The 57,671-nt window shown below is 45.7% G+C and carries 50 protein-coding genes, 1 pseudogene and 2 other annotated features (1 of these 53 running past the window's edge); of the genes and pseudogenes, 35 read left to right on the top strand and 16 right to left on the bottom strand.

The window, feature by feature from the left end; all coding sequences use genetic code 11:
• Nucleotides 1–338, top strand: partial view of a MerR family transcriptional regulator gene (locus tag BQ9856_RS11465; protein WP_077611154.1) — the 3' end only. Its footprint begins 388 nt before the window's first position; 338 of the gene's 726 nt are visible here — the last part of the coding sequence; its start codon lies off the left edge, out of view; it ends in the stop codon at nt 336–338.
• Nucleotides 339–405: 67 nt separating this feature from the next.
• On the opposite strand, the gene uxaC is transcribed toward BQ9856_RS11465, so the two are convergent.
• Together uxaC and BQ9856_RS11455 are read right to left on the bottom strand one after the other, a co-directional pair.
• The gene (uxaC, locus tag BQ9856_RS11460) at nt 406–1,806 is read right to left on the bottom strand and encodes a glucuronate isomerase (RefSeq protein WP_077611153.1); all 1,401 of its coding nucleotides are present in this window, start codon (nt 1,804–1,806) and stop codon (nt 406–408) included.
• Between the two features lie 30 nt (nt 1,807–1,836).
• Nucleotides 1,837–2,844, bottom strand: a complete 1,008-nt coding sequence (locus tag BQ9856_RS11455; RefSeq protein ID WP_442855525.1) for a LacI family DNA-binding transcriptional regulator — start codon at nt 2,842–2,844, stop codon at nt 1,837–1,839.
• 210 nt (nt 2,845–3,054) lie between these two features.
• Here BQ9856_RS11455 and BQ9856_RS11450 point away from each other — a divergent pair, with 210 nt between their 5' ends.
• The 10 genes from BQ9856_RS11450 to BQ9856_RS11410 all read left to right on the top strand — a co-directional run bounded on the left by BQ9856_RS11450 (nt 3,055) and on the right by BQ9856_RS11410 (nt 13,537).
• Entirely contained in the window at nt 3,055–3,816 is a 762-nt protein-coding gene (locus BQ9856_RS11450) for an IclR family transcriptional regulator (RefSeq protein ID WP_077611151.1), read from the top strand.
• A 110-nt stretch (nt 3,817–3,926) separates the two neighbouring features.
• Nucleotides 3,927–4,577: a bifunctional 2-keto-4-hydroxyglutarate aldolase/2-keto-3-deoxy-6-phosphogluconate aldolase gene (locus tag BQ9856_RS11445; protein ID WP_077611150.1), complete on the top strand. Its 651-nt coding sequence runs from the start codon at nt 3,927–3,929 to the stop codon at nt 4,575–4,577.
• A gap of 37 nt (nt 4,578–4,614) precedes the next feature.
• Entirely contained in the window at nt 4,615–5,646 is a 1,032-nt protein-coding gene (locus tag BQ9856_RS11440) for a sugar kinase (protein WP_077611149.1), read from the top strand.
• Between the two features lie 121 nt (nt 5,647–5,767).
• Nucleotides 5,768–6,793 (top strand): sugar kinase, encoded by a 1,026-nt coding sequence (locus tag BQ9856_RS11435; RefSeq protein ID WP_077611148.1) that lies wholly within the window; start codon nt 5,768–5,770, stop codon nt 6,791–6,793.
• Nucleotides 6,794–6,796: 3 nt separating this feature from the next.
• Nucleotides 6,797–6,967 (top strand): hypothetical protein, encoded by a 171-nt coding sequence (locus BQ9856_RS24545; RefSeq protein WP_159441984.1) that lies wholly within the window; start codon nt 6,797–6,799, stop codon nt 6,965–6,967.
• 268 nt (nt 6,968–7,235) lie between these two features.
• On the top strand, nt 7,236–8,552 hold the full coding sequence (locus BQ9856_RS11430; protein WP_077611147.1) for an ABC transporter substrate-binding protein: 1,317 nt from the start codon (nt 7,236–7,238) through the stop codon (nt 8,550–8,552).
• Nucleotides 8,553–8,614: 62 nt separating this feature from the next.
• Nucleotides 8,615–9,538, top strand: a complete 924-nt coding sequence (locus BQ9856_RS11425) for a carbohydrate ABC transporter permease (protein WP_077611146.1) — start codon at nt 8,615–8,617, stop codon at nt 9,536–9,538.
• Nucleotides 9,539–9,550: 12 nt separating this feature from the next.
• Entirely contained in the window at nt 9,551–10,402 is an 852-nt protein-coding gene (locus BQ9856_RS11420; RefSeq protein WP_077611145.1) for a carbohydrate ABC transporter permease, read from the top strand.
• Between the two features lie 101 nt (nt 10,403–10,503).
• The gene (locus BQ9856_RS11415) at nt 10,504–11,535 is read left to right on the top strand and encodes a LacI family DNA-binding transcriptional regulator (protein WP_159441983.1); all 1,032 of its coding nucleotides are present in this window, start codon (nt 10,504–10,506) and stop codon (nt 11,533–11,535) included.
• Nucleotides 11,536–11,593: 58 nt separating this feature from the next.
• Nucleotides 11,594–13,537, top strand: coding sequence for a glycoside hydrolase family 127 protein (locus BQ9856_RS11410; RefSeq protein ID WP_077611143.1), 1,944 nt, complete (start codon nt 11,594–11,596; stop codon nt 13,535–13,537).
• Nucleotides 13,538–13,623: 86 nt separating this feature from the next.
• On the opposite strand, the gene BQ9856_RS11405 is transcribed toward BQ9856_RS11410, so the two are convergent.
• The 3 genes from BQ9856_RS11405 to BQ9856_RS11395 are packed head-to-tail and all read right to left on the bottom strand — an operon-like array spanning nt 13,624 to nt 16,393.
• Complete coding sequence (locus tag BQ9856_RS11405; protein ID WP_077611142.1) at nt 13,624–14,397, bottom strand: ABC transporter ATP-binding protein; 774 nt, start codon at nt 14,395–14,397, stop codon at nt 13,624–13,626.
• Nucleotides 14,390–15,274 carry an ABC transporter permease subunit gene (locus BQ9856_RS11400; protein ID WP_077611141.1) on the bottom strand — a complete coding sequence of 295 codons (885 nt, stop codon included), beginning with the start codon at nt 15,272–15,274 and terminating at the stop codon, nt 14,390–14,392. Before BQ9856_RS11400 ends, BQ9856_RS11405 begins: the two co-directional genes overlap by 8 nt.
• Before the next feature lie 36 nt (nt 15,275–15,310).
• Nucleotides 15,311–16,393, bottom strand: a complete 1,083-nt coding sequence (locus tag BQ9856_RS11395; protein WP_077611140.1) for an ABC transporter substrate-binding protein — start codon at nt 16,391–16,393, stop codon at nt 15,311–15,313.
• 93 nt (nt 16,394–16,486) lie between these two features.
• Nucleotides 16,487–16,731: a binding site (T-box leader), on the bottom strand.
• A gap of 168 nt (nt 16,732–16,899) precedes the next feature.
• Here BQ9856_RS11395 and BQ9856_RS11390 point away from each other — a divergent pair.
• Nucleotides 16,900–17,412, top strand: coding sequence for a cysteine hydrolase family protein (locus tag BQ9856_RS11390; RefSeq protein ID WP_077611139.1), 513 nt, complete (start codon nt 16,900–16,902; stop codon nt 17,410–17,412).
• A gap of 101 nt (nt 17,413–17,513) precedes the next feature.
• On the opposite strand, the gene aroA is transcribed toward BQ9856_RS11390, so the two are convergent.
• Genes aroA through aroF form a run of 3 tightly spaced genes read right to left on the bottom strand, consistent with a single transcriptional unit; the run spans nt 17,514 to nt 20,915 of the window.
• Nucleotides 17,514–18,791 (bottom strand): 3-phosphoshikimate 1-carboxyvinyltransferase, encoded by a 1,278-nt coding sequence (gene aroA / locus BQ9856_RS11385; protein WP_077611138.1) that lies wholly within the window; start codon nt 18,789–18,791, stop codon nt 17,514–17,516.
• A gap of 14 nt (nt 18,792–18,805) precedes the next feature.
• The gene (locus BQ9856_RS11380) at nt 18,806–19,903 is read right to left on the bottom strand and encodes a prephenate dehydrogenase (RefSeq protein WP_077611137.1); all 1,098 of its coding nucleotides are present in this window, start codon (nt 19,901–19,903) and stop codon (nt 18,806–18,808) included.
• Nucleotides 19,896–20,915 (bottom strand): 3-deoxy-7-phosphoheptulonate synthase, encoded by a 1,020-nt coding sequence (aroF, locus tag BQ9856_RS11375; RefSeq protein WP_077611136.1) that lies wholly within the window; start codon nt 20,913–20,915, stop codon nt 19,896–19,898. Before aroF ends, BQ9856_RS11380 begins: the two co-directional genes overlap by 8 nt.
• Before the next feature lie 432 nt (nt 20,916–21,347).
• On the opposite strand from aroF, the gene BQ9856_RS25740 reads away from it, so the two are divergent.
• From BQ9856_RS25740 to BQ9856_RS11345, 7 genes are all read left to right on the top strand, one after another.
• Nucleotides 21,348–21,746 (top strand): hypothetical protein, encoded by a 399-nt coding sequence (locus BQ9856_RS25740; protein WP_442855524.1) that lies wholly within the window; start codon nt 21,348–21,350, stop codon nt 21,744–21,746.
• Nucleotides 21,736–22,365, top strand: coding sequence for a reverse transcriptase family protein (locus BQ9856_RS25735; protein ID WP_442855523.1), 630 nt, complete (start codon nt 21,736–21,738; stop codon nt 22,363–22,365). The genes BQ9856_RS25740 and BQ9856_RS25735 overlap by 11 nt, the downstream gene beginning before the upstream one ends.
• Nucleotides 22,362–23,285 (top strand): N-acetylglucosamine kinase, encoded by a 924-nt coding sequence (locus tag BQ9856_RS11365; protein ID WP_077611135.1) that lies wholly within the window; start codon nt 22,362–22,364, stop codon nt 23,283–23,285. The genes BQ9856_RS25735 and BQ9856_RS11365 overlap by 4 nt, the downstream gene beginning before the upstream one ends.
• Nucleotides 23,286–23,530: 245 nt before the next feature.
• Nucleotides 23,531–25,633, top strand: coding sequence for an elongation factor G (locus BQ9856_RS11360; protein WP_077611134.1), 2,103 nt, complete (start codon nt 23,531–23,533; stop codon nt 25,631–25,633).
• Nucleotides 25,634–25,785: 152 nt separating this feature from the next.
• Entirely contained in the window at nt 25,786–26,700 is a 915-nt protein-coding gene (locus BQ9856_RS11355; protein ID WP_077611133.1) for a CPBP family intramembrane glutamic endopeptidase, read from the top strand.
• Nucleotides 26,701–26,746: 46 nt separating this feature from the next.
• Nucleotides 26,747–26,996: a binding site (T-box leader), on the top strand.
• Nucleotides 26,997–27,122: 126 nt separating this feature from the next.
• Nucleotides 27,123–29,537 carry a leucine--tRNA ligase gene (gene leuS / locus BQ9856_RS11350; RefSeq protein WP_077611132.1) on the top strand — a complete coding sequence of 805 codons (2,415 nt, stop codon included), beginning with the start codon at nt 27,123–27,125 and terminating at the stop codon, nt 29,535–29,537.
• Between the two features lie 232 nt (nt 29,538–29,769).
• Nucleotides 29,770–30,309, top strand: coding sequence for a flavin reductase family protein (locus BQ9856_RS11345; RefSeq protein ID WP_077611131.1), 540 nt, complete (start codon nt 29,770–29,772; stop codon nt 30,307–30,309).
• Between the two features lie 81 nt (nt 30,310–30,390).
• On the opposite strand, the gene BQ9856_RS11340 is transcribed toward BQ9856_RS11345, so the two are convergent.
• The gene (locus BQ9856_RS11340) at nt 30,391–30,678 is read right to left on the bottom strand and encodes a hypothetical protein (RefSeq protein WP_077611130.1); all 288 of its coding nucleotides are present in this window, start codon (nt 30,676–30,678) and stop codon (nt 30,391–30,393) included.
• A gap of 60 nt (nt 30,679–30,738) precedes the next feature.
• On the bottom strand, nt 30,739–31,290 hold the full coding sequence (locus BQ9856_RS11335) for a hypothetical protein (protein ID WP_077611129.1): 552 nt from the start codon (nt 31,288–31,290) through the stop codon (nt 30,739–30,741).
• Nucleotides 31,291–31,367: 77 nt separating this feature from the next.
• Between BQ9856_RS11335 and BQ9856_RS24840 the strand changes: the two genes are divergently transcribed.
• The 4 genes from BQ9856_RS24840 to BQ9856_RS11320 all read left to right on the top strand — a co-directional run bounded on the left by BQ9856_RS24840 (nt 31,368) and on the right by BQ9856_RS11320 (nt 34,304).
• The gene (locus tag BQ9856_RS24840) at nt 31,368–31,517 is read left to right on the top strand and encodes a hypothetical protein (RefSeq protein WP_200801291.1); all 150 of its coding nucleotides are present in this window, start codon (nt 31,368–31,370) and stop codon (nt 31,515–31,517) included.
• A 46-nt stretch (nt 31,518–31,563) separates the two neighbouring features.
• A complete protein-coding gene (locus BQ9856_RS25730; protein ID WP_159441982.1) occupies nt 31,564–31,827 on the top strand; it encodes a hypothetical protein in 264 nt (87 codons plus the stop codon).
• Between the two features lie 136 nt (nt 31,828–31,963).
• Nucleotides 31,964–33,142 carry an alanyl-tRNA editing protein gene (locus tag BQ9856_RS11325; RefSeq protein WP_077611127.1) on the top strand — a complete coding sequence of 393 codons (1,179 nt, stop codon included), beginning with the start codon at nt 31,964–31,966 and terminating at the stop codon, nt 33,140–33,142.
• Nucleotides 33,126–34,304 (top strand): AI-2E family transporter, encoded by a 1,179-nt coding sequence (locus BQ9856_RS11320; RefSeq protein WP_442855522.1) that lies wholly within the window; start codon nt 33,126–33,128, stop codon nt 34,302–34,304. Before BQ9856_RS11325 ends, BQ9856_RS11320 begins: the two co-directional genes overlap by 17 nt.
• Nucleotides 34,305–34,354: 50 nt before the next feature.
• Here BQ9856_RS11320 and BQ9856_RS11315 read toward each other — a convergent pair whose 3' ends face one another.
• Nucleotides 34,355–34,591 carry a polya polymerase gene (locus BQ9856_RS11315; RefSeq protein WP_077611125.1) on the bottom strand — a complete coding sequence of 79 codons (237 nt, stop codon included), beginning with the start codon at nt 34,589–34,591 and terminating at the stop codon, nt 34,355–34,357.
• Nucleotides 34,592–34,705: 114 nt separating this feature from the next.
• A complete protein-coding gene (locus tag BQ9856_RS11310; RefSeq protein WP_077611124.1) occupies nt 34,706–34,960 on the bottom strand; it encodes a hypothetical protein in 255 nt (84 codons plus the stop codon).
• A 229-nt stretch (nt 34,961–35,189) separates the two neighbouring features.
• On the opposite strand from BQ9856_RS11310, the gene hemB reads away from it, so the two are divergent.
• Complete coding sequence (gene hemB / locus BQ9856_RS11305; RefSeq protein WP_077611123.1) at nt 35,190–36,173, top strand: porphobilinogen synthase; 984 nt, start codon at nt 35,190–35,192, stop codon at nt 36,171–36,173.
• 26 nt (nt 36,174–36,199) lie between these two features.
• On the opposite strand, the gene BQ9856_RS11300 is transcribed toward hemB, so the two are convergent.
• Nucleotides 36,200–37,054, bottom strand: coding sequence for a PHP domain-containing protein (locus BQ9856_RS11300; protein ID WP_077611122.1), 855 nt, complete (start codon nt 37,052–37,054; stop codon nt 36,200–36,202).
• Nucleotides 37,055–37,236: 182 nt separating this feature from the next.
• On the opposite strand from BQ9856_RS11300, the gene BQ9856_RS11295 reads away from it, so the two are divergent.
• From BQ9856_RS11295 to BQ9856_RS11250, 9 genes are all read left to right on the top strand, one after another.
• Complete coding sequence (locus tag BQ9856_RS11295) at nt 37,237–38,958, top strand: VanW family protein (protein WP_077611121.1); 1,722 nt, start codon at nt 37,237–37,239, stop codon at nt 38,956–38,958.
• Nucleotides 38,959–39,190: 232 nt separating this feature from the next.
• Nucleotides 39,191–42,730: a pyruvate:ferredoxin (flavodoxin) oxidoreductase gene (gene nifJ, locus BQ9856_RS11290; RefSeq protein WP_077611120.1), complete on the top strand. Its 3,540-nt coding sequence runs from the start codon at nt 39,191–39,193 to the stop codon at nt 42,728–42,730.
• A gap of 431 nt (nt 42,731–43,161) precedes the next feature.
• Nucleotides 43,162–44,529: an MATE family efflux transporter gene (locus BQ9856_RS11280; RefSeq protein WP_077611118.1), complete on the top strand. Its 1,368-nt coding sequence runs from the start codon at nt 43,162–43,164 to the stop codon at nt 44,527–44,529.
• A 68-nt stretch (nt 44,530–44,597) separates the two neighbouring features.
• A complete protein-coding gene (locus BQ9856_RS11275) occupies nt 44,598–45,311 on the top strand; it encodes a DUF4397 domain-containing protein (protein WP_077611117.1) in 714 nt (237 codons plus the stop codon).
• 89 nt (nt 45,312–45,400) lie between these two features.
• Nucleotides 45,401–45,826: a GntR family transcriptional regulator gene (locus BQ9856_RS11270; protein WP_077611116.1), complete on the top strand. Its 426-nt coding sequence runs from the start codon at nt 45,401–45,403 to the stop codon at nt 45,824–45,826.
• On the top strand, nt 45,792–46,691 hold the full coding sequence (locus tag BQ9856_RS11265; protein WP_077611115.1) for an ABC transporter ATP-binding protein: 900 nt from the start codon (nt 45,792–45,794) through the stop codon (nt 46,689–46,691). Before BQ9856_RS11270 ends, BQ9856_RS11265 begins: the two co-directional genes overlap by 35 nt.
• Nucleotides 46,666–48,852 (top strand): DUF6449 domain-containing protein, encoded by a 2,187-nt coding sequence (locus tag BQ9856_RS11260; protein ID WP_077611114.1) that lies wholly within the window; start codon nt 46,666–46,668, stop codon nt 48,850–48,852. The genes BQ9856_RS11265 and BQ9856_RS11260 overlap by 26 nt, the downstream gene beginning before the upstream one ends.
• A 72-nt stretch (nt 48,853–48,924) precedes the next feature.
• Nucleotides 48,925–49,407: a zinc ribbon domain-containing protein gene (locus BQ9856_RS11255; protein WP_077611113.1), complete on the top strand. Its 483-nt coding sequence runs from the start codon at nt 48,925–48,927 to the stop codon at nt 49,405–49,407.
• A 149-nt stretch (nt 49,408–49,556) separates the two neighbouring features.
• Nucleotides 49,557–51,473, top strand: a complete 1,917-nt coding sequence (locus BQ9856_RS11250; protein ID WP_077611112.1) for an LTA synthase family protein — start codon at nt 49,557–49,559, stop codon at nt 51,471–51,473.
• A 130-nt stretch (nt 51,474–51,603) separates the two neighbouring features.
• Here BQ9856_RS11250 and BQ9856_RS11245 read toward each other — a convergent pair.
• Nucleotides 51,604–52,398: pseudogene (locus BQ9856_RS11245) on the bottom strand (DUF362 domain-containing protein); the annotation flags it as partial.
• On the opposite strand from BQ9856_RS11245, the gene BQ9856_RS11240 reads away from it, so the two are divergent.
• Nucleotides 52,280–53,986: an LTA synthase family protein gene (locus tag BQ9856_RS11240; RefSeq protein WP_235839194.1), complete on the top strand. Its 1,707-nt coding sequence runs from the start codon at nt 52,280–52,282 to the stop codon at nt 53,984–53,986. The pseudogene BQ9856_RS11245 and the gene BQ9856_RS11240 sit on opposite strands and share 119 nt — an antisense overlap.
• A gap of 130 nt (nt 53,987–54,116) precedes the next feature.
• On the opposite strand, the gene BQ9856_RS11235 is transcribed toward BQ9856_RS11240, so the two are convergent.
• Complete coding sequence (locus tag BQ9856_RS11235; RefSeq protein WP_077611111.1) at nt 54,117–55,226, bottom strand: DUF362 domain-containing protein; 1,110 nt, start codon at nt 55,224–55,226, stop codon at nt 54,117–54,119.
• 151 nt (nt 55,227–55,377) lie between these two features.
• Between BQ9856_RS11235 and cls the strand changes: the two genes are divergently transcribed.
• Nucleotides 55,378–56,928 carry a cardiolipin synthase gene (cls, locus tag BQ9856_RS11230; protein WP_077611110.1) on the top strand — a complete coding sequence of 517 codons (1,551 nt, stop codon included), beginning with the start codon at nt 55,378–55,380 and terminating at the stop codon, nt 56,926–56,928.
• Nucleotides 56,929–56,987: 59 nt separating this feature from the next.
• Here cls and BQ9856_RS25215 read toward each other — a convergent pair whose 3' ends face one another.
• A complete protein-coding gene (locus BQ9856_RS25215; protein WP_235839193.1) occupies nt 56,988–57,353 on the bottom strand; it encodes a hypothetical protein in 366 nt (121 codons plus the stop codon).
• Between the last annotated feature and the right edge of the window lie 318 nt (nt 57,354–57,671).

Raw genomic sequence — 57,671 nt, 5'->3', positions numbered from 1 at the left:
ATGGTAAGAAGAAACTTAAAAGAACTTATGTTACTATGTTTGTCTTTGGTCTTTTTATGACCGCCGCTCAAGTTGGAACGCTGGTTCTTTGGATCGCAAAAGGGATTTGGCAATCCTATGCAATCGTTATGCCGGCCGTTGTTCTGACAGGAATATTGCTGGTCAGGTTATACTACAAAAACACAGAGTATATCTGCGCGGAATGCGATACAAAGTTTAAACCAATGCCGGGAGAATTCTTTTTTTCCAGACATACGCCAAAAACGCGAAAATTAAAATGTCCCCAGTGCGGACATACTGGATATTGCATTGAGGTTGCTTCTGAAGAACAGAAATAAAAGCTGAAAAATATCCGGCTACATGAAAGGCAGGTCTTTTGGGACCTGCCTTTTGTATCGGTACGTATTATAAAAAGTCAAAGTATTTTACCGCATTATTATAGGAAATGCCTTCGATGATCTCCTTCAGCGCCTTCTGGTCATTTGGATATTCTCCGCTTTCCACCCATCCGCCGATCAGTTCGCAGAGGATTCTGCGGAAGTATTCGTGCCTGGTGTAGGATAAAAAGCTTCTGGAGTCGGTGAGCATTCCGATGAAGTTTCCAAGGCATCCTAAGTTTGCCAGGGAGGTCATCTGCTCGGTCATGCCGATTTTGTGATCGTTGAACCACCATGCGGAGCCCTGCTGGATCTTTCCGGGAAATCTGCTCTGGAAACAGCCAATGATGGTACCGATGGAGGCATTGTCATTTGGATTTAAGGAGTAGATGATGGTTTTCGGGATCTCATCGGTTGCGCTTAATGCGTTTAAGAAATCTGCCATCTGCGCGGATGGAGCGTAGTTATTGATGCAGTCATAACCGGTATCCGGTCCCAGGTTTGCATACATCAGGGCGTTGTTGTCGCGCTTACAGCCGTAATGCAGCTGCATCACCCAGCCCATGCGGTTGTATTCTTTTGCGACGAATAACATAAAAGCTGTCTTGTATTTTAACTCGTCCTCCCTGGAGACGGTTTTACCGGAAAGTCCGTTTGCAAAGATCACTTCAAGCTCTGCCTCGCCGGCCGGAGCGTACATGACATATTCAAGCGCATGATCGGATACGCAGCATCCCTGGCTCTTAAAGAATTCCATACGGTTCTTTAACGCAGCTTTTAAGGAAGCGAAATCCTTAATCTCTATGCCGCTTGCAGCAGATAATTTTGCCAGGTAGGCTGAAAAATCCGGTTTTTCGATGTTCATAGCCTTATCCGGTCTCCATGCGGGAAGCACTTTTACTTCGAAGGAGGAATCAGCTGCAATTTTCTGATGCCATTCCAGGGTATCGGCAGGGTCATCGGTGGTGCAGATTAACTTTACGTTGGACTGGCGGATAATGTTACGGACGCTCATGGAGTTTTCCCGGAGCTTTTTGTTGCATAAATTCCATACTTCTTCTGCGGTGTCACCGTTTAAATAGCCGGTATAGCCAAAATATCTCTGCAGCTCCAAGTGGCTCCAGTGATACAGGGGATTGCCGATTAACTTTGGCATGGTTTCCGCCCACTTCTGGAATTTCTCGCGGTCAGACGCATCGCCGGTAATGTATTTCTCATCCACGCCGTTGGAACGCATCTGGCGCCATTTGTAATGGTCGCCGCCTAACCAGACCTGAGTGATGGTATCGAACTTACGGTCTTCATAGATTTCCTGTGGATTGATGTGGCAGTGGTAGTCTACGATCGGCATTTCTTCGGCATAGGTGTGATAAAGGGTCTTTGCTGCGTCGGTAGACAGTAAAAAGTCTTTGTCCATAAACTGTTTCATGTGAGTGAGTCCTCCTTGAATATATAAAATTTAGAAATTAGTAGTACCACGCTTTATGAGCTCTGGCGTAATCATGGTTTTTGCCGGTACGTTTCCTCCGTCCAGCACCTTCATAAGGGTGTTTACGGTTGTGGTGCAGAGAGCTTCTACTTTATTGTCCACGGAAGTGATTTCAGGAGTCGTGCACCGCGACAGGATGGAGTTGTTGTATCCGATGACCGTTAAATCTTCCGGGATTTTAAGTCCGGCCTGGTCTGCATATTTTACCGCACCTACGGCTAAAATATCCTCTGCGGCCAGAACAGCATCGAAATGGATGCCGGAACGGGAGAGCAGCTTTAAGCGTTCCATGGACTCATCCAGATCCTTGCGGCACTGCATCATAAGTTCTTCCCGGAGCATAAAGCCGGCATCGCTAACAGCAGCGCGGTAACCGGAAAGCTTGCGTAAATTGCTGTAAGAGTTCCCGGAATAGAGATAGAGCACCGAAGAGCGGCCGGAGTGGAAGAGTTTTGAAGCAGCGTCATAGACTGCGGCATGATCATCGCAGACCGTACTGTAAATCTGTTCTCCTTCCAGGCAGCCATTGACCATCATGATGGGAATATCCCTGGCAGCCTCCAGAAGATAAGCATTATCCTTTGCTTTCGCTTCAATGTAATGGGAACCGGCCAGGATAATGGCATCCACCCGTTTGGAGCGCAGCAGTTCCAGATACTTCTTTTTGGTCTCGGGCAGATAACCGCTGCAGCAGAGGATCGAGTCGTAACCATTGCTCCTCAGTTCCTTTTCCAGGTAATAAATGGCTTCGGCCAGCCATGGGTCAGAAGAATCCGCACACATGATCCCGATGGTTTTCATCGTGTTCAATCCTAAGCTCCTGGCAAATACGTTGGGGGTATAGCCCAGCTCTTCCATGACAGCAAGAACCCGTTTCCTGGTCTTTTCACTGACATTTGGATTCCCGTTGATGACACGGGAAACGGTGGCGATCGATACATGAGCATGCTCGGAAACATCGTAGATATTCAAAAACATCACCTCCCGCAATTGTAAGTATTTACATACCTTGTTCATTATACATAATTATGATAAATATTACAATCCCTGATTTATCATTTTCCTTAAATATCCGGAGAAAAGGGTATCATTTTGTAAACACTTACAAATACTTCGTATATACGAAATTAATCTTGCTTTTTTTCGGCTTTGGGGAGTATACTAGGACCTAGGAATGGAGGCCATACCATGAAATTGAATAGAACGGCACAAAGAACTGTAGAGATTTTAAAATTGATTTCCAAAACACCGGAAGGGGCTACGTTAGATGATCTCTGTGAAAAGCTGAACCTCCCGAAGACCAGTGCCTACGACATTGTGACGACCCTTGCGGAGATGGGCATGGTGAATGTTACAAGGGGACAGAAGCAGAACTATACCATAGGCCTGATGGCATACCGCATCGGCGTTAATTACACCAATAACCTGGATTTTATCGGGATCATTGAGCCGGTGCTGAAGGCATTTTCAAAGGAAGTGGGAAAAACCGTCTTTTTTGGAGTTCCGTCCGATCATCATGTTGTATACATATGTAAGTTCGAACCGGAGAATCCTATTATTACAACAGCCACCGTTGGTTCCAAAAATCCCATGTACTGTACCTCACTGGGAAAAGTCATTCTTGCATACAGCGATGAAGAGACAAGAGAGCAGATGATCAACCGGATCCAGTTTACCCAATACACCGAGCAGACAATCAAAGACAGGGAACAGCTTTTAAAAGAATTGGACAAGGTGCGGGAAAGCGGTTATGCCTTTGATGCCAGGGAGATGGAGGAACATATGCAGTGCGTGGGAGCGCCTGTTTTCGACCGGGATGGCAATGTGCTCGGAGCCATAAGCATTTCCAGCCTTTATAAGCCTAAGGAAGATTATGAGGCCCTGGGAAAGCAGGTATCGGAAAAGGGAATGGAGGTTTCCCGGTTATTAGGATTTCTTGGAAAAATATAAGGAATACCTGTTGACAAAATGGTTAGAAACGATTAATATTTCAAGTATAAGAATCGTAAATATGAAGCTGTTTCGTATATACGAATTTAAAGAAGGAGAGAAGAACAATCATGAAAAAAGAACAGGTTTTAACAAAGATGAAAGAAGACTGTCTGGTTGCTGTTGTTCGTGCAAAAGACTTGGAGCAGGGCGAAAAAGTTGTTGACGCTATCATCGCCGGCGGAATCAATTTCATTGAAATCACAATGACTATGGATGAAGGAAACCCAATTGAATTCATCGCAAAAATGTCTGAAAAATATAGTAAAAATGCTGATGTTGTTATTGGTGCAGGTACTGTTCTTGATCCGGAAACAGCCAGAGCAGCAATTCTTGCGGGTGCCAACTATGTAGTAAGCCCAGGCTTAAATGTTGAGACGATCAAGCTTTGCAACCGCTACCGGGTGCCGATGCTTCCGGGCGTTATGACACCAACCGAAGCGGTCACCGCCCTGGAATGCGGCTGTGACGTTATTAAGATCTTCCCGGGCAACATCATGGGACCTGCAGCGATCAGCTCCTTCAAAGGTCCTCTTCCACAGGGTGAATTCATGCCATCCGGCGGCGTTGACGTTGACAATGTTGACAAGTGGATCAAGGCAGGCGCTTATGCTGTTGGTACCGGCAGCAGCTTAACAAAGGGCGCTAAGACAGGCGATTTCGCGGCTATTACCGCTAAGGCGAAGGAATTCGTTGAGGCAGTGGCAGCAGCACGCAAATAATAGAAAATTAACAGCAGAATTAAGGAGAGAGTACAAAATGGCAAAGATCGTAACTATGGGCGAGATCATGTTAAGATTATCTACCCCGAACAATGAAAAATTTATTCAGGCAGATGAATTTGATGTAAATTACGGCGGCGGCGAGGCGAACGTAGCGGTTTCTCTGGCTAACTATGGCCATGACGCTGAATTCGTAACAGCAGTTCCGAAGAATCCGATCGGTGAGTGCGCTGTTGCGGCATTAAGAAAATACAATGTAGGGACGAAGCATATCGCAAGATGCGGGGAAAGGCTTGGTATCTATTATCTGGAAACAGGCTCAGCAATGAGAGCCTCCACCGTTGTATATGACAGAGCACATTCCTCTATTTCTACGGCAGCTGCTTCTGATTTCAATTTCGACGAGATTTTCGAAGGCGCTGACTGGTTTCATTTCACAGGAATCACACCTGCAGTCAGCGATGCGGCAGCAGAACTGACTGAGGCAGCTTTAAAGGCAGCCAAAGCTCACGGCGTAACGGTTTCCGTAGACTTAAACTTCCGTAAGAAATTATGGTCTTCCGAGAAAGCTCAGAAGGTTATGACAAACTTAATGCAGTACGTTGATGTCTGCATCGGAAACGAAGAGGACGCAGAGAAGGTTCTTGGCTTTAAGCCGGGCAATACCGATGTAACAGCAGGCGAGCTGGAATTACAGGGCTATGTTGACATCTTCAATCAGATGATCGATAAGTTCGGCTTCAAATATGTGATCAGCTCCTTACGTGAGAGCCATTCCGCTTCGGATAACGGCTGGTCCGCATGTATCATGGATGGAAAGTCCCGTGAATTCTATCACTCCAGAAAATATCACATCACACCGATCGTTGACCGTGTGGGCGGCGGCGATTCCTTTGCAGCCGGCGTGATCTGCGGAATGGTGGATAAAAAAGATTTCAAGGGAGCTTTAGAATATGCGGTCGCTGCTTCTGCACTAAAGCACACCATCCCTGGCGACTTCAACCTGGTAACTAGAGAAGATGTTGAAAATCTGGCCGGCGGTGACGGTTCAGGACGTGTTCAGAGATAACGCTCGCCGGGCTGTCTGAGGGCAGGAAAGCCATTCCTGCCATTTACAAGAGAAAGAGATAAGACATCGGGGGTCATTGCGGAATGACCCCCTTTTTAAAAGTTATGGAGGAAATATCAAAATGAGTGACAGACCATTTGATTTATTAAGCCTGGGAGAACTGCTTTTACGTCTGTCTCCGGCAGGAGTGGAACGGCTGGTCCGGGGGGATTCCTTTCAGAAACAGGTCGGCGGTGCAGAACTGAATGTTGCCGTAGGCGCTGCTCTTTTAGGGCTTCATACCGGTGTGGTGACCCAGCTTCCGGCTCATGATATGGGGAATTTTGTGAAGAATAAGGTCCGTTCTTACGGAATCAGTGATGACTATTTCGTATACGATCACAGCTCCAATGCAAGACTGGGGCTTTATTATTATGAGTACGGGGCATATCCGAGAAAACCCAAGGTCATTTACGACAGGAAGAACAGCTCGTTTGTTCATATAAACGAATCCTCTTTCCCGGAAGATATGTATAAGGCCACGACCTGCTTTCATACTACAGGAATCACACTGGCTTTGTGTGAAGATACAAGGAAGACAGCCATTGATATGATCCGCAAGTTTAAAGAAAACGGGACCATTATTTCCTTTGATGTGAACTTCCGCGGCAATCTCTGGACCGGTGAAGAAGCGAGAGAGTGCATCGAGCAGATTCTTCCCTATGTGGATATATTCTTCTGTTCCGAAGACACGGCCAGACTGACCTTTAAGAAAGAGGGAACGGCAAAAGAAATGATGAAGAGCTTTACAGATGAATATCCGATTTCCATTGTAGCTTCCACACAAAGAATTGTGCACAGTCCCAAGAGCCATACCTTCGGTTCTGTGATTTACGATGCTGCCAGAAAGGAATATTATGAGGAAGAGCCTTATCATAACATTGATGTTGTAGACCGGATCGGAAGCGGTGATGCTTATATCGCAGGTGCGCTCTACGGCCTTTTAAGCAGCGGAGGGGACTGTATGAAGGCTGTACAGTACGGAAATGCCACTGCCGCTTTAAAGAATACGATACCGGGAGATCTGCCTACCTCAGACTTAAGCGAGGTCAATACTGTTATAAGAGAGCATAACGATAAAGGACCGCAAAGTGAGATGAGCAGATAAGGATTGAATAAGGCACGATGCCGGCTGCTGGAGCAGGATTCGAAGGGATCCTGCTCTATTTTAGCTGAATCAGGCAGCGAAGCGGATTGCGAATATCCGCTTGACTATTTAAACCTGTTTTTGAGCATATTAGCACAGTGGGGTTCCTGTGCGAAAGGCATCCTTAAGATGTAATGTTACTTTGATAATTTAAACCTTTAAATATATAAAATAACCAATAAAAAAATACGCTAATAATGTTAAATTAAAATATTGACAAATAAATAAAAAAGATATATATTTAAGTTGTACATTATGGTGTATATTTTTTTCTGAACTTAGTTTAAACGTTTAAATGAAAAATATTTAGCTGACGGATATTTATATCGATCAGCTAAAATTTAAAAAAGTAATTTAAACGATTAAATAAAATAATACAATATCATTCATTGGAGGGTTTATTATGAGAAGAAAGAAATTAATGGCATTGCTTCTGTCAACAGCTCTGATTTGCGGCGCATTAGCCGGCTGCGGAGCCAAGGGAACGGAAAAACCGGGCAAAACTGAGACTGGGAACACGGAGTCCAGGGCAAGTGAAGGTGCCAAGACGGATTCGGCCGCAACAGGTAAGAAGGTAACGATTGCGGTCTGGAATGAGCCGAATAAGGATGAAGCGCTCAATATGTATGCCCAGGCCGAAAAAGCGACGGGCATTGATGTGGAAGTAACGGTAATACCGGAAAGCGATTATTCTTCTAAATTAAACCAGATGGTTTCTACCGGAGACGATTCCGTAGATATTTATGTTATCTGGGAAAATGATATTGCCAATTTTGCCCAGGTAGGGGGCATTATTCCGTTAGATGACTACCTGGCCAAGTCCACGATTAAAACGAATGATTTTATCGATGCGGTAGCGAAACTGTCCGAAGGTTTAGGCGGTACCTATGGTTTGCCATGGTGTGCGGCTACGGAGCTGTTGTATTACAATCAGGATATGTTTGATGCGGCAGGGCTTGACTATCCGACCAATGACTGGTCCTATGCGGATTATAAAGCGGCTGCCGAAAAACTCACCAAAAAGGCGGCTGATGGTAAGACTGAGGTTTATGGCAGTACTCTGCCCAATACCCAGACCTGGTGGGCGGGCATCGGCGGTGCGGGTGATCAGGTTTTTGATCCGTCCAAGGGACAGATGGTGATCGGTGACGGTGCGGTTTCTTTTGTTTCGGACGTGGCTCAAATGGTTAAAAATGGGATAATGCCGGAACCCTCTTCGGATACGGCAGATCTTTTTGCAGCGGGCAAAGCGGCTATGAGCTGGCAGGGAAGCTGGAATATCGGAACTTATGGCAGCGGACTCGCCTTTAACTGGGATATTGCCTCGATCCCTGCCGAAAAACTGAAATATAACACGCTGCATACCGGTTTTTACAGCATTAATGCAAAGAGCAAGAATCAGGATTCAGCTTTTAAGGTTATTGAATATCTTATGAGCGAAGAAGGGCAGGCCATTAACTCAAAAGCAAGCGGCAATCCTTCCGCGATCAAATCCATAGCGGAAAAAGGGGCCTGGAAGGTCGAAGGTGTTACCACGATTGAAAACTGGGATGCCATGACAGATTCCTTAAAAGCCGGCGTATTTGGATATACATGCTTACCCTCCGGCGTGACGAACAATGCTGTCAGTGAATTCAATGCTGCGGTATTGGGGCAGAAAACTCCGGAAGATGCAGTTAAGAATGCTTCCCAGTATGCAAAGGAGACAATTGGCTATTAAGCTTGAATAAGGGGATACGAAGATAGACTATTTGTGTCTTAAGCGAAAGGAACGTGAATGTTATGGAAAATAAGAAAAGAAAGCCGGTCAAGAAGAAAAAGCTTATGAATCATCTGACAGCATATGCTTTTTGCGCTCCGTGGTTTATAGGATTCATATGCTTTACCTTATTTCCGATCGTCTTTATGTTTGCAGTCAGTTTGACAAACAGGAAACTGAATGGTATTTCAAACTTCATAGGATTAGCGAATTATGTGAATATGTTTCAAAGCGGAACATTTTTAAATTCCATAAAAGTGACCCTGTTTTTTACGGTTGTTATGATGATAATCACTACGGTCTGGGCAGTGATTCTGGCAATGCTGTTAAATTACAGGCAGAGGCTGAACGGCATTTTTCAGTTCTGTTATTTTCTTCCTTCCGTAATTCCGACGGTTGCACTGGCATATACGTTCCGTACCATATTCGGAAAGGAGGCAGGACTTTTAAATGCGATCCTGTCACAATTAACCGCAAAAAACGTTATGGTGAACTGGCTCTATGACAGCCATACCATTTACATTGCCGTGTTTTTTATTACCTTATTCACTTATAACACCGGACAGATGATGCTCATCTTCCGGTCCGGCTTAAATGATGTTCCCCGGGAACTCTATGAAGCGTGTGATATTGACGGAGCAAGTCCGCTCCGGAAGTTTTTCGGCGTGACACTTCCGATGATCTCGCCTATAGTACTATTTAATGCGGTAATGGGCTGCATCAGTGCATTAAACGGTTCTTTTGCATTGCTGTACCCTTTGACCGGGGAAAGCGGGGATCCCAATGGGATGACTCAGGTCCTGAGCCTTTTGATCTATAAGGAAGCCTTCAGTAATATGAAGGTAGGATATGCCTGCGCCCTGTCAGTGGTTCTGTTTTTGATCGCCTGCTGCTTCGGTATCGGTATATTTGCGGTATCAAAAAAACTGGTTTATTATGAGAATTAAGGAGGAGTGACCATGAATTCAGCAAAAACAAAGAAAAAAGCGGGCAGGATTCTTATTTTCATTTTAAAGATCCTTGTTGCTGTTATCATGTTTTCTCCAATTATATGGGTATTTTCAGGATCTTTTAAAAATTTAACGGAGTTTACAACCTCCTCGGATCTGATCCCTGAGACTGCAACCCTGGAAAACTTTAAATATATCTTTTTTCATTCAAATTACTATTTATATGTACGAAATACCGTTCTTTTAATGGCCGGGACGACGGTCGGGACTTTAATTTCTTCTTCGCTTGTAGCTTACCCCCTTGCAAGAATGGAATTTCCCGGGAAGAAATTAATATTTTCATTAATTGTAGGAACGATGATGATTCCCAATATTGCCCTGATCATTCCGCAGTATATTATGTTTGGGAAGATCGGCTGGCTCGATTCCCTCCTTCCCATGATTGTTCCGGCATTTTTTGCCTATCCGTATAATGTTTTTCTTTTCCGGCAGTTTTTCAGATCCATACCAAGGGAACTGGATGAGGCGGCGACCATAGACGGCTGTACGAGACTTGGAGTATTTTTTAAAGTGCTGCTGCCTTTATCAAAATCCACTTTTACGACAATTGGTGTGCTGTCCAGCGTTTTCTGGTGGAATGAACTGACCCAGCCTGTATTTTATATTAACAGTGATAAATGGAGAACACTGACCATTGCATTGATGACCACATTTATGTATACTTCTGGTAATGCATTTGTTATTAACTGGCCATCGATTATGGCAGCGTCCAGCCTTATGATTTTACCTCCCATGCTTCTTTATCTGTTTGGTTCAAGATTTCTGGTGGAGGGTATCAAAACTTCCGGTTTGAAAGGATAGGCTGAAATTTATTTTTGGGGCTGCTGACCGGCAAAAATCCCGTCACAAGGTGATGGCTTAAAGGGCAAAAGAAGATGAAAGAAGAGGGAGTATACCATACCATGACATTAAAAGAAATTGCTTCTATGGCCGGCGTATCGGTAGCCACGGTGTCATATGTGCTCAATAATACGGCTCAGGTAAGTGAAGAGACAAGGAAACGGGTAGAAAAGATAATAAAAGAAACAGGATACCGGTCTAATATCCTGGCAAAGAGCCTTCGGAAAAATGAATCGTTTCTGATCGGAGTGATTGTCGAAGATATTACGGTCTGGCACACGGCTCATATTATTGACGGCATTAATGAAATTGCAGAAGCAAGAGGGTACAATACCATTTTAAATAATTTAAGGCTTCTCAGCAAGATAGAGTCCCAGTTTGAACATATTTCCAATTATCAGGAGGATATCGATAAAGCGGTGGATGTTTTAATTGGGATGCAGGTGGATGGCATTATTTATGTCGGTATGCATGACCGTAAAATAAGCCATGTGCTTCATGATATAAAGAAACCGGTGGTATACTGTTATTGCTATACGGACGGGGAAGGGTCATCCGTGCGTTACAGTAACGAGAAAACGGTTTATCAGATGACACAGATGCTGATAAGCAATGGGCATAAAGAGTTTGGCGTGATTAACGGGCTTAAGGAATCAGAGCCTGCATCGCTCCGGTATAAAGGGTTTAAGAGAGCCCTTGACGAGGCGGGGATAGAATTGAAGCCGGAGAATATCGCATGCGGAAACTGGAAGTACCGGGAGGGAAAGGAAGCGGCCGGAAGGCTCCTTAACAGAAATGACTTTCCCACTGCCATTGTGGCAATGAACGATGATATGGCAGTCGGTGTCTATGATGCTGCGAGAGAACTTGGACTTAAGATCCCGGACGATATTTCGGTAACAGGATTTGACAATGCGGATATTGTCCAGTATGTAACGCCGAGAATTACGACGGTGGAGAGGCCCCTTCAGGAAATGGGATACCGTTCCATGGAACTGCTGCTTGAGAGCATCCATGGAACCAGCGTAGGAGATGTAAATATTACCCTTCCCTGTGCCCTGATAGAAGGAGAGTCGGTAAAGAAGCTGAACTGAACTGCGGATTGCGAATATCCGCTTGACTATAAAAATGAAAAGCTGGTGAGGAAACGATATGGATGCTAATAAATTGACAACTGTGGAATTAAAAAACATTACAATGAATGATCCATTCTGGAACAGATATATTGATTTGGTGGATCAAGTCATTTTGCCTTTTCAATGGGAATTGATCAATGATCATGTAGAAGGGGCTGAAAAGAGTTATTGCATCAGAAATTTCCGCATTGCCTGCGGCGATGAAAAGGGAGAGCATAAGGGCATGGTATTTCAGGATACGGATGTTGCGAAATGGCTGGAAGCAACTGCCTATTCCCTTGCTAAAAAGAAGAATCCGAAGCTGGAAGCAGCCGCAGACAGCGCAATTGACTTAATTGCCAGAGCCCAGTGTGAAGACGGATATTTGAATACGTATTATACTATTACAGGAAAACCCAGGTGGTCTGATTTATTTGAGGGACACGAGCTTTACACCGCAGGACATATGATCGAAGCAGCAGTGGCATATTATGAAGCAACCGGGAAGAAGAAATTTCTGGATGTAGTATGCAGGTTTGCCGATTATATGTGTCAGGTGTTTGGAAAGGAAGAGGGGAAAATCCATGGTTATCCGGGTCATCCGGAAGTGGAACTGGCACTGGTGAAGCTCTACCGGGTCACAAAAGTTACAAAATATCTGGAGCTGGCTGATTTTTTTGTGCGGACCAGAGGGGAAAGACCCTGTTATTTTTTAGGCGAAGACTGTATAAAAAACCAGGATTTCATTTTCCCGGAATTTAAGGATTTTGATCTGGATTATAATCAGTCCCACATGCCTTTGAAGGAACAGAAAACAGCAGAAGGGCATGCGGTACGGGCGGTTTACTTATACAGTGCAATGGCTGACCTGGCTTATGAATATCAGGACAAAGAATTGCTCAGGCAGTGTGAAACCATATGGAATAACATTGTGGAAAAAAGGATGTATGTAACCGGAAGCATCGGTTCCGCATCTTATGGAGAAAGGTTTACGACGGATTATGATCTGCCGAACAATTCCAATTATTCCGAATCCTGTGCCACAGTGGGGCTTGCAATGTTTTCCAACCGGATGTTCCGGCTGACAAAGGACGGAAAATATACGGACATCGTGGAAAAAGCATTGTACAACACGCTTTTGGCGGGAATTGCCCTGGATGGAAAGCATTTCTTCTATGTGAATCCCTTAGAGGTGGTACCTGAGATCGCAGAGAAAAATCCGACTTTGCGCCATGTAAAAACGGCAAGACAGCTTTGGTTCGGTGTCGCCTGCTGCCCGCCTAATATTGCAAGAACCCTTGCTTCCCTGGGCAATTATTTGTATGCCGCGGATCAGAATACGGTTTATGTGAATTTGTTTATCAGCAGCAGGATTGAAACGGACTTATCTTCCGGCCGCGTGCGGCTTGATCTGAGTTCGGATTATCCCGTAAAAGGCGATGTAACATTTGAAGTCACCCCGGAGGAAGACGGAAGGGAGTTTACCGTAGCGATCCGGAAGCCTTCCTATTCCCCCGGAGCAGAGTTAAGCATAAACGGGGTAAAGGAAGCCATATGCATGGAAAAAGGATACATTTATCTGACGCGTAAGTGGAAGGCAGGAGATAAGGTAACTGCAGTGTTTGATGTTCCTTTCCGCTTTGTAAGATGCAATCCCAGGGTACGAGACAACATCGGGAAGATCTGTCTGATGAAAGGGCCTATGGTATATTGTCTGGAGGAAGCTGATAACGGCAAGTATCTGGCAGCCGATGTAATTGACAGTTCGGTGCAGCCCAAAGAAGTATTTGATGAATCGTTACTGGGCGGGACTCTGTGTGCCGAGCTGGAAGGTATGCGTATCGATTACTCAAGGGTAAGTGAATCTCTCTATGAAAATGAAAGTCCTTCCTATATTAATGACACATTTAAAGCAATTCCCTATTGCTGCTGGAATAACCGGGGCAAGGGTGAAATGCTTGTCTGGATGCGTGAAAAATGAAAATGGTAAATTGAAATATGCAACATAGAAAAAGAAGGTCCGGCAAGAAATATCTGGCCAGACCTTCTTTTTGTGAAAATAATCCGCTAATTTCCGCATTCAATGCTGATCTCATTAAACTTCTCCAAAATATGATCTACATCTAAATTGGATTTTTCTTCTCCTGCCGTATCGATGATCGCAGTTCCCTGATGCATCATCAGCAGGCGGTTTCCGTACTCCACCGCATAGCGAAGGTTATGTGTCACCATTATGGTAGTTAAATTTTTTTCTTTCACGATCTTGTCCGTCAGCTCCATAATGATCTCAGCGGTCTTTGGATCCAGGGCAGCGGTATGTTCATCTAAGATCAGGAACTCAATGGGAGTCATGGTGGACATTAAAAGAGCCATGGCCTGTCTCTGGCCGCCGGACAGGACTCCGACCTTTACATGCAGCTTATCCTCTAAGCCGAGGCCCAGGGACTTAAGCTGTTCTCTATAATGCTGGATCCGCTGCTTATTGGTTCCGGGAAGGAGGTTGAACGGTTTTCCCTTGGTATCTGCCAGAGCCATATTTTCAAGGATTGTCATATTGGGACAGGTCCCCATGGCCGGATTCTGATAGACTCTGCCGATACGGCGCTGGCGCTTGTATTCCGGCATGCCGGTGATGTCAATGCCGCCAATGCGGATGGAACCGCTGTCCAAAGGAATGCTTCCGCAGATGATGTTGAGCAGAGAAGTCTTTCCGGAGCCGTTGCTTCCCACCACGGAGACAAATTGCCGGTCCCCCACGGTAAGGTTGAAATCCCGGAACAGGCACATCTCATTGACCGTTCCCTGATTGTAATATTTATTGATGTTTTGAAGTTCAAGCATGATTTTTCACCTTCTTTTCCCTGCCGTTGCTGAGCACCAGAATGCCTAAGAACAGTACTGATGTGATCAGCTTTAAATCCGATGCCTCCATTCCGAAGTAGATGGCAAGAGACACACAGGCCTTGTATATGATGGAACCGATAATGACTGCTGTGGTGGATTTCACAAATCCTGCCCTTTGAAACAGTTTTGTACCGATGATTACATTGGCCAGACCGATGACAATGGTGCCGGTGCCCATGCTGATTTCAAAAAATCCCTTCTGCTGGCAGTACACAGAGCCTGCCAGAGCAGCCAGGCCGTTTGCAATTGCAAGGCCGATGATTTTAACCATGCCTTTGTCCCTGGCAAGGGAGGTGACAAGTGTTTCATTGTCTCCCACAGCCCGTAATAAATAGCCGGAGCGGGTTTTTAAATACTGGTCCAGCAAAAGCTTTACGGCCAGAACGATTATTGCCAGAATGACAACGACGCTGATATCCGCAAGCCCTGCCGGAAAGATACTGTTTATAAAGCGGTTTTCAAAAATGGAATCGTTACTGAAAAACGGAACATTGGATTTACCGGCTACTCTTAAATTTACCGAATAGAGGGCAGTCATGACAATGATACCTGACAGAAGATCCCTTACCTTTAATTTTACATGGATGAAACCGGTGATACATCCCGCCAGCGCACCGACGGCAAAAGCGATAAAAAGCGTTGCCAACGGGTTGATCCCGGCCAGAATCAGGGTTACGGTGATTGCGCCCCCCAGGGGAAAGGTTCCATCCACGGACAGATCCGGAAAATCCAGAATCTTATAGGTGATGTATACGCCCAGTGCCATAATGGCATAGACCAGGCCTTCTTCCAAAACGCCAAGTATGATTGACATGATTAACTTCCTCCAATATGTTCCTTGTTTTAAATATTACTGTTTAATGTCCGTAAAAATCTCAGCAGCGGAATCGGTCAGTTCCGATGGCAAAGTGATCCCCAAGTTTTCCGCAACTTTGGAATTGCCGTAGAAAGCAGCTTCTTTGATTACTTCAAAGTTGATTTCGCTGGCCTTGCTTTCACCTTTTAATACCCTTGCGGCTATTTTTCCGGTCTGCTTTCCTAAATCCACATAATCAAGACCCATGGAAGCCAGACAGCCGATTTTTACCTGTTCCACTTCGCTTCCGAATACAGGGATGTTTTTCTTGCCGGCTTTGTCTAAAATCAGCGGGAGAGAGCTGACAACGGTATTATCTGTTAAATTGTTTAAACAGTCAACTTTTTCAAGAATGTTGTCAGCGGCAAGCGGAATGTCAGCCGTGGCTGCAACAGGACCTTCTACGATTTCAAAACCATAAGCGGAAGCCGCTGCCTTGTATTCTTTGATGGCTGTTTCCGAGTTTACTTCACTGGTGCTGTAAAGGATCCCGATGGTCTTTGCTTCAGGAAGGATTTTCCGGATCATTTCCAGCTGCTTTTCCACCGGAAGCTTATCGCTGGTTCCGGTCACTTCTCCTACAGGAGTTCCGTCTTCCTTTGCCAGTGCCGCAGCTGCCGGATCGGTGACGGCTGTATAAATGACGGGAACGTCAGCCTTTTTGGCACCGCTGTAAGCGGCCTGGGCCATGGGGGTCGCGATGGCGCAGATCAAATCCGCCTTTTTGGAAAGAAAGTTATTGATGATCTGGCTTGCAGTGCCTCCGTCGGCCTGAGCGTTTTCGTACATAACCGTTAAATTCTTTCCTTCCTCGATCCCTTCTTCTGCAAGTCCCTGCAGAAAGCCTTCCCGGCAGTTGTCAAGGGAACCGTGCTCTGCGAACTGTCCGATGCCGATGGTATAGGATGCACCGTCTTCCCCGGTTTTACCCCCGGTATTTCCGGTTTCTGCATCAGAAGAAGCCTGGGAGCCGGGATTTTCAACAGTCTTTTCCGGAGCTGTCTTGGAAGAACAGCCGGAGAGTGCGGCAGCTGCAAAAGCTGCGAATAACAGGGTTTTGATTGATTTTTTCATCATGTTTCCTCCTTAATTGATTTCCGTTGATATGACAAAGGGGTGGGCGGATATTATCTGAAAATAAAAAAGGTCCCAGGTACGCAAAAAAAACGTACTTGAGACGAATCATACAATCCGCGGTGCCACTCAAATTGACTTTGTAAAAGCCCACTTTTCATATACTAACATATATGCCACGGAAAATAACGGTTGTGGTTTCCGTCAGCCCCTACTGAAACAATGGTTCAGGGCCGCCCTCAAAAGTCCATTCAGCTGTCAGCTCCATACCGCACTCGCACCAACGGCGGCTCTCTGAAATATTGCCAGGAAAGCTTACTCCTCTTTTTCAACGGTTTGATTTATTTAATCAATATCTTAATGCGTTAAAGTGAATTTGTCAATAATAAAATGAAAAACTTTTGAAAGGAAATTGTTGGTTACCGGATGTTTCAAAAATCGTCAAAATCTCTTTTTATTGTAGCCAAATTGTGATAAACTATGAGCATATCTGTATTGGAGGTTTGGCCATGAAAAAGTTATTGATTGTAGTAGATATGCAAAAGGATTTTATTAATGGGCCTCTGGGAACCAGGGAGGCAGTGGCGATCGTCCCTAATGTAAAAAAGAAAATAGAAGAATATCAGGCAGCAGGAGACGAGGTCATCTTTACGCTGGACACCCATGAGAAGAATTATCTGGATACCCAGGAAGGGAAAAAGCTTCCGGTGATTCACTGTATTCGGGGAACTGTTGGTTGGGAACTTGACGATTCTTTAAAGGAGTTTCAGGGAAGGCGGTTTGATATGAGTAACTTTGGAAGTTCCATGATCGGAGAATACGTGACGGAAAGAGAATATGAATCCGTTGAACTGGTTGGTTTGTGTACGGATATCTGTGTGATTACCAACGCCATGCTGATCAAGGCTTTTCTTCCGGAGACTCCGGTTCTGGTGGATTCCTCCTGCTGTGCCGGTTTTACACCGGAAAGCCATGAGAATGCGTTAAATGCCATGAAGATGTGTCAGATTGAGGTGGCCTGACAGACTTCACCATATATTCGTAAAGGCAAAAATGCCAGGATGAAAAAAACTTTCACCCGGCATTTTCTTTTTTATAAACGACAGCTTCAAGCTGTGCAATTTTATTTATACAGCTCTTCCAGATCCTTAAAAAAGCCAGGATAGGAGATATTCACGCATTCTGCACCTAAAATCTCGGTCTCTCCTTCGGCACACAGCCCGGTTACCGCAAAGGTCATGGCAATCCGGTGATCCAGTCTGCTGTCAATGACAGCTCCGTGAAGGGGATTTCCACCCCGGATGATCATGCCATCCTCTGTTGACCTGATATCGGCTCCCATGGCGGATAGATTGTGTACCATGACTTCAATGCGGTTGGATTCTTTTACCTTTAACTCCGCAGCATCTTTAATGATTGTTTCCCCTTCCGCAAGGCAGGCCATGGCGGCTATAACAGGAAGCTCGTCAATCAGAGTGGGAATGATGGCTCCTTCGATGACGGTGCCGTGAAGAGAACCGGATTTTACCAGGATATCAGCAGTAGGTTCTCCGGAATCCGTATTTTCCCCCAGAAGGGTGATATCGGCTCCCATATCCCGGCATACATGAAGGATGCCATCCCGGGTAGGGTTGATGCCGACGTTTTTTATTAATATTTCGGAACCCGGGATCATCAGGCCTGCCGCGATGAAGAAGGCAGCAGATGAGATATCTCCGGGAACCGTGATTTTATTTCCGTAGAGTTCTTCGGCAGGAGTGATGCAGGCAGTGGTCCCTTCTGTTTTTACATTTGCTCCAAAATATTTTAACATGATTTCGGAATGGTTTCTGGATACATAAGGTTCCGTCACTTTTGTTTCACCCTCTGCGTACAATCCGGCAAGGAGAATCCCGGACTTCACCTGGGCGGAGGCTACCTGGCTGGTATAATGGATGCCATGGAGCTTTTTGCCGGTTATGGCGAGGGGGGCACAGCCATTTTCATTGATGCTTTTCAAGTCGGCACCCATCATGGATAACGGTTCCATAATGCGCTTCATCGGACGTTTCCGAATGGATTCGTCTCCGGTCAGGGTTACGTCAAAATCCTGGGCGGCCAGGATTCCGGAAATCAGGCGGGTGGTTGTTCCGCTGTTGCCGCAGTCAAGGATTGTTTCCGGCTTTTTTAAGCCACGGAGTCCATTGCCGTGGACAACTACGGTGTTTCCATTGTTTTCAATCTGAATTCCCATTTTTTGAAAGCAGGAAATAGTGGAAAGACAGTCGGCCCCCTGGAGAAAATGGCTGATCTCCGTGGTTCCCTTTGCAATGGAACCGAACATCACGCTGCGGTGGGATATGGACTTGTCGCCTGGTATGGTTATTTCTCCCCTTAGTGGGGAGGCTTTTGTGAATTTCATAGGAATTCCTCTCTTTAATTCGAAATTAAGTCATAATGATACCGTTCCAGCTGTTTCCACGCATTGTCCATGGCTTCCCTGTCATAGAATGCGATTCTTAAAGTCCCTTCTCCGTGCTCCCGGTTGTGGTTGATGCCGATGTTCTTGATGCTGATCCCCTTTGCGGCCAGAATGACGGATAAAGTGGAGATAGCACCGACTTTGTCGGCCATGTCCACCGTAAAGGAATAATCCGGTGCAATAGGACCCGGCGTTTTTTCCGAAAAGGTGCTGCGGTAGTCTCTGGAAGTCTCAAAAAGCTGGTAGATATATTGGCTGTCTTTTGCCTTTAACCCGGCTTGGATCTGGCTTAGGGAAGCAATATAGCGGTCCAGGATCACGGAGAGGTTCTGGCTGTTTGTCATGCAGATCTGTTCCCACATTTCCGGTGAGGAGGAGGCAATTCTTGTGATGTCCTTAAAGCCTCCGGCAGCCAGCCGCTTCATGAGCCCCTGCTCATTATCGGAATCCTTTACCAGGTTCACAAGGCTGGAAGCCACGATATGGGGCAGATGGCTGATTGCCGCGGTCACAAAGTCATGCTCATGATAATCCAGGACAATGGGAATAGAGCCGATCATCCGGGAGATCCGGACCAGCCGGTTTACCTGGTCCTCCGTGGAATGCGCGGTAGGAGTAATGATATAATAGGCGTTTTCCAGCAAATGGTCGGTAGAGTTTCCGTATCCGGTCTTTTCGGAACCGGCCATCGGATGCCCTCCAACAAACCAGCTTTCCATGTCAAGGCGGATCACCTCTTCGTGAATATCCGTCTTGGTACTGCCTACGTCGGTAACGATGGCTCCAAGCTTTAAAAATGGCCGGATCCCGGATAAATATTTTGCATTGTATTCCACAGGAGTACACAGAAAAATGAGATCGCATTCCCGGAGTTCTTCCCCGATTCCTTCTAAGACCACATCCACGATCCCCTCTTCTTTTGCCTGTAAAAGCCTGGAACGGGTCCGCATATAGGCCATGATTTTTGTATCCGGTTCTTCACGCTTGATCCCTCTGGCTATGGAACCGCCAATGAGACCAAGCCCGATAAAGGCAATTATGGCATCACTCATGAAGGACCCTCCCCGCAAGTCTGGCGTAAGGCTTTAATTCTTCGATCAGGTTATCAAATTGCTCAAAGGTCAGGGACTGAGGACCGTCGGATAAGGCAGAAGAGGGGCAGGGGTGGACTTCAACGATCAGTCCGTCGGCGCCGACAGCTATGGCAGCCTTGGAAATGGGTTCAATATAAGCTCTTACTCCGGTGGCATGGCTTGGATCAATGATGATCGGCAGATGACTCTTGGCTCGGATCACCGGCACCGCACTGATGTCCAGGGTGTTTCTGGTAGCCGTTTCGTATGTACGGATGCCGCGTTCGCAGAGAACGATATTCGGATTGCCTTCGGAGGCGATGTATTCTGCTGCGTTCAGCCATTCATCGATGGTGGCGGAAAGGCCTCTCTTTAGCAGAACCGGAATGCCTGCCTTTCCGGCTTCCTTCAAAAGCTCGAAATTCTGCATATTCCGTGCGCCGATCTGGATCATGTCCACATATTTTACGGCTGTTTCAAGAGCGCGCAGACTTGTGATTTCACAGACAATGTTAAGGCCCGTGGCTTCTCTGGCCTCCTTCATGAATTTTAAGCCTTCTTCCTCCAGGCCCTGGAATGCATATGGGGAGGTTCTTGGCTTGTAAGCGCCGCCCCTCAGGAACCGGGCACCGGCTTTTTTAACGGCAAAAGCAGTTTCTATGACCATATCGTGGTTTTCAATGGCACACGGACCCGCCATTATGGTTAGATGCCCGGGACCGATTTTTGTATTTCCGATGGTTATGACCGTGTCCTCCGGATGGAATTTTTTGTTAACCAGTTTATAAGTCTCAGTAACGGCAACGATTTTATCAACGCCCTCCAACAGCTCCATGTTCACGACCTCCAGTTTTGTTTTGTCACCTACGACGCCGACAATGGTCACCTCTGTTCCTCTGGATAAATGAGCCTGAAGGCCGTTTGATTCGATCAGGTGTCTGACTTTTCCGACAGCTTCCTCGGAAGCGTCAGGTTTCATAATGATGATCATGTTTTCTTTCCCTCACTTTTTCAAAATATTTAATCCCCATTGTAATAGATTGTGTATGACTTGTCAACGCTTTTGCACGTTAAACTTTGACACTTTAACGTAAAATATCATTTAGAAGGGATCTAAGTCACTTTTTTGAAAAGCAAAACAGTGGAATATTTTAAAGCATTGTGATAGAATGATTAGCAGAACAGCAGAAGCAATAGTATTTTCCGGAAAGATTATAGCATCCGGCCGGGCAGCGAGTCGCTGCCGGGAGCATCATGGTATGGGAAAAGGCCGTAATCTGCTGCGAGGTACTTCCGCACATTGCATGTGCTTACGCCTGCAGCTTGTACATCTTCGCATCTTACGGCATCATGTTTGTATTGCTTCTGTTGTTTTTAAGCGGAAAAATAAAGAATTTTAAGATAAACTGGTATGGAGGATCCGATGTATCAGACAGATTTGTGGAAATACTGTACGCAAAAGCATTGCAGGGACATGCTGCTATCTTTCCGCCTTCTTGGGAATACCAGCTGGCCGGACGAAAAGGTAATGGCATGTCTTTATGCTGTCAGCAACCATACGGAGCGCCATTATCGTACTGTCCGTATTCCCAAGAGAGACGGAACAGAGCGCAGGCTTTTGGTGCCGGATAAAATATTAATGAGAATACAGAAGAATATCCTGCATCACATCCTGGACGGGTATGCAGTCTCCGGCTGCGCCACGGCCTACCATAAAGGCGCAGGGGTGGTACCGAATGCCTGGGCCCATACGGGAAAAAATGTGGTGGTGAAGCTGGATATAAAATTTTTTCGGGAGTATTTCATTTCCTATGGTTCTTAAAAGCGCATTTCCCGCCCGGTATTTTCCTCCGGCAGCAGGAACCATGCTGACTGCCTTATGCTGCTGCAGCGATTTTCTTCCTCAGGGTTCTCCTGCTTCGCCGGCGATTTCTAACCTGGTTATGAAGCATTTTGATGAATATATGAAGAAATGGTGCGGGGATAAGGGGATCTCTTATACCAGATACTGCGATGATATGACGTTTTCCGGTGATTTTAACCCGGGTCCGGTTATCCGGAAAGCCTCCGGTTTTTTGAACGCCATGGGGTTTGAACTGAATGAAGAGAAGACCAGGATCCTGTACCGCAACGGAAGGCAGGCGGTTACGGGAATCGTGGTCAATGAAAAACCGCAGGTCTCCATAGACTACAGGAGGAAACTGCGGCAGGAGGTTTATTACTGCCTGAAATACGGGGTAAAGTCCCATCTGGAGAGAAGCGGGGAAAATGCATTGATTCCGGAGAATCAGTATCTTCTTTCTCTTTTGGGAAGAATACGCTATGTCCTTTTGGTGAATACTGAGGACCGGTGGTTTCGGGAAGCGGAGGAGAAGCTCTTAGCTGTACTGGGGAGGAAAGCAGAGAAAATGAAACCTGTGAGGAGGACGGGAGTCTCATGAAAGGATATTATGCGGGATTGGATATCGGTGGAACCAACGGACGGCTTAAAGTCTGTGATATGGCTGGGACAGTACTTGGCGAATTTACTGCACCGGGCTGCAGCATCAATACGGATGGAGCTGAAAAGAGCAGGCTGCGTTACCGTGAGCTGGTGCTCCCGGCCCTTAAGAAACTGGAACTGGATCCGGACAGCTGCCTTGGAATCTGCGTAGCAGCCAGCGGAATCGATTCTCCGTCGGATGAGCATGATTGCAGGTCCAGCTTTGAAGAGATGGGATTTCCTCATGAAAGGCTTCTGGTATTAAATGACTGTGAAGTGTTTCTCCATTTAACGGAGACCCCATCCCTGGTAGTCATATCAGGAACCGGTTCCGTATGCTTTGGAAGGGATACAAAAGGAAATATATACCGGACCGGCGGCTGGAACCATATCTTAAGCGATGAGGGAAGTGCTTTTGACTTAGGGCTGAAAGTCTTAAGAGCGGCAGCGGATGAATTGTCCGGCCGAATCAAGTGTCCCATTCTCACGCCTCTTATTGTAAAAGCAACGGGGCTTGATACTTTGGAAAAGATGGACGATTTTGTCAATGCCAATCTCATGGAAAAATCTGAAATCGCCAGGTTATCCCTGTTTGCATATCAGGCGGCAGACTCAGGGGACCATGAGGCCATCCGCATTCACCGGGAATGTGGGGAAGCCCTGTGGGGACTCATACGGGACACCGCAGCCAAGATGGATCTAAAAAGTCCGCCGGGCGAATTTAATCTCTGGCTCTGGGGCAGCGTTCTGGTTAAAAATGATATCATCCGCAATATGGTGGAAGAGAGAGTCCGGGAAGCGATGCCGGGCATCGGGATCGGGATACCAATAATGAGTGCACTGGATACAGCCCTTAAGGCAGCTAGGTCACTCCAATAAAATGAAAGGTCACTGGCGCAGCTGTTATAGGCGAAACTTATTACTATTTTGAAGCCAGCGGAAAACTGAATGAAGACTTTTATGAAGCAGATTGAATAAGAATGAGGGCCAGGCCCTCTTTTCTTTTGCAGAAATGGGAAAATGCGCGAAAAATGTTTGTGCAAATTGCACCTTTTACTTGCAATTATATGACATTTTTAGTAAAATATCCTCATAGACTTAAATACCGAACAGGAGGAATGTTTATGAACGTGTATGGAACCAAACAAATCCGTAACGTCGCCTTACTTGGGCACGGGGGCGCCGGCAAAACTACCCTGGCAGAAGCTATGGCGTTAGTGACCGGAGCCATCAGCAGAATGGGAAAAATTACCGATGGCAATACCATCAGCGATTATGACAAAGAAGAGATCAAGAGACAGTTCTCCATCTCCACTTCCCTGATTCCTTTGGAGTACGAAGGAGAGGATGGACCGATCAAGATCAACTTGCTTGATACTCCCGGATATTTTGATTTTGTAGGTGAAGTCGAAGAGGCCATCAGCGTTGCGGATGCAGCGGTGATTGTTGTAAATTGCAAGGCAGGTATTGAAGTTGGCACATATAAGGCATGGGAGCTTTGCGAAAAGTACAAGCTGCCAAGGCTTTTCTTTGTGACAAATATGGATGATGACCACGCCAGTTACCGTGAATTATTGCTTAAGCTTGAAAAGGAGTTCGGAAGAAAAATAGCGCCGTTCCACCTCCCCATTCGTGAGAATGAAAAATTCGTGGGTTTTGTTAATGTTGTGAAGATGGCAGGCCGGCGTTTTACCGTTAACAGCGATTATGAAGAATGTGAGATTCCCGATTACAGTCAGAAGAATTTGGGAATTGCCCGCGAAGCTCTCATGGAGGCTGTGGCGGAAACCAGTGAGGAGTATATGGAGCGTTACTTCTCCGGTGAAGAGTTCACTCTGGACGAGATTTCTTCTGCTCTTCGGGAGTATGTAATAGAAGGCAATATTGTTCCGGTTATGCTGGGGTCCGGAATCAACGCCCAGGGTGCCAGGATGGTGCTTCAGGCCATAGATAAGTATTTTCCGTCTCCGGACCGTTATGAGTGCATTGGTGTGGACATTTCTACCGGGGAACGCTTTACAGCTAAGTACAACGATCATGTATCCCTTTCAGCCCGCATATTTAAGACCATTGTGGATCCGTTTATCGGAAAATATTCTCTGCTTAAGATCTGTACCGGTACCTTAAAGCCGGACTCCACCATTTATAATGTAAATAAAGATACAGAGGAAAAGATCGGCAAGCTTTACCTGCTGAGAGGAAAAGAAGCCGTTGAAGTTCCGGAATTAAGAGCCGGAGACATCGGCGCGGTATCCAAACTGAACGTGACCCAGACCGGTGATACCATAGCCTTGCGGTCCGCTCCGATCGTATATCATAAGCCGGAGATCTCCACTCCGTATACATACATGCGTTACAGGACCAAGACGAAAGGCGATGATGACAAGGTTTCTAATGCGCTTTCAAAGCTGACGGAAGAAGACTGGACTTTAAAGGCGGTCAATGATACGGAGAACCGTCAGTCCCTTCTGTACGCCATTGGCGACCAGCAGCTGGAAGTGGTCGTCAGCAAGCTGTTAAACCGCTATAAGGTTGAAATCGAACTGAGCAAACCCAAATTTGCTTTCCGGGAGACCATTCGGAAAAAAGTGGAAGTCCAGGGCAAGTATAAGAAACAGTCCGGCGGACACGGACAGTACGGCGATGTAAAAATGATTTTTGAACCCTCCGGCGATCTGGAAGCTCCTTATGTTTTTGAAGAATGTGTCTTTGGCGGAGCTGTTCCCAGAAATTATTTCCCGGCAGTTGAAAAGGGGATTGCAGAATGCGTTCTAAAAGGCCCTCTTGCTGCTTATCCGGTAGTGGGGTTAAAGGCAACGCTGACCGACGGCTCTTACCATCCGGTAGACTCCTCGGAACTGGCCTTTAAGATGGCAGCCACGATGGCCTTTAAAAAAGGATTTATGGAGGCGAATCCGGTTCTTCTCGAACCAATTGCTTCCCTTAAGGTTACGGTTCCGGATAAATTTACCGGAGATGTCATGGGAGATTTAAACCGCAGAAGGGGCCGTGTTCTGGGAATGAATTCCAATCACCATGGCAGGCAGGTCATCGAAGCGGATGTGCCCATGTCCGAATTGTTTGGCTACAATACGGATCTTCGTTCCATGACCGGAGGCATCGGGACCTATGAATACGAGTTCAGCCGTTATGAACTGGCTCCGGGAGATGTCCAGAAGCGGGAAGTAGAGGAGCGGGCTTCCAAGATCGACAAGATGGAAGGATAGATCAATGCACAAAGACCCTGCGGGTCTGGCATTTTACAGATGCCAGGCTCCGGGGCTTTTGTTTTTCCGTGGGAGAATGTTATCTGCTTAAGAATTGCACTTTTCCCCGAACTGTGCTAAACTGGTACCATCTTGCAGGAGGTACGGAAATAGTGGGAGACAGAAGATATGCATGGAAAGCATTTTCAAGAGTTGGAATCGGATATGGAGCATTTCTGCTTGTAACGTTTGTTCTGCAGCTTGAGATAGGAACCATTGCCGCAGCATTGTCACGGTTTGGAGTGGAGATAGTCTTTGGCGACGGGTATATACTTGGTTCCTCTTTCGCTACTTATGCTGTGGGAGGCGTTGTCACGTACTTCATAGTAAAGGATATGCAGGTTTTAGGCAGGCCGCAGGCAAAAAAGGCCGGAGTAAAGATGCTGGCAGCCGCATTTTTAATCTGCATGAGCGCCTTGTTTTTTGGTAACCTGATCGGGCAGGCACTGATGAGTATCGTGTGTGCTCTCCAGGGCAAGCCCATGGTGAATCCGGTGGAAGAGATCATGGAGGGCTTAAGCAGCTGGACCATTTTTGTTACCATGGTGGTAATGGCACCGGTCTGTGAGGAAATTCTGTACCGGAAGGTATTGATAGACCGGATCAGATTGTATGGAGATAAAGCGGCAATCGTCGTATCCGGCTTTGTCTTTGCGCTGAGCCATGGGAATTTCTATCAGTTCTTTTATGCTTTTGGAATCGGTCTGGTGTTTGCTTATATTTACATTCAAACAGGCAGGCTTCGGTATACCATAGCCTTTCATATGATGATTAATTTCCTGGGGTCCATTGCAGCGCTCCATGTGGAGGATGCTGCATGGCTTTCCGCTGTTTATTCGGTCTTCATGCTGACAGCGGTTCTTTCCGGGACCATTCTTTTTTTTATCAGCCGGAAAAAACTGGTGCTGGAATCCGGAATGGAAGAAACCTGGGGGAAAGGGACTTTTCCTATCCTGTTCTTAAACCCCGGCATGATTCTTTTTTTCCTGGCTTCCGCCGCGACCTTTGTTATTTCGGAGATTTCGTAAAATACGGTTGACACATTTCCCCAATTATGTTACATTTACAGTTAGCAAAAATACTGTGATTAGGAGTAGTAAGCTGTCTGAAGCATGCAGAGAGCCGGCGGTTGGTGAAAGCCGGTTGGGGATGGCGGCTGAACTGGCCTTTGAGTAGCGTACTGAAGGAAAGGAACGTTTCTGTGTAGGTATTGCCGGAACCCCGACCGTTACAACGGGCGGATATGAGTGCTCATATCCGGTTGAGAGCATACAGAACTGTATGAAATAGAGTGGTACCACGCGGTATATCCTGCGTCTCTATAGCCGTTTTAAGACGGCTGGAGGCGCATTTTTTATGCGGAGAAACCCGCAGAGCGTGTTTCTTCCGGTTTACCAGACGGTCCCGTGAAACAGGGAAAATCCCTTTTGCAAAAGGAGGAAATTTTATTATGGCGGCATCCTATAACCATAGTGCCATTGAAAAAAAATGGCGAGAAAGCTGGGCAAAGAATCCCATCAATGTCGACGACGGAAAAAAACCGAAATACTATTGCCTGGATATGTTCCCCTATCCATCAGGAAGCGGACTCCATGTAGGACACTGGAGGGGCTATGTAATCTCCGATGTATGGAGCAGGTATCAGATATTAAAAGGCCATTATGTGATTCATCCCATGGGCTGGGATGCTTTTGGTCTTCCGGCTGAGAATTATGCCATTAAGATGGGGGTTCATCCGGCAAAATCCACAGCAGAAAACGTATCCAACATCAAGCGTCAGATCAATGAGATCGCAGCTGTTTATGACTGGGATATGGAGGTCAATACAACAGATCCCGGATTTTATAAATGGACGCAGTGGATTTTTGTCCAGATGTTTAAAAAGGGACTGGCATACGAGAAGGAATTCCCGATTAACTGGTGTCCTTCCTGTAAGACAGGATTAGCCAACGAAGAAGTAGTGAACGGCTGCTGTGAGCGCTGCGGTACTGCAGTAACAAAGAAAAACTTAAGACAGTGGATGCTGAAAATCACTGCTTATGCAGACAGACTGTTAAATGATCTTGATAAGCTTGACTGGCCGGAAAAGGTTAAGAAAATGCAGACAGACTGGATCGGCAAATCTTATGGTGCTGAGGTCAATTTTAAAGTAGACGGAAGAGAAGAAGCCATTACTGTTTATACTACAAGACCTGATACCCTGCATGGTGCTACCTTTATGGTTCTTGCACCGGAGCACGGTCTCGCAGCTGCCCTTGCAACCCCGGAAAATAAAGAAGCGGTTGAAAAGTATATTTACGATTCTTCCATGAAATCCAACGTAGACCGTCTTCAGGATAAAGAAAAGACCGGCGTATTTACAGGAAGCTATGCGGTAAATCCTTTAAACGGAGCCAAAGTGCCGATCTGGCTTTCCGATTATGTTCTGGCCGATTATGGTACCGGAGCCATTATGTGCGTACCGGCCCATGATGACAGAGACTTTGAATTTGCAACGAAATTTAACATTCCGATCATCCAGGTGATCGCAAAGGACGGCAAGGAAATTGAGAACCTGACAGAAGCTTATACTGACGCAAACGGTATCATGATTAATTCCGGCGAGTGGAATGGTATGGAATCCTCTGTTCTTAAAAAAGAAGCACCAGCCATGATTGAAAAAAGAGGACTGGGTAAAAAGACTGAAAACTTTAAGCTTCGTGACTGGGTGTTCTCCAGACAGCGTTACTGGGGCGAGCCCATTCCGATCATTCATTGCCCTCACTGCGGCAATGTTCCTGTACCGGAAGATCAGCTTCCGCTGACATTGCCGGAAGTGGAAAGCTATCAGCCTACCGGAACAGGAGAATCACCGCTTGCTGACATTGACGAATGGGTTAATACCACCTGTCCGCAGTGTGGCGCTCCTGCAAAAAGAGAGACCAATACCATGCCTCAGTGGGCCGGTTCTTCCTGGTATTTCCTCCGCTATGTAGACAGCCATAATGATAAGGAGCTGGTATCCAGAGAAAAAGCGGATAAATATCTCCCTGTTGATATGTATATCGGCGGCGTGGAGCATGCAGTGCTTCACCTTCTGTATTCCCGTTTCTATACAAAATTTTTAAATGACATCGGAGTTGTGGATTTTGATGAGCCATTCGTCAAGCTGTTCAATCAGGGTATGATCACCGGAAAGAATGGAATCAAGATGAGCAAATCCAAGGGAAATGTGGTTTCTCCCGATGATCTTGTCCGCGACTATGGCTGTGATTCTCTCCGCATGTATGAGCTTTTTGTGGGACCGCCGGAGCTTGATGCAGAATGGGATGACAGAGGAATCGAAGGTGTCAGCCGTTTCTTAAACCGTTTCTGGAACCTGGTATCAGAAAGCAGCGGCAAGGATATAGAAGCGACCAAAGAAATGATCCGCCTGCGCCATAAACTGATCTTTGATATTGAACAGCGTTTCAATCAGTTTAACTTAAATACGGTAATTTCCGGATTCATGGAATATAACAATAAGCTGATCGATCTGGCGAAAAAGACAGGGGGCATTGACAGGGAGACTTTGAAGACCTTTGTAATTCTGGTTGCTCCGTTTGCTCCTCATATCGGTGAGGAATTATGGCAGCAGCTTGGCGGCAGCGATTCCGTTTTCCATGCACAGTGGCCGGAGTGCGACGAGGAAGCCATGAAGGAAGATGAAATCGAAATTGCCGTTCAGGTAAATGGAAAGACCAGAGCAGTGGTGAAGCTTCCTGCAGATGTATCAAAGGATGAAGCCATCGGGGCAGGCAAGGCCCTGATTCCGGATAAGATAACCGGAACCATTGTAAAGGAAATTTATGTTCCGGGAAGAATCATAAATATCGTGTGCAATTAAAACGGCAGGTTACGCATTTGATGTGAAATTATTTGAGCATTCGGATAAGGACATTATGGCTATGGAATTATGGCTTATAGTGTCCTTATTTCGTGTTTAAATGATCTGATGTATTCCATATGCCTGCTCATACTATCCTTTATGATAGTAGCTTACATAAAAGTGCATACTTGTAATTAAGTGCATGCTGGTACTAATATATTATAAAATAATAAAATGAAGGAGAAGAAACATGAAAAGAAAAATTGAACTATTTGATCATACCAATGAGATCATGAAAGCTTTGCAAACAGGTGTATTATTAACAACAAAGGCAGACGGCAGAGTGAATTCTATGACCATTTCCTGGGGAAATCTGGGAATCATATGGGGAAAACCAGTTTTTACAGTCTATGTTAGAGAAAATCGTTTTACGAAACAACAATTGGAAAAAAATCCCGAATTTACTATAAATATACCGCATGGAACATTTGATAAAAAAATACTTGGTTTTTGCGGAACGAAATCCGGTTATGAGGTTGATAAAACCAAGGAGCTTAACCTGACACTTGAAACCCCTGAAGCGATCACAGTTCCTGCTGTTAAAGAACTTCCTCTGACTCTCGAATGCAGAATTGTGTATAAGCAAAAGCAAGATCAGAATGAAATAACAGAAGAGAATAAAAGTATGTTTTATCCGCAGGATGTCGACAGTACATTTCATGGGGCAAACAAGGATTTTCATACGGCCTATTGTGGAGAAATTGTCAGCGCGTACATGATTGAAGACTAGTTTTTTGCTGTATCTGTTCTGATAATAAAGAAAGGACATTATGGCGGTTCTTCCTGTGAATCACTCATAATGTCCTCTTTCTTATTTATGATTCCGGTTGGCGAGATTCTTGGAAAGAAGACGTAAGGTATCCATACGTTTCCGTTCGGCTGGGCTCATATTGGCACTCATAATGGAAATAAGAAGATCTGTCTCATCGTCATTAAAATGGATGCCTTTCTGGCTGGCTTCTGCATTTATGCTTAGCAGTGTGGGGAGAAGCTGGTCCTTTGGGGTCGACTCCACCCGTTTGGCGAACTCGTTCAGAAGGGAAAGCTTCTGTGGATTCATTTTTTTTAGTCTGGGGTCTTGTTTCCAGTTAGCATTCATAGGTTATTATTCATCCTTTCTTTGTGCATGTATAAAGAGAATCAGACTGGTAACCGTTCTTTAATTCATCTGCTGCATGGCGGACATCATAAGCTGCATGGTCTCTAACCTTGACTGCTGTTCCGGGGGCATAAAATTCTTTATCTGATCCAGGGATATCCGCCCAAAGGGATTGTTTTGCCGGTGAGGATTCTGAGGTCTGTTTTGTCCCTCGGGCTTAGCCTGAGTCTGAGTCTGAGCCTGGACCGGGACTGTGGAACTTGGGACTGATTCGGAATAAGAGCCGGCCAGCTTAAAGCCCTGAAAGAAATTGATGATAAGATCTATGAAATCCTGCTCCGACGGATTTGCATAGGGCTTGATGGTGTTTAGCATTTCAATGGGTGATTCAGGCTTTTCTCTCTCACCTGCTGAGCAGATTCCCATGGCAGCTACTTCGCCTTCTTCAAACAGGTTAATGGTACGGCGCAGTTCGTTGAATTTGACGAAGAAGGAGATAAAACGCTGCTGGGAGACACTCATATAGGGCAGGGCGGCCTTCATCATCTGAAGGTGATTATCGCCGACAAGGGAGTCCAGATCATTTGCGTGAAGATTTTGTTCATTATTCATGGCATGAGGTTCCTTACTTTTCTTGTTGACAATATATGCGGCTGCATATATTAGTATTACAGGAGAGTGATTTAAATATGAGAAGTCGATTAATTATAGATGGAAATTCAGTATACGAAATTGATGACGACTGCATGAGCAGAAAACAGAATAAAAATTCAGGAAAAGGCGGAAACGCACAAAGTTCCTTTACAAGGCCTGGGCAGGATAAGAGCCAGAGCCGTTAATGAATGAAAACAGGGCCCGATCCTATCAAAGGATCGGACCCTGTTTATGTTTGGTTTAGCAGCAGAAGTTATTTCTGTCGCATCCGCCGAATCCATTGCAGCAGAACAGAAGAATGATGATTATAAGAAAACATCCATCATTTCCGCATCCATTGCCACATCCACTGCCGCATCCGCCGAATCCGTTGTTACCGCAGCAGCACAGAATCAGGATCAAAAAGATTATGTTGAATCCACATCCGTTGTTGCAATCGCATCCGCCTCCACAGTTAGTTGCTGCCAGATCACTCATATTAGTTCCTCCAATTAATTTGTTTACAATGTAAGTGTATGAATATTAGCTTGCCACTGTTTCCACATTTTTTAAAAAATTTTTGAATTCTAATGATTGAACTTATCCAATAGTTGTGTATAATTAGTAACAACAGAGTAATGAGGAGCAGATCATGGAAAAATTATATTATCACAGGCCTTATGTAAAAATATTTGAAGCAACGGTAACGGATTGCAGACAGGGAAAGAACGGAATCTTTGAGGTGCTTTTGGACCGGACGGCTTTTTATCCGGAAGGCGGCGGCCAGCCGGCAGATATGGGAAAACTGGGGGAAGCGGCAGTACTTGATGTCAGGGAAAAACCGGAAGGTATCATACACATGACGGACAGGCCCCTTATCGCGGGCAGTACGGTTACCGGAGCCATAGACTGGGAGAGAAGGTTCTGTCATATGCAGAATCATTCGGGAGAGCACTTATTATCGGGAATCGTACATAAGCATTATGGCCTGGATAATGTAGGATTTCACATGGGAAAGGATGAGGTGACCGTTGATTTTAACGGAAGCTTAACCCAGGAGCAGATCGAAGCAGCGGAAACGGAAGTGAATGAGCTGATCTGGCAGAATGTTCCGGTTCTGGAATCATATCCATCAAAGGAGGAACTTTCCTCCATGAATTACCGGAGCAAGAAAGAACTGACCGGCCAGGTCCGCATCATTGAGATTCCGGGCGGTGATGTATGCGCCTGCTGCGGGACCCATGTGATGACGGCGGGAGAGATCGGTATTTTGAAGGTGACGGGAATGATACATCATAAGAGCGGAGTGAGGGTATCCATGCTGTGCGGAAGGATGGCACTTTTCGATTACCGGAGGAAACAGAAGTCTGTGTCCGGTATCTCGGCCCTGCTATCGGCAAAAGCGGATCATGTACTGGAGGCGGTAGATAAGCTGAAGGAGGAAGGGCTGAAAAAGGATGAAAGAGTCAGCCGTCTTTCAAAAGAACTCCTTGAAAGAAAGGCAGAGGATTATCCGGAGTCCGGTTCCCCTCTCCTGGTATTTGAAAATGGTCTGGATCCGGCACAGCTAAGACAGTTTTGCACCATGCTGTATGAAGAGAAGAAGGGAAGCATTGTACTGGTATGCTCCGGGGCGGACAACCGTTTTCAGTATGCCGTGGGAAGCAGCTTTAAAGATATGCGGGCTTTCAGTAAGGCATTGAATGGAAGATTAAACGGCCGGGGAGGCGGAAGTACTCTGATGGCACAGGGAACCTTCCAGGCTTTTTCTGAAGAGATCAGAAAAGCTTTTGCGGAAGAATCAAAAGGAGAGAATGATGGAATTGAATGACAATACAATGAAAAAAATCTGCTGGCTGATTGTATTTGCCGTAGCTGCAGTGGTTGCCGGCTTGAATTACCGAAGCTTATTTGCGTTAGGAGTGAAGCTGATCGGATTTGTTTCGCCATTTCTTCTGGGCGGTGTGATGGCTTTTATTCTCAATGTCCCAATGCGCAGGATAGAAAAATTACTGCCGTTAAAGGAAGAAAGCAAAATGCGCAGACCGTTAGGCCTTTGCCTGACGCTGGTTCTTGTGGTAGGGATTTTACTTATCGTTATCTTTGTAGTAATGCCCCAGCTGTTTGAAACCATCTTAAGCTTACAAAACAGCATACCGGCATTTCTTATAAATGTGAAAGAGGCGGCAGAGAAGCTCTTTGCCCAAAACCCGGAGATAGCTGACTATATAAACGGGATCCAGATTGACTGGAAATCTTTTCTGGAAGGGATAGTCGGATTTTTATCCACTGGGGCGGGAACAGTCCTGTCCTCTACGGTATCTGCGGCCATGTCAATTATAAATGGTGTAACCACCTTTGTAATCGGGCTGGTATTCGCCATTTATATTCTCCTTCAGAAAGAGACCCTGTCACGCCAGTTTCGGAAGCTGATGGGCGCTTTTCTTCCGGAAAGAGTGATGATACGGACGCTTGATATTCTGGAGCTTGTTTCCGATACCTTTTCCAATTTCCTTGCAGGACAGTGTCTTGAGGCAGTGATTCTTGGGAGCATGTTCTTTTTGACTTTGTCGGTTTTTCGCCTTCCATATGCACTTCTCATCGGTGTCTTAATTGCGTTTACAGCTCTGATTCCCATGTTCGGAGCGTTTATCGGGTGTGCAATAGGCGCATTTCTGATGCTGATGGTGAAACCTTTGGATGCGCTGATTTTTTTAATCCTGTTTTTTGTCCTCCAGCAGATCGAAGGGAATTTTATCTATCCCCATGTGGTAGGAAATTCGGTGGGGCTTCCTTCCGTCTGGGTCCTGGTAGCAGTGACCATCGGAGGCAGCGCCATGGGTGTTGTGGGAATGCTGATCTTTATCCCTCTTTGTTCCGTTTTGTACACGGTTCTCCGTGAAATTGTAAACGAGAGACTGGATAGAAAGAAGAGGCAGAAAAAGCAGAAGGTTATCAGACAATCGAGTTCGGAGAATTTTCCTGTAAAATAAAAAACAGGGTATCCTTAAAACGCTTTCCGGTTTGGGATACCCTGTATCTGTTATTCACCCTGATACATATACTTGATGAGCCGCTCCACATCTTCCGGGTCGTGGGCAACCAGTTCCAGTTCATTGATGATGCCGTTGGAAAAAATGGTAGCCATGGAAAGGTACTGGCTTAATTTGGACTTTAAGTTGATGCGGTCGCCTTCTGTGGAAACCAGCTCAACCGTCCCTTTGCACTGCTCGATTACTTTAAAAGACTTTTCTACATCTGTGATATTTTGAACTTTCATAGGAAGTCCTCCTTCTGGAAAATCAGTAAAATAACTGTCATTTTTTACATCTTTATTATAGCAATGTTTTTACTTTGGCACAATATAAAAAAGCCAGAAAATGGAAGTATTACCTCAGTCGAAATCTGCGTGGTAAACCTGGTCCGGAGTGCGGATATCGATGGCGCTTAGATTGAACTGGTCTTCAAAAATCTGAATCTTGTATTCAAAAAAGGTATCCTCCGTTTTTTTTGACATGAATACATATGCCCCCGGTTCCTTGTCCTCGATTTCGTCGCAGATTTCATCGTAAATCTCTTCCCCGTTTACCGGGCCTGCATAACCGGCATTCCGGATGGCTTCTTCGATGGCCTGATAGAATTTTTCCATATAGCGATCCCTCATTTCTGATTCATATGATACGGATACTATTATAAGCAATCTTTTCCAATGCTGCAAGAATTACTTGAATCTTCTTAGAGAGGGTGTATAATAGGACAGGAGTCAGATACCCCGCAGTAAGCTGCGGGGTATCTGACTCCGCGGGCAGCCGCCAAGGTCAGGCGGGCTTGACCCTGGCTCGTTGCTTTTTCGCGAGAATAAAAGGGAGGTACTTAATATGGATCTTTTATACAGGCCGAGAAGACTGAGAACATCAGATTCCTTAAGAAAAATGGTGCGGGAGACCAGAGTCTCTAAGGAATCCCTGATATATCCGCTGTTTGCGGTGGATGGGGAAGGGATCGTGGAAGAAATCCCTTCCATGGAAGGACAGTACCGCTACAGTGTGGATCAGCTTTCTGTTATTATGGACCAGCTTGTTAACTCCGGTGTTGAAAAGGTACTTTTGTTTGGAATTCCGGCTCATAAAGATGTCTGCGGCAGTCAGGCTTATGACGAAAACGGAATTGTTCAGCGGACGGTCCGTTTTATCCGGGAGCATTATCCTTCGGTATATGTCGTTACGGATGTCTGCATGTGTGAATATACTTCTCACGGTCATTGCGGGATCCTGGACGGAGAATATGTGGATAATGATAAGACTCTGGAATATTTGAACCGGATTGCCGTATCCCATGCAAAAGCCGGTGCCCATATGGTGGCTCCTTCCGATATGATGGACGGACGGATCGGTTCCATGAGAAAGGCCCTTGATGCTGCCGGGTTTGCGGATATTCCGATTATGGCATATTCCGCAAAGTATGCATCTGCTTTCTACGGACCTTTCCGGGATGCTGCCGGGTCCGCCCCGGCCTTTGGGGACCGCAAGAGCTATCAGATGGATTACCATAACAGAAAAGAGGCCTTAAAGGAAGTGGAACTGGATGTGGCGGAGGGGGCTGATATCGTGATGGTAAAGCCGGCTCTTTCCTACCTGGATATCATCAGAGAGGTGGCGGACCGCCATGACCTTCCTGTAGCCGCGTACAGTGTGAGCGGGGAATATGCAATGATCAAGGCAGCTTCCAGGGCCGGTTTTATTGAGGAAGAAAAGGTGGTATGCGAATCTGCAGTAAGCATTTACCGCGCCGGAGCGGATATCCTCATTACTTATTACGCAATGGAACTTGCCCGTTTTATGGACGAAGGAAAAATCGGCTGATTTTCATATCAGGCGGCAGGATCGGGTCAGAGCCCCTTCTCCTGCCGTATCCTTTTGATATCATCGAGAAGCAGAGCGGATATCCGGAGCCCTCCGCGACCGCTGCCTATGTCGATGTCAGGCTTGTTGCTTCCATGAAAATCGGACCCGCCTGTGGGGAACAGGCCATACTGTCCGGCAAGTTTTTTTAGTTTGCCGCTTTCATGCTGGTTGTTGGAGGAGTGATAGACCTCCAGACCGTGAAGCCCTAAGTCTGTCAAATACCGGACCAGCTCTTCGGTCTTTTTATCTCCCAGATGGTACTGGTATGGGTGGGCCAGAACCGGAGAGGCTTTGCAGTCCGTAAGGATTTTCATGGCATGCTCCGGAGTGATCTTTTCCTTGCGGGGGCAGTAGGGCCCGCCGTAATCCAGGTATTTTTTAAAGGCCTGTTCCATGCTCTTTACATAACCTTTTTCAAAAAGAATCCGGGCAAAATGGGCTCTGGTAATGACTGTATCAGGATTACCGGCCATTACCTCATCCAAGGTAATGGAGATACCGGCTTCCTGGAAGCGCCGTATCATTTCCCCGTTCCGTTTGTCCCGAATCTCCTTAAGGGCATCCGTTTCGGCACGGAATTTCCGGTCCATAGGATCGACATAAAGTCCCAGGATATGAATTTCTTCTCCATGGTACACACAGGAAAGCTCAATTCCCGGAATGATTTCGATTGGAAGTCCAGCAGCAGCCGTCTGTGCTTCCAAAAGACCGGCAATGGTATCATGGTCGGTCAGAGCAATGGCCGAAAGGCCCTTTTTCACGGCCAGAGCCACCACTTCGGAAGGAGTATCTGTTCCATCCGAAGCATTTGAATGAACATGTAAATCAATTAATTTCATAAAAAACCTCCAAAATGAAATAGTTTGGTAATACTATAGTAACATGTTTTTTACGTTCTGTAAAATGTAGAAAAAGCGCGAAAAATTATTAAGAAAATTCATAAAATCGTAATAGCATTTCCCACAAAGTATGGTATACTACTCAATGTAATGCTACATAATCATGTAAAAAGGTGAAATAAATGAGTCAGGTAGATAACAGACAAAAAAGCGGAGGAAGAACCTATTCTTCCCAGAACGGAAGCAAAAGAAGCACGCCGGGAACGGGCCGCAGGACAAGCCAGTCCTACCGGACGAACAGTTCCTACCAGCAAAGACGTGGAAAGAAGAGAAAAAGAGGCCCTCAGTACGATATAACGAAGATACTTCTGGGAATCATTCTCGCTGTTGCATCCGTGATCTGTATTATGGCAGCTGTTAAATTTATCGGAAGCCATAAAGCGAAAGAGACGGAAGTGGGGACCACAACCGTTTCAGAGACGGATTTGCAGAAAGAAGTAAAGGTAGATGGAATCACCCTCACAGGTCTTTCCAGGGAAGAAGCCCGGGAAGCGCTTGATAAACAGTACCAGTGGGGGATGAAAGTTACCTATAAGGATGAAGAATACAAACTAAAGAATCTGATGGACAGCAAAGTGGAAGCCCTTTTGAAAGAGATTTATGAAGGGGAACCGAAGGAAAGCTACACCCTTGATACGGATGGGCTGGAAGAGGATGTTCAGGCTGAGGTGAAAGCCATTGCAGAAAAGTGGGATGTGGCAGCTAAGAATGGTTCCATCTCAGGATTTGATGACAATACCGGAAAGTTTATCTATTCCGGAGAGAAGAATGGGTTTGCCATTGACCAGGACAAGCTGACCGCTGATATTCTGGCGCAGCTTAAGGCGAAGAATTTCCAGGCTGATGTTCCGGCTTCCGGCAATGAGACCGCTCCGAAGATAACCGAAGCCCAGGCCAAAGAGATGTATAAGGTCATTGGAACCTATACCACGACTACCACCACGAATAAAGACAGGAATAAGAACATTGAACTGGCCTCCAATGCGCTGAACGGACTGATTCTGCAGCCGGGAGAAGAGTTTTCCTTTAATAAGGCAACTGGAGAACGTTCATCGGCGAAGGGATACCGTCCGGCAGGCGCGTATTTAAATGGAGAATTGATCGAGGAGCCGGGCGGCGGCGTATGCCAGGTATCTTCTACTTTGTACAATGCCGTCGTATTCTCAGGTCTGACGACAACAGAACGCCACGCTCACAGCTATGAGCCCTCCTATGTAACACCGGGAGAGGATGCCATGGTAAGCTTCGGCGGACCGGACATGAAGTTTGTCAATAATTCTTCCACCGCCATAGCCATCAGAACCAGCTTTGCGGACCGGAAGCTAAAGATCTCGATTGTAGGAATTCCGATTCTGGAAGATGGAGTCACATTGTCCATGACATCAAAAAAGACTGCGGAGCTGGATGCCCCGGCACCGGTATATGAGGAAGACCAGACGCTTCAGACGGGGGAGGAAAAGATTGCTAAGGCCGAAACCAAGGGAAGCCGCTGGGTGACCAATCTGGTGACCAAAAAGGATGGGGTTGTGGTAAGCGATGAGTTTTTCCATAACAGTACCTACCGCGGAAAATCCGCTACAATTAAACGGAATACTTCCGGAGTAGTCATACCGGCCGCGGATCCGTCAGGTACCGGTTCAGAAAGCGGGGCAGGAAATTCCGCGGAGACCGGGACGCCTCCGGCCAATGAGACGACAACTGCATCGGCGGATGCTCAGGGACCGGCAGATAAACCGGCAACCGGCGAAACCCAGGCGGGCCAGACCCAGGGACCGTCATCAACGACAGAGGCAGCTGACGGCAGCGGCCAGAATATTGTTCCGCCAAACCCTTTGAACCAATAAATAAAGCAAAAACAGCCAGGACTGGACAGAATATTCTATCCAGTCCCTTTTTATTTATGCGGACAAACTCGCAAAGCGTGTTTCTTCCGGTTGGATTGTTTCGAAAATAATACTTAAATTTCCTGTTTTAATATTTGCATTTTGTTGAATAATTGTTATAATAATGTCAGGTCACTTTCCCTATAGGGGAACCAATTTATACAATATTCACATTTGCAGGAGGAAATCAAGAATGGCAAGAAAAATGAAAACCATGGATGGTAACCATGCAGCAGCTCATGCGTCATACGCATTTACTGATGTAGCGGCTATTTATCCGATTACCCCATCTTCACCTATGGCTGAAGCTTCAGATGAATGGGCAACAGACGGAAGAACCAATATCTTCGGTCAGACAGTACAGATTACAGAGATGCAGTCTGAGGCAGGTGCAGCAGGTGCAGTACACGGTTCCTTATCAGCAGGTGCGCTGACCACCACCTATACCGCTTCTCAGGGTCTGTTACTTATGATCCCGAACCTGTATAAAATCGCAGGCGAGCAGTTACCGGGCGTATTCAATGTATCCGCACGTGCAATAGCCAGCCATGCTTTATCTATCTTTGGTGACCACTCCGACGTATATGCATGCCGCCAGACAGGCTGCGCCATGTTATGCGAATCCAGCGTACAGGAAGTTATGGACTTAACACCGGTTGCCCATATGGCAGCTCTGGAAGGAAAGGTTCCGTTTATTAATTTCTTCGACGGTTTCCGCACATCCCACGAGATTCAGAAGATCGAAACATGGGATTATGAAGACTTAAAAGAGATGGTTAATATGGAAGCAATTGACGAATTCCGCCGTCATGCGTTAAATCCAAACCATCCATGCCAGAGAGGTTCTGCTCAGAACCCTGACATCTTCTTCCAGGCAAGAGAAGCCTGCAATCCATATTATGATGCTCTGCCGGCAATTGTTCAGAAATATATGGACAAGGTTAATGCAAAGATCGGCACGGATTATAAGTTATTCAACTACTACGGAGCAGCTGATGCAGATCATGTAATCGTTGCTATGGGTTCTGTTAATGATACCATTGAGGAAACCATTGACTATATGACTGCAGCAGGCCACAAGGTCGGCGTTGTTAAAGTCCGCCTTTACCGTCCATTCTGCGCAGAAGCTTTGGTAAAAGCTATCCCGGATACGGTTAAGACCATTTCCGTATTAGACAGAACAAAGGAACCAGGTTCCTTAGGTGAGCCGTTATACTTAGACGTTGTTGCCGCTCTTAAGGGAACCAAGTTCGATCAGGTTAAGATTTTGACCGGACGCTACGGCTTAGGTTCCAAGGATACAACACCGGCTCAGATCGTTGCAGTTTATGATAACAAAGCAAAATCTCCATTTACCATCGGTATTGTGGATGATGTGACCCATCTTTCTCTTGAGACAGGTGCTCCGATTGTTACAACTCCGGAAGGAACAACAAACTGCAAGTTCTGGGGGCTTGGTGCAGATGGTACCGTAGGTGCGAACAAGAACTCCATCAAGATCATCGGTGATAACACGGATATGTACGCTCAGGCTTACTTCGATTATGATTCCAAGAAGTCCGGCGGTGTTACCATGTCCCATTTACGTTTCGGTCATAAGCCGATTAAGTCCACCTATTTGATCCGTCAGGCTAACTTCGTAGCATGCCACAATCCTTCCTATGTACGTAAGTACAACATGGTTCAGGAACTGGTAGACGGTGGTGTATTCTTGCTGAACTGTCCATGGGATATGGCTGGCCTTGAGAAGCATCTGCCGGGCCAGGTAAAGAAGTACATCGCTGATCACAACATTAAATTCTACACCATTGACGGTGTGAAGATCGGTATTGAGACCGGCATGGGTCCGACACGTATCAACACAATCCTTCAGTCCGCATTCTTTGAATTAACCGGAATCATTCCTGCTGAAAAGGCAAATGAACTGATGAAGGCAGCTGCTAAGGCAACTTACGGACGTAAAGGGGAAGAAATCGTTAAGAAGAACTGGGCTGCTATCGATGCCGGTGCAAAGGGTATCGTTAAGGTAGAAGTTCCGGAAAGCTGGAAGAACTGCACGGATGAAGGCTTAGACTATAAAGCCGTAACCAGCGGCAGACAGGATGTTGTTGACTTCGTGAACAATATTCAGACAAAAGTAAGCGCACAGGAAGGTAATTCTTTGCCTGTATCTGCATTCCGCGATTACGCTGACGGTTCCACCCCATCCGGTTCTGCTGCATATGAGAAGCGTGGAATTGCAGTTAACATCCCAGGCTGGGTTCCGGAAAACTGTATCCAGTGTAATTTCTGTTCCTACGTATGTCCTCATGCAGTCATCCGTCCGGTTGCTCTGACAGAAGAAGAGGCAGCTAAGAAGCCGGAGGAGATGAAGACTCTTCCTATGACAGGTATGCCGGGATATCAGTTCGCTGTGACAGTATCCGCATTTGACTGTACAGGCTGCGGTTCCTGTGCAAATGTCTGTCCTGGAAAGAAGGGCGAGAAGGCTCTTGTTATGGTTAATATGGAAGCGAATTGCGATGAGAAGCAGAAAGTATTTGACTTTGGCCAGACTCTGCCGATCAAGCAGGAAGTTATTGATAAATTTAAAGAGACAACCGTTAAGGGAAGCCAGTTCAAGAAGCCGCTTCTTGAGTACTCCGGTGCATGTGCAGGCTGCGGTGAGACTCCTTACGCGAAGTTAATTACCCAGTTATTCGGCGACAGAATGTATATTGCAAACGCAACCGGATGTTCTTCCATCTGGGGTAACTCTTCTCCATCCACACCTTATACCGTTAATGCCAATGGACAGGGTCCTGCATGGTCCAACTCCTTATTCGAGGATAATGCGGAATTCGGTTATGGTATGCTGTTAGCTCAGAACGCAATCAGAGACGGCTTAAAGGCAAAGGTTGAAGAAGTTATCAATTCTGAGAAGGCCTCCAATGAGATCAAGGCAGCCTGCAAGGAGTATCTGGATACCTTTGCAATCGGTGCAACCAATGGTTCTGCTACAGATAAGTTAGTTGCAGCATTAGAAGGCTGTGATTGTGATTTAAGCAAGGCAATCCTCAAAGACAAAGATTTCCTGGCTAAGAAATCCCAGTGGATATTCGGCGGTGACGGCTGGGCATATGATATCGGCTTCGGCGGTGTTGACCATGTTCTTGCAAGCGGCAAGGATATCAATATCATGGTATTCGATACCGAGGTTTATTCTAACACCGGCGGACAGTCCTCCAAGGCTACCAAGACAGGTGCTGTTGCGCAGTTCGCTGCCGGCGGTAAGGATACAAAGAAGAAAGACCTGGCAGGAATTGCCATGAGCTATGGCTATGTATACGTAGCACAGATCGCTATGGGTGCGGATTATGCACAGACAGTGAAAGCAATTGCCGAGGCTGAGGCATATCCGGGACCATCTCTGATCATTGCTTATGCTCCATGTATCAGCCATGGCATTAAGAAAGGCATGTCCAAGGCTCAGACAGAAGAGAAACTGGCTGTTGAGTGCGGTTACTGGAACAACTTCCGCTTCAACCCGGCTGCTGAGAAGAAGTTCTCCTTAGACAGCAAGGCTCCTGCATTAGAGGGCTATCAGGAATTCTTAAAGGGTGAGGTACGATATGCATCCTTAGCTATGAAGAATCCTGAGAGAGCAGCTGAATTATTTACGAAGAATGAGACAGATGCAAAGGAAAGATTTGAATATCTGCAGAAACTGGTTACTTTATACGGCAATGAATAATTGACTTAAGAGTAATCCAATATGCGCCCGGATGATTTCTTCCGGGCGCTATATATTATCAATTTTTTTCGGTATTATTTATAAAGAAGGAATGAAAACCATTCTTATGGCAGAAAAAAGCAGACTGTCACAGGGATGGTTTTTTTATTTCTTCTTAATGCTGTTGTCAGTATTCATTCATAATGTTTGGATGTTTGCCTTTTTTTGTAATTTTCATATTTATTTTACAATAGAAACAGGATATAACAAAGATATAATTCATCAAAAGTAAATAATAAATTTAGCTTTTATATATGAATTTGATCCATTTTTAATGAAAGATATCATCGGTTCATTTTTTGTTTTAAAATCACTTGCAAATATCCTGCTGAGAGTGTAAATTATGTTGATGTAGTAAACATGAATACGACAAGAAATGAGGAAATGACAGAATGGCTGACAAGAAAATGAAGGATATGACAGCGGGATCTCCCATGAAGCTGATTCTAAGCTTTTTGATACCCATGCTGTTTGGATTATTATTCCAGCAGTTATATAACATGGTGGATGCGATTATTGTAGGAAAATATTTAGGAGTAAACGCCCTGGCGGCAGTTGGTTCGACGGGATCTGTTAGCTTTATGATTATTGGCTTCTGCATGGGAGTGTGCAGTGGGTTTTCCATTCCTGTGGCTCAGAAATTTGGGGAGAAAAATGATTCGGCTTTGCGGAGATTTGTGGCCAACAGCGGCTGGCTGTCGCTGTTTTTTTCTATTGTAATGACCTCCATTGTCTGCGTTTTATGCCGTCCTATATTGGTATGGATGAGGACTCCGGAGGATATCCTTGATGGGGCTTATGCGTACATATTTGTTATTTTTATGGGGATTCCTGCAACCTTTCTTTATAATATGCTTTCCGGTATCATAAGGTCTCTGGGAGACAGCACTACACCTTTAATTTTTCTTTTCATGTCTTCTGTTTTAAATGTTCTGCTGGACTTATTTACGATTCTGGTACTGAAAATGGGTGTGGCCGGTGCAGCATGGGCGACGATAATATCACAGGGAACTTCCGGCATATTCTGCCTGTTTTATATGATAAAGAAATATCCCATTTTAAAAATGAGGGGAGAAGAGTGGAAGCCACATAAAATTTCAATGGAAATTCTTTGCGGCATGGGCATCCCCATGGGACTTCAGTATTCCATAACAGCAATTGGCAGCGTGATCCTTCAGACCGCGGTGAACAGCCTTGGCTCTGTGGCGGTTGCATCTGTTACGGCCGGCAGTAAAATCAGCATGTTTTTTTGCTGCCCATTTGACGCTATGGGAGCCACCATGGCTACTTATGGAGGGCAGAATGCAGGGGCCAAAAAACTGGACCGGATTGACCGGGGCATGAAGAATTGTATCCTTCTTGGGGCCGTTTATTCCATCATAGCTTTTGTGATCGTTTATTTCTTCAGCGATATCATCGCATTGCTTTTTGTTGATTCAGGTGAGGTAGAAATTCTAAAAGAAACAAGATGGTTTCTTCTGGGGAATACGGCTTTTTACTTTCCGCTGGCCCTTGTTAATATTGTACGGTTCATGATTCAGGGGCTGGGGTATTCCAAGCTGGCTATTATTGCAGGAGTTTGCGAAATGGCTGCCCGTTCCTTAGCAGGCTTTTGCCTGGTCCCTGTATTTGGTTACGGAGCCGTATGCTTTGCCAGCCCCATAGCTTGGATCGCGGCGGATGCATTTCTGATTCCGGCCTATAAGCATGTCATGAAAAGGCTGCATAAACTTTTCGCTCAAAAGGACAAAAGCATTTGAACCAGGACAGGCACTGGGTAGTCAGGTAAGAATAACTTACTATATAACTATCATAAAAGAGGGATTACATGGGCATTTTATCATATATGCAAAATCCATTGCCTGATTCAGAAGAAGACGAATCATCAGGCGGGAGTTCTGTCATTACCGTATTTCCTAAGCCAATTATCCCGTGTTATTATTGTGATTCCGCGCAAATTGGCCTTGTCCGGTTTCTCAATGCAGCCGCAGGCTATAATGCATTCTTTATTTATATTAACAATCAACTGGCAGTGAACGGATTGGATAATGGAGAGTTGAGCCAGTATGGCCGGGTTTCCGCAGGGTTACAAACGGTAACCATAGGCGGCCGGTATGGTTATGTTTATATTGAAAAACAGATTAATGTTCCAGTTGACGGCGCTGTCACTGTTGCAATCATCAATACGGATTCCGGACCGGATCTAATGGAAATTGCAGATATAAAATGCAATGGCGGCATTAACACAGGCTGCTTCCGGGTGTGCAACCTATCCATAACAAACCGCAGTATTAATGTTTTATTAAACGCCGGCCTTGTGACCTTCCCCAATGTAAATTACAAAGAAGTGACGAGCTTTCAGTATATCTTAACCGGCTATTATATGGTTTCCGTTTACAGCAGCGATGCTTATTCCGGAAATGTTCTTTTGAATTCCAACATTTATATAAGGGGAAATGCTTCTTACACCCTGTATGCGTTTAACTGGAACAATTCCCAGGATGCGATCCGGATCCTGATTGTAGAAGATAGAAGGGATTAGAAAAATCAAGCGCCTCTGGTTGACAAATCAGAGGCGCTTTGATATACTAACTGTATTAGATGTATTAATACGGTTGTTGGAGGTGAAATATGATACTGCTTGATTATAAAGACCGCAGACCAATATACGAACAGGTTGTAGAAAAACTTAAGGATCTTATGATATGCGGCGTACTGGAACAAGATATGCAGCTGCCTTCTGTCCGCGCCTTGGCTACAGACTTATCCATCAATCCCAACACCATACAGCGGGCTTATGCAGAGCTGGAACGGCGCGGATTTATTTATTCTGTGAAAGGAAGAGGCAGCTTTGTGGCGGACACCAGTTCCATTCGGGCGCTTAAGAACAGTGAACTGAAAAAGGAGCTGGGAAACTGGATCGAGGAGGCCAAGCGGGCAGGACTGACGGAGGATAAGGCCCATACATGGGTTGCAGAAGAATGGATAAAACAGGAATATCTGACAGGGGAGGAGAGAGAGGATGATAAAAGCAGAAAATCTGACAAAAAAGTTTGACGATATCATGGCAGTGGACCATGTTAGTGCGGAAATTCGGGATGGAAGTGTTTTCGGCCTGATTGGAACCAATGGAGCGGGTAAAAGTACATTTCTGAGAATGATGAGCGGTATATTGAAGCCGGATGAAGGAAGTGTCACCATTGATGGAGAACAGATCTTTGAAAAGGAAAAGGTGAAAAGCCGGTTTTTTTACATTTCCGATGACCAGTACTATTTTAACAATTCCACGCCGCTTGATATGATGGAGTTTTACAGCAGAGTGTATCCGGAATTTAACCGGGAGCGTTTCCATAATCTGTTGGGAAGTTTTGGGCTGGAAGTCAGGAGGAAGATCCATACTTTTTCAAAGGGAATGAAAAAGCAGCTGTCTGTCATATGCGGCATTTGTGCCAATACGGATTACCTTTTCTGCGATGAGACCTTTGACGGACTTGATCCGGTGATGCGTCAGGCTGTGAAGAGTATATTTGCCAATGATATGGCAGAGAGGAATTTAACACCTATTATTGCTTCCCATAATTTGAGGGAGCTGGAAGATATCTGTGATCATGTGGGCCTTCTCCACAGAGGCGGAATTCTTCTTTCTAAAGATCTGGATGACATGAAGCTTAATATCCATAAGGTGCAGTGTGTTTTAAGAGATGGGATGGCTGTGGAAGATCTGGCGGCACTGCAGCGGATTAAGACAGAAACAAGAGGAAAGCTCTATACCATAACTGTTCGGGGAACCAGAGAAGAAGTGGAAGGGGTGATGGAATCCTATCAGCCGGTATTTTATGAGATTATTCCATTATCTCTGGAAGAAATATTTATTAGTGAGACGGAGGTGGCAGGATATGACATCAAAAAGCTTATTTTTTAATCTGTTTCAGGAAGATGGCAAAAGACGCCTTTGGTCTATGGCACTTGCATTTTTGGCATTTTTCTTTACCTTTCCGGTGAGGACTGCTCTGATACTGGGGGATCAGATAAAACAAAAGGTTGTTTACCAGCATATGATATCCGGTTTAGAGGATTGGCTGGGGTTCCAGAATGGCTGGGTGGCAATGCTGCTGATCCTCCTGTCCCTTATCATGGGAGTAACCAGCTTTTCTTATCTCCATTCCAGGCAGAAAGTGGATTTCTACCATGGAATTCCCGTCAACAGGAAGCATTTATTCTGGGCAAATTACTTGAATGGTATTTTTATTCCGGCAGCTGTGTATGGGGCGAATTTGATTATCACCCTGGGGGTTATCGCAGTGAACGGTATTTCACCCATGGAAGTAACAGGGGCGGCCCTTACCGGTTTTCTGCTTTTTATAATCCATTACAGCATGATGTATTCCGTTACGGTGCTGGCTATGATGCTGACGGGAAATGTGCTTGTGGGCATTCTTGGTACCATGGTATTACAAATCTATTTCGTATGCGCCATTTTTGTTTTTGAATTATGTTACGGACAGTTTTTCTTTACCAGTTACCGGGGAGGCGGGGAACAATTTAACTTTTTGATGGATAAATGTTCCGCATTTGCATTGTTTATGGTCAATATAGACCGGCTGCATGCGGGAACTCCCTTGGAAATACAGGCGGCCAGGATTATCGCAGTACTGGTTGTGACAGCTGTTCTGACATTTCTCTCTTTCTGGGTATATAAAAAGAGAGGCTCAGAAGCTGCCGGAAAAGCGATGGCATTTAAGATCAGCATGCCGGTCATCCGGATTCCCATTGTGGTCTTATCGTCCCTTTGCGGAAGTATTTTTTTCTGGTTTTTACATTCCAGCATGGGCTGGGCGGTATTCGGACTGCTTTGCGGAATGTTTTTGTCGCACTGTGTTATAGAGATCATTTATCATTTTGATTTTCGTAAGCTGTTTTCCCACTGGAAGCAGATGGTGGTTTCTGCCGGACTGGCGGCATTCATATTCTGCACTTTCCGTTATGACCTGTTTGGGTATGACCGGTATATACCGGCTGAAAATGCCATTGAATCCGTTGCGGTTTCCATGCAGGATACAAACTACTGGGTTTCTTATGGAAGCCCGCGGCAGGATTTAATGGGAGATTATTATTGGGAAGACCAGGATTCGGACGATTATATTTTCAGCCATATGAAGCTGAAAGATACGGCTCCGGTTCTGGCTCTGGTACACGATGCGGTGGAGAGAAACCAGAAACTGAATCATGGAAACGGTCTTTTTGATGGCTGGGAGACTGAATCCGTGAATAGCTATAATTACTATTTTTCAGTAAAATATAATTTAAAAAATGGAAAGAGCATTTACCGATCCTATTCCCTGCCTTCCGATGAGGTTCGTCCGGAAATCGCAGAGATTTTTGAAAATCCGGATTATGTTAATGCGGTGTATCCGGTTCTTGCCCAGACACCGGAAGATACTGCGTGGGTGAGAGTGAGCCGGGGAGAGCAGACGAATATCGTCAGCCGTGACAGAAACGGAACAGAAAAAGCCATGACTGAAAAGTTACTTCTTGCTTATCAGGAGGATTTAAAAAACTTAAAGGCCGAGACCATGAAGAAGGAAAATCCAATAGTCACCATCCAGTTTTTAACGAAAAAACAGGCAGAGGCGGAAACAAAGCGGGAGGAGACTCAGAGTTCCTGGCAGTACAGCGATGTTACATCAAGAGGCTATTATCCGATTTATCCGTCCTTTAAAAAGACTCTGGAATTGTTAAAAGAGTGTGAGGCTGATGTGGACAGTTGGAACAACCTGAAAAATGTAGTGGAAATTAATATAGAGGGGGATCAGTTTAAGGCCTATAAATCCTCCCATGAGGCCGTGGAATCACAATACTTAACGATTACGGACCAGGTTCAGATTGAACAGATTATGGCCCAGGCAGTGATTGAAGAGTACTCAAGCATGAATCCTTTTGGAAACAGACGGGATGAGCGCGTCAGTTTTTCAGCTGTCACAGGCTCCGGTGGAAGTAAGAGTGTGATTCGTTGTACAGTCTCACTGGATCAATTGCCTGAGAGCGTGAAAGAAGAGATCGAGAGGATAAAAAAGGGCGTGTAAGCAGTCTTTCATTGACTTTTTCTCCCAATGAAGTTAAAATAATAGGAGTAAAAGTCAAAGGAGGAATCGCGGATGGCATTTTTTGAAGAGCTGGGAAAGACACTTAGTGATACCGGCAAAGAGGTTGCAACGAAGGCAAAAGCGCTGACTGAGACGATACAGTTAAAGACACAGATCAGTGCAGAGAAAACTAAGCTGGAAGAAGCTTATGCAGTCATCGGCAAACAATTCTATGAAGCCAACACAGAGCCGGAGGAAGCTTATAAAAAGGCTTATGAAGCTGTCAGGGCCAGCCGGGAGAGAATTGCCGCTCTGGAGATTGAACTGACCCAAAGCGAGGGAACCCGTATCTGCGCGGAGTGTGGAGCCAAAGTTTCAAAGAATTCCTTTTACTGTGGAAAGTGCGGTGCACCTGTGAAGGAAGCAGCATCAAATCCGGGAACAGAAGAAGCGAGTGAAGAGGAAAAAGAGCAGGCAGCTTTTGCAGAGGAGGAGAATCCGGCAGCTGGAATTAATGCGGTTAATGAAGACGCATTTGAATCTACAGAAGAATAAGAACCGTTACTTAAGAGGCCGGCCTGGAATAGAGCCGGCTTCCCTTTTTTGTTAATTTTTGCTTTTTAAAAAAAGGTATGTAAATTTCCTGTAAAATGTGGTAGACTAGACCCGACTCTGAAAAGAAATAAGATACAAAGGAGCATATCATGAAACCACATATCAGATGGCTGGGAAGGATTTTCGCCTTTTCTGCCATGATAAATGTTTTTATTGAGCTTGCCAGCAGAAAATCTCTGATGAACCTTGGCGCTTATGTATGGGGCAGCCTGTTGATTTTCCTGTTAAATACGATCATCATTGCGCTTCCATTTACGGTTTTGTTTGTAACGAAGCACAAGGCTTTTGCATGCATCACCATTTCCGTGATATGGCTTTTCATGGGGGTGGTAAACGGCATTCTGCTTATCTTCCGTACTACGCCTTTTACTGGGGCGGATTTTCGGCTGGTGAAGTATGCGGTTAGTCTGGCCACTGTTTATTTTACCTGGCTGCAGATCATACTGATTGGGTCCGGCATTGCATTTTCAATTGTTTTCTTAATATTTGTCTGGCGTAAAGCCCCTGTATCAAAGGATAAGGTCCGTTACGGAGCTGGGGCAGGTTTCATAGCCATAAGTACGGTTATTGTGCTGGGGCTGACAAGTGCGGCCATGAAAACGAACCTGGTAGCAGTTCATTTCGGCAATATTGGGGAGGCATTCCGGACCTATGGGTTTCCATATTGCTTTTCCAATTCCCTTTTTAATACGGGAATCTCCAAACCGGAGGGATACGGGACCGAGACGATGGAGACGATCCGGGAGGAGGAGCTGGTTCCGGAGAATACATATGCCTTGTCCGAGGATACAAAACCCAATGTGATCATGATTCAGCTGGAGTCCTTTTTTGACCCTTCCTTATGGAAAAATAACCCTGTTAACTATGATCCGATCCCATTTTTCCATCAGCTGCAAAAAAATTATCCGGGAGGCTATATAAGCGTTCCTTCTGTCGGCGCGGGCACTGCAAATACGGAATTTGAGTCCATTACAGGAATGAATCTGGACTTTTTCGGGCCTGGTGAGTATCCATATAAGACGGTGTTAAAGAAAACCTCCTGTGAAAGTATTGCATTTGATTTGAAAAATTTAGGATACAGTGCCCATGCCATACATAACAATGAAGCCACCTTTTATGACCGGAACCGGGTGTTTTCGCAGCTTGGCTTTGATACGTTTACCCCGATTGAATACATGAATAATGTGGAGCGGAATCCTACCGGCTGGTGCAAGGATAAGATTCTCACCGGTGAGATCATAAAAACGCTGGATTCCACTCCAGGTCCTGATTTTATTTATACCATATCGGTTCAGGGGCATGGAAAATATCCGGATTTTGAATATTACTGCCAGCAAATCGGGGAAATGGACGAGTTTATCCGTTCGCTTGTCAATACCTTACGGACCAGGAAAGAGCCGATCGTGCTGGTCATGTACGGGGATCATCTGCCGGGCTTTGAGTGGTCGGAAGATGAGATGAAGAACCACTCCCTGTTTCAAACGGAATATGTAGTCTGGAATAACATGAACCTTCCGCTGGAGAAAAGAAATGTGGAAGCCTATCAGATTTCGGCCCATGTACTTGATATGCTGGGCATTCATGAAGGAACCATGATGCGGTTTCACCAGAAGTATTTAAACAATCCAAAAGCGAAGGAAGAAAGCTATTTAGAGGACATGAAAACCCTGGAATATGACATCCTTTATGGCGGCCGCGAGGTTTATGGAGGTGAGAGCCCTTATGAGCCGACGAAGCTTAAAATGGGTATTGATGATATTACCATAGATAATGTTGTGTACAATGATTCCAATTTGTTGATTTACGGGGAGAATTTTACTCCTTATTCTAAGATCTGCTTCGATGGGAAAGCGGTGGATACCACATTTGTCTGGCCGGAGCTCATCATAGCCAAAAATGTTCCTGAAAAAAAGGTGGCTGATTCGGAAATCTCTGTATGGCAGATTGGAAGGGATAAGGTCCCCCTCGGGGAAAATGGAACGTATCGTATGAGTTTGGACGATTGAGGATGTGAAAGGAAAGTTACTTTGATTCCGTTCGAAAGTGATAATGGGGAGAGGGCCCGTGTTTTATGTGCTCTCTCCCCTACATTTGTTAACCCGTTTCAAACAAGCAGCGCACTCCTATCAGGATTTTTTACGACAGATGAATCAATTCATATTCTGCGCTGCCCAGACCTATTTTCACGGCGTGTTCTATGGAAGTTTTCCAGTTTGTGTCCGGATGGGTGTCTTTGAAGTGGTCATGATGATGGCTTCCGTGCTTCTCCAGAATACTTCCTGCGATAACCGGCTGGCGGTTTACGGCATCAACACAAGCCATATCCAGAGCTACCGGGTCAAAGGAGGCAAACATGCCCACATCCGGGATAATGGGAATATCATTTTCAGCATGGCAATCGCAGTATGGGGAAACATCCATGACCAGGCTGATATGGAAGCTTGGGCGGTCCTTGATAACTGCCTGGGTGTATTCCGCTATTTTGCAGTTTAAGATATCGTTGGATTCATCACAATCCGATTCTACGGCATCTACCGGGCAGACCCCGATGCAGCGGCCGCATCCGACACAGCGGTTATGGTCAATGGAAGCCTTTTTTTCATGGAAGGAGATGGCGCTGTGGGCGCAGTTTTTTTCACAGGCATGACAGCCGATGCAGGTTTCCACAGTTACGTGTGGTTTTCCGGCGTTATGCATTTCCATTTTTCCTGCCCGGGAGCCGCAGCCCATACCAATGTTCTTTAAGGCACCGCCGAATCCGGTGCTTTCATGTCCCTTAAAGTGGGTAAGAGAGATAAAGATGTCGGCATCCATGACGGCACGTCCGATTTTGGCTTCCTTTATGTATTTCCCATTTATGGGAACCAGGATTTCATCGGTCCCTTTTAAACCGTCGGCGATTAGGACATGGCATCCCGTCGAAAAGGGGGANTATTTTACCTGGCTGCAGATCATACTGATTGGGTCCGGCATTGCATTTTCAATTGTTTTCTTAATATTTGTCTGGCGTAAAGCCCCTGTATCAAAGGATAAGGTCCGTTACGGAGCTGGGGCAGGTTTCATAGCCATAAGTACGGTTATTGTGCTGGGGCTGACAAGTGCGGCCATGAAAACGAACCTGGTAGCAGTTCATTTCGGCAATATTGGGGAGGCATTCCGGACCTATGGGTTTCCATATTGCTTTTCCAATTCCCTTTTTAATACGGGAATCTCCAAACCGGAGGGATACGGGACCGAGACGATGGAGACGATCCGGGAGGAGGAGCTGGTTCCGGAGAATACATATGCCTTGTCCGAGGATACAAAACCCAATGTGATCATGATTCAGCTGGAGTCCTTTTTTGACCCTTCCTTATGGAAAAATAACCCTGTTAACTATGATCCGATCCCATTTTTCCATCAGCTGCAAAAAAATTATCCGGGAGGCTATATAAGCGTTCCTTCTGTCGGCGCGGGCACTGCAAATACGGAATTTGAGTCCATTACAGGAATGAATCTGGACTTTTTCGGGCCTGGTGAGTATCCATATAAGACGGTGTTAAAGAAAACCTCCTGTGAAAGTATTGCATTTGATTTGAAAAATTTAGGATACAGTGCCCATGCCATACATAACAATGAAGCCACCTTTTATGACCGGAACCGGGTGTTTTCGCAGCTTGGCTTTGATACGTTTACCCCGATTGAATACATGAATAATGTGGAGCGGAATCCTACCGGCTGGTGCAAGGATAAGATTCTCACCGGTGAGATCATAAAAACGCTGGATTCCACTCCAGGTCCTGATTTTATTTATACCATATCGGTTCAGGGGCATGGAAAATATCCGGATTTTGAATATTACTGCCAGCAAATCGGGGAAATGGACGAGTTTATCCGTTCGCTTGTCAATACCTTACGGACCAGGAAAGAGCCGATCGTGCTGGTCATGTACGGGGATCATCTGCCGGGCTTTGAGTGGTCGGAAGATGAGATGAAGAACCACTCCCTGTTTCAAACGGAATATGTAGTCTGGAATAACATGAACCTTCCGCTGGAGAAAAGAAATGTGGAAGCCTATCAGATTTCGGCCCATGTACTTGATATGCTGGGCATTCATGAAGGAACCATGATGCGGTTTCACCAGAAGTATTTAAACAATCCAAAAGCGAAGGAAGAAAGCTATTTAGAGGACATGAAAACCCTGGAATATGACATCCTTTATGGCGGCCGCGAGGTTTATGGAGGTGAGAGCCCTTATGAGCCGACGAAGCTTAAAATGGGTATTGATGATATTACCATAGATAATGTTGTGTACAATGATTCCAATTTGTTGATTTACGGGGAGAATTTTACTCCTTATTCTAAGATCTGCTTCGATGGGAAAGCGGTGGATACCACATTTGTCTGGCCGGAGCTCATCATAGCCAAAAATGTTCCTGAAAAAAAGGTGGCTGATTCGGAAATCTCTGTATGGCAGATTGGAAGGGATAAGGTCCCCCTCGGGGAAAATGGAACGTATCGTATGAGTTTGGACGATTGAGGATGTGAAAGGAAAGTTACTTTGATTCCGTTCGAAAGTGATAATGGGGAGAGGGCCCGTGTTTTATGTGCTCTCTCCCCTACATTTGTTAACCCGTTTCAAACAAGCAGCGCACTCCTATCAGGATTTTTTACGACAGATGAATCAATTCATATTCTGCGCTGCCCAGACCTATTTTCACGGCGTGTTCTATGGAAGTTTTCCAGTTTGTGTCCGGATGGGTGTCTTTGAAGTGGTCATGATGATGGCTTCCGTGCTTCTCCAGAATACTTCCTGCGATAACCGGCTGGCGGTTTACGGCATCAACACAAGCCATATCCAGAGCTACCGGGTCAAAGGAGGCAAACATGCCCACATCCGGGATAATGGGAATATCATTTTCAGCATGGCAATCGCAGTATGGGGAAACATCCATGACCAGGCTGATATGGAAGCTTGGGCGGTCCTTGATAACTGCCTGGGTGTATTCCGCTATTTTGCAGTTTAAGATATCGTTGGATTCATCACAATCCGATTCTACGGCATCTACCGGGCAGACCCCGATGCAGCGGCCGCATCCGACACAGCGGTTATGGTCAATGGAAGCCTTTTTTTCATGGAAGGAGATGGCGCTGTGGGCGCAGTTTTTTTCACAGGCATGACAGCCGATGCAGGTTTCCACAGTTACGTGTGGTTTTCCGGCGTTATGCATTTCCATTTTTCCTGCCCGGGAGCCGCAGCCCATACCAATGTTCTTTAAGGCACCGCCGAATCCGGTGCTTTCATGTCCCTTAAAGTGGGTAAGAGAGATAAAGATGTCGGCATCCATGACGGCACGTCCGATTTTGGCTTCCTTTATGTATTTCCCATTTATGGGAACCAGGATTTCATCGGTCCCTTTTAAACCGTCGGCGATTAGGACATGGCATCCCGTCGAAAAGGGGGAAAATCCGTTTTCGTAAGCAGTATCTAAATGATCCAGGGCATTTTTCCGGCTTCCTACATATAAGGTGTTGCAGTCCGTTAAAAATGGCTTTCCACCCTGAGATTTTACAAGGTCCACCACTACTTTCGCATAATTGGGACGGAGAAAGGATAAGTTCCCTAATTCGCCAAAATGGATTTTGATGGCCGCATATTTGTTCTGAAAGTCAATCTGGTTCAGCATCCCAGCTGTTTTTATAAGCCTTTTAAGCTTTTGCGGAAGGTTTTCCCGGAAAGTAACGTGAAAATTTGTGTAGTAAACCTTTGATTTTTCCATAAACGGTCTCCTTTTGATAATTTTTATTATTTGATATTATACTTTAAATAAATGAGTAATTCAAGAAGCTGCGCAAAGTGTTGCAAGAAAATGGGACAGGCTGTATAATTAAGATGATACAAAATGAATCAGCAGCATGGAGGTGCAGAAGATGAGACGGATCAGGGGAATGCTACGGATTATTTTTGGACGGACGACGTTTGCGGCTATTTCTCTTATCGTTCAAGTGGTTATTTTAGCTGCCGGGTACCGCTTTTTAAGCCACTATATGGCGTATTTTTATGGCGGATTTACCCTGCTTAGCGCACTTGTTATTATTTATATTCTGAACAAAGAGGAAAATCCCAGCTTTAAACTGGCCTGGATGGTACCGATCGCGGCTGTTCCTGTGTTCGGGACACTTTTTTATCTGTTTGTAGAGTTCCAGATTGTAGGAAAGCTGATGGATAAAAGGCTGCGCATCAACATTGAAAATACAGAAGGTTATATGGCACAGAACCCACGGGTAATGGAAAGCTTGTCCAGGGTCAGCAGGCGAAATGCCAATCTGGCTTTTTATATAAAGAATTCGGGTCATTATCCGGCTTATACCAATACTAATGCGAAATATTTACCCTCGGGAGAGGCCATGTTCGAAGAGATGAAAAAGGAATTGGAAGGAGCAAAACGATTCATTTTCATGGAGTTTTTCATTGTAGAACGTGGGGAGATGTGGAATGCGATCCTGGAGATTCTGGAACGAAAAGTGAAGGAAGGGGTGGAAGTCCGGTTTATGTATGACGGTATGTGTTCCCTGATGCTTCTGCCTTATGGCTATCCAAAGGAATTGCAGGAAAAAGGAATTAAAGCAAAGGTTTTTTCACCTATCAAGCCAGCATTTACCACTTATCAGAATAACCGGGACCATAGAAAGATACTTGTGGTGGATGGCCATACAGCCTTTACAGGCGGCATAAATCTGGCGGATGAATACATTAACAGGCGAGTGCGCTTCGGTCATTGGAAGGATACCGGAATCATGCTGAAGGGGGATGCTGTCACCAGCTTTACCATGATGTTTTTACAGCTGTGGAATATATCCGAAAAGGAACCGGAGGATTATGGCAGTTATTTGAGAGATCCGGAATATTATTATCCTTTGGAGCTGAATATGGATGGATTTGTTATTCCATATGGGGACAGTCCTTTGGATCAGGAAACAATGGGAGAGCAGGTTTACTTAGATATCATCAATTCTGCCCGGTATTATGTCCATATTATGACACCATACCTGATTCTGAACTATGAAATGGTCCAGGCCCTTACCTTTGCTGCCAAGCGTGGAGTGGAGACCATTATCATCATGCCCCGTATACCGGATAAAAAATATGCGTTTCTTCTTGCAAAGTCTCATTATGAGGAATTAATAAGAGCAGGAGTCCGGATTTGCCAGTATATGCCCGGTTTTATGCATGCCAAAGTCTTTACCAGCGATAGCACAAAAGCAGTTGTGGGAACCATTAATATGGATTTTCGAAGCCTTTACCTTCATTTTGAATGTGCAGCTTACATCTATCGCAATGAAGTTATCCGGGATATAGAGTGTGATTTCCAGGATACATTGGCTCAGTGCCGGAGGGTCACTTTGGAAGATTGCAGAAATTATCCCTGGTACGAGAAAATTGCGGGTCGTACGTTGCGGTTATTTGCTCCGCTTATGTGATATAAGATATGCGCCGGAAGTTTGATTCCGGCGCATATTTTTCCCTAGGTTTTATTTCACTACAGAGGTGTAACTTCAACAATAACCATGTTAGCAATAACGGGGGTTGAACCGAAGAATACGGTTTGGCCAGTCGTGTTAACAATTGCAACTGTGGCTGGAACCGCACCTACTGTGACGAGTGCAATTCCGTTAAGCTGTCCGGTTACAATTGGTGAACTTGCAGATACACCGCCGCTGCCATTTACCTGTGCTGTAAATTCTACAAAAGTGGATGGTCCTGCACCGTCTGTAGATATCCACCAGGATACATAGTAAACGCCTGGTGCAGTGATCGTTGCAATTCCTGTAGCGGTATTGTAAGAAATATTGGCACTCTGGTCGGTTAAAACAGTATTAAATAGTACGGGGCTTCCATTTGCCACAACTGTTGCTGCGGTAAGCTGTACTTCGATTCCCCTTAACTCAGAATTAGGTCCAGTAGGTCCAGTAGGTCCGGTCGGTCCGGTGGGTCCAGTAGGTCCGGTGTCGCCAGTAGGCCCGGTCGGTCCAGTACCGCCAGTAGGTCCGGTAGGCCCAGTGTCACCAGTAGGTCCAGTAGGCCCGGTGTTGCCGGTAGGTCCAGTAGGTCCGGTGTCGCCAGTAGGCCCGGTCGGTCCAGGGTCGCCGGTAGGCCCGGTAGGTCCAGTAGGTCCAGTAGGTCCAGTGGGTCCGGTAGGTCCGGTAGGTCCAGTAGGTCCAGT

It is taken from the genome of Clostridium sp. Marseille-P2415 (assembly GCF_900155545.1).
Lineage (GTDB): Bacteria > Bacillota > Clostridia > Lachnospirales > Lachnospiraceae > Lacrimispora.
This window is presented reverse-complemented; position numbering and strand designations above follow the sequence as displayed.

Coding starts and splice junctions, on each gene's coding strand:
- BQ9856_RS11300 (WP_077611122.1), bottom strand. CDS start 37,054: ATGAAATTAATTGATTTACATGTTCATTCAAATGCTTCGGATGGAACA.
- BQ9856_RS11255 (WP_077611113.1), top strand. CDS start 48,925: ATGGCATTTTTTGAAGAGCTGGGAAAGACACTTAGTGATACCGGCAAA.
- BQ9856_RS11360 (WP_077611134.1), top strand. CDS start 23,531: ATGAACGTGTATGGAACCAAACAAATCCGTAACGTCGCCTTACTTGGG.
- BQ9856_RS11365 (WP_077611135.1), top strand. CDS start 22,362: ATGAAAGGATATTATGCGGGATTGGATATCGGTGGAACCAACGGACGG.
- cls (WP_077611110.1), top strand. CDS start 55,378: ATGAGACGGATCAGGGGAATGCTACGGATTATTTTTGGACGGACGACG.
- BQ9856_RS11310 (WP_077611124.1), bottom strand. CDS start 34,960: ATGGAAAAATTCTATCAGGCCATCGAAGAAGCCATCCGGAATGCCGGT.
- BQ9856_RS11400 (WP_077611141.1), bottom strand. CDS start 15,274: ATGTCAATCATACTTGGCGTTTTGGAAGAAGGCCTGGTCTATGCCATT.
- BQ9856_RS11415 (WP_159441983.1), top strand. CDS start 10,504: ATGACATTAAAAGAAATTGCTTCTATGGCCGGCGTATCGGTAGCCACG.
- BQ9856_RS11395 (WP_077611140.1), bottom strand. CDS start 16,393: ATGATGAAAAAATCAATCAAAACCCTGTTATTCGCAGCTTTTGCAGCT.
- BQ9856_RS25730 (WP_159441982.1), top strand. CDS start 31,564: ATGTTTGGTTTAGCAGCAGAAGTTATTTCTGTCGCATCCGCCGAATCC.
- BQ9856_RS11390 (WP_077611139.1), top strand. CDS start 16,900: ATGAAAAAGTTATTGATTGTAGTAGATATGCAAAAGGATTTTATTAAT.
- BQ9856_RS11270 (WP_077611116.1), top strand. CDS start 45,401: ATGATACTGCTTGATTATAAAGACCGCAGACCAATATACGAACAGGTT.
- BQ9856_RS25740 (WP_442855524.1), top strand. CDS start 21,348: ATGTATCAGACAGATTTGTGGAAATACTGTACGCAAAAGCATTGCAGG.
- BQ9856_RS11280 (WP_077611118.1), top strand. CDS start 43,162: ATGGCTGACAAGAAAATGAAGGATATGACAGCGGGATCTCCCATGAAG.
- nifJ (WP_077611120.1), top strand. CDS start 39,191: ATGGCAAGAAAAATGAAAACCATGGATGGTAACCATGCAGCAGCTCAT.
- BQ9856_RS25735 (WP_442855523.1), top strand. CDS start 21,736: ATGGTTCTTAAAAGCGCATTTCCCGCCCGGTATTTTCCTCCGGCAGCA.
- BQ9856_RS11295 (WP_077611121.1), top strand. CDS start 37,237: ATGAGTCAGGTAGATAACAGACAAAAAAGCGGAGGAAGAACCTATTCT.
- BQ9856_RS11455 (WP_442855525.1), bottom strand. CDS start 2,844: ATGTTTTTGAATATCTACGATGTTTCCGAGCATGCTCATGTATCGATC.
- BQ9856_RS11250 (WP_077611112.1), top strand. CDS start 49,557: ATGAAACCACATATCAGATGGCTGGGAAGGATTTTCGCCTTTTCTGCC.
- BQ9856_RS11265 (WP_077611115.1), top strand. CDS start 45,792: ATGATAAAAGCAGAAAATCTGACAAAAAAGTTTGACGATATCATGGCA.
- BQ9856_RS11315 (WP_077611125.1), bottom strand. CDS start 34,591: ATGAAAGTTCAAAATATCACAGATGTAGAAAAGTCTTTTAAAGTAATC.
- aroF (WP_077611136.1), bottom strand. CDS start 20,915: ATGATCATCATTATGAAACCTGACGCTTCCGAGGAAGCTGTCGGAAAA.
- BQ9856_RS11450 (WP_077611151.1), top strand. CDS start 3,055: ATGAAATTGAATAGAACGGCACAAAGAACTGTAGAGATTTTAAAATTG.
- BQ9856_RS11445 (WP_077611150.1), top strand. CDS start 3,927: ATGAAAAAAGAACAGGTTTTAACAAAGATGAAAGAAGACTGTCTGGTT.
- BQ9856_RS11435 (WP_077611148.1), top strand. CDS start 5,768: ATGAGTGACAGACCATTTGATTTATTAAGCCTGGGAGAACTGCTTTTA.
- BQ9856_RS11410 (WP_077611143.1), top strand. CDS start 11,594: ATGGATGCTAATAAATTGACAACTGTGGAATTAAAAAACATTACAATG.
- BQ9856_RS11275 (WP_077611117.1), top strand. CDS start 44,598: ATGGGCATTTTATCATATATGCAAAATCCATTGCCTGATTCAGAAGAA.
- BQ9856_RS11235 (WP_077611111.1), bottom strand. CDS start 55,226: ATGGAAAAATCAAAGGTTTACTACACAAATTTTCACGTTACTTTCCGG.
- aroA (WP_077611138.1), bottom strand. CDS start 18,791: ATGAAATTCACAAAAGCCTCCCCACTAAGGGGAGAAATAACCATACCA.
- uxaC (WP_077611153.1), bottom strand. CDS start 1,806: ATGAAACAGTTTATGGACAAAGACTTTTTACTGTCTACCGACGCAGCA.
- BQ9856_RS11440 (WP_077611149.1), top strand. CDS start 4,615: ATGGCAAAGATCGTAACTATGGGCGAGATCATGTTAAGATTATCTACC.
- BQ9856_RS24840 (WP_200801291.1), top strand. CDS start 31,368: ATGAGAAGTCGATTAATTATAGATGGAAATTCAGTATACGAAATTGAT.
- BQ9856_RS11320 (WP_442855522.1), top strand. CDS start 33,126: ATGATGGAATTGAATGACAATACAATGAAAAAAATCTGCTGGCTGATT.
- BQ9856_RS11335 (WP_077611129.1), bottom strand. CDS start 31,290: ATGAATAATGAACAAAATCTTCACGCAAATGATCTGGACTCCCTTGTC.
- BQ9856_RS11425 (WP_077611146.1), top strand. CDS start 8,615: ATGGAAAATAAGAAAAGAAAGCCGGTCAAGAAGAAAAAGCTTATGAAT.
- hemB (WP_077611123.1), top strand. CDS start 35,190: ATGGATCTTTTATACAGGCCGAGAAGACTGAGAACATCAGATTCCTTA.
- BQ9856_RS11430 (WP_077611147.1), top strand. CDS start 7,236: ATGAGAAGAAAGAAATTAATGGCATTGCTTCTGTCAACAGCTCTGATT.
- BQ9856_RS11345 (WP_077611131.1), top strand. CDS start 29,770: ATGAAAAGAAAAATTGAACTATTTGATCATACCAATGAGATCATGAAA.
- BQ9856_RS11420 (WP_077611145.1), top strand. CDS start 9,551: ATGAATTCAGCAAAAACAAAGAAAAAAGCGGGCAGGATTCTTATTTTC.
- BQ9856_RS11405 (WP_077611142.1), bottom strand. CDS start 14,397: ATGCTTGAACTTCAAAACATCAATAAATATTACAATCAGGGAACGGTC.
- BQ9856_RS11340 (WP_077611130.1), bottom strand. CDS start 30,678: ATGAATGCTAACTGGAAACAAGACCCCAGACTAAAAAAAATGAATCCA.
- BQ9856_RS11325 (WP_077611127.1), top strand. CDS start 31,964: ATGGAAAAATTATATTATCACAGGCCTTATGTAAAAATATTTGAAGCA.
- leuS (WP_077611132.1), top strand. CDS start 27,123: ATGGCGGCATCCTATAACCATAGTGCCATTGAAAAAAAATGGCGAGAA.
- BQ9856_RS11380 (WP_077611137.1), bottom strand. CDS start 19,903: ATGAGTGATGCCATAATTGCCTTTATCGGGCTTGGTCTCATTGGCGGT.
- BQ9856_RS11260 (WP_077611114.1), top strand. CDS start 46,666: ATGACATCAAAAAGCTTATTTTTTAATCTGTTTCAGGAAGATGGCAAA.